Consider the following 57,671-nt stretch of genomic DNA (forward strand, 5'->3'; position numbering starts at 1 on the left):
GAAATCTGTTGTGGATTATGGTACTGGAACAGGTGCGTCCATAAGTGGAATAGAAGTTTCAGGTAAAACAGGTACCGCAGACAACCAGGTAATGGGTCAAAATTCTCCACCACATTCATGGTTTATAGGTTTTGCACCATATGAAGATCCACAGGTAGCAATTGCAGTAATTGTAGAAAATGGAGGGCAGGGTGGACTTATCGCAGCATCTATAGCATCACAGGTAATAGCTGCTTCGCTTGGAAAGTAATAGTAGAAGGATAATTTATAGTGTAATTTCCCGGGGAATTTTATTGTAAAAAGTAATATTGTAATGGATTTAATGTTATAATATAGTCACTATTGGGAAATACTATTACTTTTATTATGAGAAGGAGAGAAAATGAAAGGTAAAACTCATGCAGGAATGGGTATACTTACTTTTTTATCTGTTTATGAAATAATACCTGGAGGATTTAGTTATTTTGGGATGATTATAGTTGTATTTTCATCTGTACTGCCGGATATAGATCATCCAAAGAGTATAATCAACAAATATATTCTTCCATTTAAAAATAAAATGACGAAAGTTGTACTGTATGGATGCATTGGCATAATATTATTATGGTATGATTATCTGTATTTGCATGAACCACTGATAAGGGCATTGGGTATAGTATTTATTATAATAGCCATATCTTCACATAGAAGCGGGCTTACACACAGCCTTATGGGGATGGCTATGTTTTCATTCATAGCTGGATATCTTGGAAATATGTATGATATAAAGTATCTTGTCTATTATTTTATGATAGGTTATGGTATGCATCTTATCTGTGATATGTTTACAAATAGGGGAGTGCCGTTATTTTATCCCTTCAGGAAGAAGAAGGTGAAGTTTCCACTTACATATAGGACCAATTCTAAAATCGGTTCTGCTATAGAACAGCTTCTTATGATAGGCGGACTTCTTTTTACTATCTATAAAATACCAGCTATATTTTATAGATAATTGATGTATCTAGAGGTGATGGAATGTTTGATTTTGATTATCAATTAAAAGTACTGCCGGATAAACCTGGTGTATATATTATGAAGGATTCTCTTGGAGGAGTTATATATGTTGGAAAGGCCAAAGTCATTAAAAACAGAGTCAGGCAGTATTTCCAGAATTCAAGAAATCATTCTAATAAAGTAAGAGCCATGGTGGAAAATGTGGCAGAGTTTGAATATATAGTTACTGATTCTGAAATAGAAGCACTTATATTGGAATGCAATTTAATAAAAAAATACCGGCCTAAATATAATATACTGTTAAAGGATGACAAACATTATCCATTTATAAAGATAACTTTAAATGAGGATTTTCCAAGAGTTATGATTACAAGGAGAATAAAAAAGGATGGATGCAAGTATTTTGGACCATTTCCAAATTCATCTTTCGTATATGAAACTATAGAGCTTATAAAAAAAATATTTCCTGTGAGAACCTGCAGAATGAAAATAATAGATGGGAAAATGGCTGCAAGACCATGTTTAAACTATTTTATAAATCTATGCAAGTCACCCTGTACTGGATATATAACTAAATGTGAATATGACAAAATAGTTCAGGAGATTATAGATTTGCTGTCTGGAAAAGATAGAGATATAATGAAGAAACTGAAGCTTGAAATGGAAACTGCTTCGGAAGACATGGAGTTTGAAAAAGCTGCGGATTTGAGGGATAAAATATTTGCAATCAAGAAGATAACTGAGAAGCAGAAAATAATAACTGGAAATTTTGAAGATGAAGACTTTATAAACATATCTTCTGATGACAGGGACAGCTGTATACAGATATTTTTTCTGAGGGATGGGAAAATAGTTGGAAGAGAGCATTATATCGTGGAAAATACAGCCGGAATGCCAAAAGATGAAATAGTATCAAATTTTATCAAAGAATTTTATGGTGGAACTGCATACATAGCCAAAAATATATATGTTCCCTGTTTAGAAGACATGGAGCTTTTGACAGAGTGGCTCAGCATGAAGAAAGATTCAAAAGTCACTATTAAAATTCCACAAAAAGGGGACAAAAAATCCACATTGGATCTTGTAGAAAAGAATGCCAGAACAACGCTTCAAAATTTTAAGATGAAACTCATTCACGACAGCCGGGGGCATAGGGAGGCGTTGCAGGAACTCGCCGATTTACTCGGACTTGAGGATATCCCGCATAGAATGGAAGCCTATGATATATCGAATATTCAAGGTGTGGATTCTGTTGGCAGCATGGTGGTGTTTGAAGATGGACTGGCAAAGCATAGTGATTATAGAAGGTTTAAAATAGATACGGTTAAAGGGGCAAATGATTATGACAGCCTGGCGGAAATATTGACCAGGAGATTCAGACATGGATTAAATGAAATAGAGAGAATACAGAAGAAAAATTTAAAATTAAGTGCAGGCAAGTTCTGTGTATTTCCTGATCTGATTCTCATGGATGGAGGAAAAGGCCAGATAAATACGGCTGTCAGAGTACTTGAAAATTTTGAAATAGACATACCTGTATGTGGTATGGTAAAAGATAGCAGTCACAAAACAAGAGGAATTATATATAATAATATAGAACTTATGGTAAGTTCCCATTCTAGTTTGATGAAACTTATTACCAGAATACAGGATGAAGTTCACAGATTTGCTATAACCTATCATAGGAGTCTGAGGAATAAAAGAGTGCTGCATTCAATACTCGATGATATTCCCAATGTTGGTGACAAGAGAAGAAAAGTACTTTTGAAGGAGTTTGGAAACATAGAAAACATAAGAAGTGCAACTTTTGAGAGACTTATGGAAACACCTTCTATTGACAGGAGGACGGCGGAGAGTATTATAAATTATTTTAAAAATGAACCAGATTAAAGGAGAATGCAACAATGAACAATTTTAGAGATTTTGCTGTTGATTTGAAAAATATATTGGACGTGGAAGATATAAAAATAGATGAACCAATGAAGGATCATACTTCTTTTAAAGTTGGAGGGCCTGCAGATATTCTGATAACTCCAAAAAATCCTGACGAAGTTTTGAATGCCTTAAAAATGTGCAAGGATAAAAATATTCCATATTACATAATGGGAAATGGATCCAATTTGCTCGTTAGAGATGGGGGAGTGCGCGGAGTCGTAATCAAGCTGACAAAATTGGACAGCATAGAAGTGCAGGATGAAAAACTTATAGTTGGCAGTGGTGCATCTCTTAAAGATGTTTCACAGGCAGCACTTGACAACAATTTGACAGGGTTTGAATTTGCATGCGGCATTCCCGGCAGTGTAGGTGGTGCTGTTACGATGAATGCAGGAGCTTATAATGGAGAAATATCCAATATAATAGATAATGTGATTGTGATAGATAACTATATAAAAATAAGAAATCTTGACCTGAAGCAGCTGGAACTGGCGTATAGAATGAGTTCCATACTGAAATATGGATATACGGTCCTGAAGGTTGTTTTTAAGCTTGAAAATGGAGAGCATGACAAGATTCAGGAGAGGATTGAGAGCTTGAATAGGAGAAGAAGGGAAAAACAGCCTCTTGAGTATCCATCGGCAGGGAGTACATTTAAAAGACCTGAAGGATATTTTGCAGCCAAGTTGATAGAGGACAGCGAATTGAAGGGAAAAAGTGTTGGAGGTGCGCAGGTTTCCGAAAAACATTCAGGTTTTATAATAAACAAGGGGAATGCCACTTCAAAGGACATATTGGATTTGATAAAGATAGTACAGAAGACTGTAAAGAAAAAGTTCGATGTAGATCTTTATACTGAGGTTAGAATTATAGGTGAAGATTAATTATTGAGGAGAGAATCTAATGGATTTATAGTTTAGATTCTCTGTTTTTTATAAAAATTTTTTATGATATAATTAATAAAGTAGTATTTATAAACGGGAGGGCTGACTATGAGATTTGTTATAGTAACAGGTTTGTCAGGAGCGGGTAAGACTCAGGCTGTAAGAAATCTAGAAGATTTAGGATATTTTTGTGTAGATAATCTTCCTCCTACTTTGATACCTAAATTTGCAGAGGCTTGCTATCAAACTGATGGTAAAATAGATAAAATAGCCCTAGTTATAGATATAAGGGGCGGACAGTTTTTTGATGATATATTTGAAAGCCTGAATTATTTGAAGAAGAGGGGCTACAAATATGAAATACTTTTTCTGGATGCTTCGGATGAAGTATTGGTGAAGAGATTTAAGGAATCCAGGAGAAAACATCCTCTGGCACCAGAAGGAAGAATACTAAATGGAATAAGAATGGAAAGAAACAGGCTCGGGGAACTGAAGGATAGGGCTGATAACATAATAGATACATCCAAATTGGCCACAAGAGAACTTCGTGAGAAAATAACAAATATATATTCAGAAGAGGGTCAGCTTGAAACGGAACTTATGATAACTGTACTTTCTTTTGGGTTCAAATATGGCCTTCCTGTGGATTCGGACCTGATATTTGATGTGAGATTTCTTCCTAATCCATTTTATATTTCTGAACTAAGAAAATATTCTGGTAATGATAAACTTGTAGTAGATTATATAATGGGATTCAAGCAGACTGTCGAATTTATAAATAAACTTTCAGACATGCTGGAATTCTTGATACCATATTACATTAAAGAAGGCAAGAGACAGTTGATTATATCTATAGGATGTACTGGAGGAAGACATAGATCTGTCACAATTGCCAATGCCATATATAAAAGACTGAAGGAAAATGGACATAAAGTCGGCATAGACCACAGGGATATCGAAGAGGATGTTAACAGAGGTGGTAAAAAACTATGAGAATTACGGGTTGGCTGAGACCTGGAATAAAAGTGAAAAGATGGATTATGCTTGGGGCCATGGGTGGGCTCTTTATAATATTCGGAGTAATTGAATTTGTAAACAGGAGATTTTACAGCATCTATTATATTTCTTTTTATGTTTTTTTAATTATATCCGGAATTTTTGTAGTATACATTTCTGTTACACAGGGAATGAGATCCATAATAGCTCTTATAAACAAAGGATATCTTAATGTTTCACTGAATTCAAGAAAACTTGAAAATTTGATATATGAAAAAAGGCTGCTTGTAAAAGGTCCTAAAATAGTTGCCATTGGTGGGGGAACAGGATTATCCACAATGTTAAGGGGACTTAAATACTATACTTCCAATATAACTGCCATAGTAACTGTTGGAGATGATGGAGGCGGTTCCGGGGACTTGAGGGAGGATCTTGGAATACTTCCTCCGGGAGATATAAGAAACTGTATTCTGGCACTTGCAGATACAGAACCATTGATGGAAGATCTGCTTCAATATAGATTTAAGGAAGGCAAGCTGAAAAATCAAAGTTTTGGAAATTTATTTCTGGCGGCCATGGATGGCATATCTTCAAATTTTGAGGAGGCTGTCCACAAGATGAGTTCCGTACTGGCAGTAACGGGTAAGGTTATGCCGGTTACACTTGACAATCTGTCATTAAAGGCTAGATATGAAGATGGAACTATGGCGGAAGGAGAGTCAAATATTCCTGAACAGGCAATAAAGCGAAATACAAGGATAGATAGAATTTTTATTGAACCGAAAGGTGCAAGAGCCCTAAAAGAGGCAATTGATGCCATAATGGAGGCGGATGCCGTTATTCTTGGCCCTGGAAGTCTATATACAAGTGTCATTCCCAATCTTTTAGTTAAAGGAATAGCTTCCGCCCTTCAAAAAACCAGGGGAATAAAAATATATATTTCAAATATAATGACTCAGCCGGGAGAAACAGATGGATTTTCTGTAGAGGATCATATAAAGGCTATTTACAAACACGGGGGAAATGGCATAATAGATTATGTAATTGTAAATGTAGGAAAAATAGATAAAAGTCTGGAAGGAAAGTACAAGGATGAAGAGTCCCATCTTGTAAAGATGAATGAGTCAGTTGTAAATAAACTGGGAGTAAAAGCTATAGAGGGAGATTTGATAAGTATTAAGAATGGACTTATAAGACACAACTCTGAAAGGCTGGCTTCTATTCTGATAGAAACCATTATGGACAAAAAACTTTTATTTGATAGAAGAAAAATAATTGAGTACTTCTACTTATCTGAAAGAATCAAGCAAAATAAAAAGCAATAGGCAGGAGATATATATGTCATTTTCAGTAAAAGTAAAAAATGAGATTTGCAGATATTCAAATATGAGCAGGGGGGAGGCTGTAGCTGAACTTTCAGCTATAATGAAGGTCAGTGGTACTCTATCCCTGGGTTCAAAAAGACAGTTCAGCTTTGGGGTAACTACGGAAAATCCTGCTATAGCAAGATTTATTTTTACGTTGTTAAAGGATAAATTCAATATACACACCCAAATAATAATGAAAAAAAATAATTCACTGAAAAAGAACAATATATATGTAGTATTGATTACAAACAACATGCAGGTAAAGAACCTACTTGTAGAAGTGGGGCTTCTTAGATCCGGTGAAAATATTTTCTCACTGAATTATACCATACCTAAAATTGTGTTTGAAAGTGATAAATATAAAAGGTCTTATATAAGGGGGGCTTTTTTAGGCGGAGGCAGCATAAGCAATCCCGAGAAAACATACCATCTTGAATTTGTAACCCACAATATTGATTATGCACGTGATCTGAGCAATCTGATTAACGGATATGATTTGAGTTCCAAAGTTATTCAAAGGAAAAGCAGTTTTATAGTATATTTGAAGGAAGGTGAGCAAATAGTAGATTTGCTTGGAATAATAGGTGCTCATTCATCTCTTCTGGAGCTGGAAAATGTTCGAATAATGAAGGAAATGAGAAACAACATCAACAGGCTTGTAAATTGTGAAACTGCCAATCTTAGTAAAACTGTAAATGCATCAGTAAGACAGACTGAAAGTATAAAGCTGATTGAAAGAGAAATTGGACTTCTTCGTCTTCCAAATAATTTAAGAGAGATTGCAGAATTAAGACTGCAGTATCCTGATGAATCCTTGAAGGAACTTGGTGAAATGTTAAATCCACCGGTAGGTAAATCAGGAGTAAATCACAGACTTAGGAGAATTGAAAAAATAGCAGAAGAACTCAGAAAAGAAGGAAGGTAGGAGCAGATTATGTCGAAGCATGAAGATGTAATAAAGTACATACTCTCACTGGATGTAGGTACGAAAATATCTGTCAGAAGCATAGCTAGTGATCTGGGAGTAAGTGACGGAACTGCATACAGGGCAATAAAGGATTCTGATACATTGGGAATTGTAACTACTATTCCAAGGGTGGGCACTGTAAGGATAGAAAAAGTAGAAAAGAAAAATGTAGAAGCACTTACCTATGGGAAGGTAATTAATGTTGTAGATGGAACGCTGCTTGGAGGAAAAGACGGAATATACAAGGTGCTCCACTATTTTGTAATAGGAGCTATGACTATAGATGCCATGAAGAAATATATAAAAAAGGATTGCTTGCTTATAGTCGGCAATAGAGAGGAAGCTCAGAGGCTTGCTCTTTTAAATGATTGCGGAGTTTTAATTACAGGGGGATTTGCATGCAGCGAAGAAATAAGGGAACTTGCAAATGAAAAGTGCCTTCCACTTATATCCACCACCTATGATACATTCACTGTTGCCAGCATGATAAACAAGGCTATTTCTGAGAATATGATCAAAAAGGATATACTGCTCATAGAAGATATTATGGAAAATAATCCTCAATACTTGGAGATTTCAGATAAAGTATCAAAATGGAGAGAAAATGTAGAGAAGACCCGGCATGAGAGATATCCCGTAGTGGATGATAAAAAAAGAGTGGTCGGTATAGTTACCTTAAAGGATATACCAAGCAGGACATCCGATGACGAGATGATAGGTAGAAAAATGCATAAAAATCCTATAACTCTGACTCCGAAAACTACAGTGGCTTATGCTGCACATATAATGGGCTGGGAGGGGATAGACCTATTCCCTGTAGTAAATGGAAAAACCCTGGTGGGGGTAGTTACCAAGGGAGATGTAATAAAAGCCCTGCAGTATATGGCAAGACAGCCGCAGTCAGGAGAAACTCTCGAAGATCTGCTTCTTAAGGAATTTGAATTTGAGACAAACAATCAAAGTATATATTTTCATGGCAAGATAACGCCGGAAATGCTGGATCCCATAGGCACGGCTTCATGGAGTTCACTCAACATGCTGCTTTCAACTATGGGAATTATGACACTTAGACAAAAAAACAATATAAATGTACTTGTGGACAGTATAAATACATATTTTATGAGACCTGTACAGATAGATAGTACTATAGACATATGTTCGAGCATAATAGATATAGGGAGGAATTCCTGCAAGGTTGAAATAGATATGTACAATGACAAAAAGGATATAGTTGGCAAATGTATTTTGTCAGCAAGGATAATAAGAAGATAAGGAGTAGGATAGTCAATGGATAAGAAAAGTATCCAATGGGTTAGTCTGCATCAGCATACTGAATATTCACTTCTGGATTCCTCTGCAAAAATTCCCGATTTGATAAAAAGAGCGAAGGAACTCGGCATGAAGAGCATAGCCATAACGGATCACGGGGTTATGTACGGCTGTGTAGACTTTTATAAGGAAGCTGTAGCTCAGGGAATAAAACCTATAATAGGCTGTGAAATATATGTATCCCAAAAGTCAATGCATGTAAAGAGGAACAATGGAGAAAATGAGAACTATCATCTGGTGCTTTTGGTGAAAAATGAAAGAGGATACAACAATTTAATGCAGATAGTATCTACAGCCTCCATAGAAGGTTTTTACTATAAACCTAGAGTTGATCATGAATACCTTGAGTCCCACAGTGACGGTCTTATTGCCTTAAGTGCCTGCTTGAGCGGGGAAGTCCAGTCGAATATACTCAAAGGAAATTTAAAGGGAGCTGAAAAAGCTGCAGAATTTTATAGAGATGCTTTTAAAGACGGATTTTATCTTGAGCTTCAGTATCATGGAATAGAGGACCAGCTTAAGATAAATAAACTTTTGAAGAAAATGTCAGCAGAACTGGGAATACCATTGGTTGCAACAAATGATGTTCATTATATAAACAGGGAAGATTACAGAGCTCATGATATATTGTTGTGTATACAGACGGGGAAAACTGTAGATGACGAAAACAGGATGAGATATCCTTCGGATCAGTTCTATTTAAAATCACCGGAGGAGATGTATGAGATGTTTTCTGATGTCCCGGAAGCATTGGAAAATACGGTGAAGATAGCTGAAGAATGCAATTTTGACTATGAGTTTCATAAATCAAAATTACCTAAGTTCGAACTGCCGGAAAATGTAGTTCCCTATGAATATATGAGAAATTTATGCTACGATGGATTAAAAAAACGATATGCCAGCATAACTGATGATTTAATAAACAGGCTTGAATACGAGCTTGGAGTAATAAAACAAATGGGATATGTGGACTATTTTCTCATAGTCTGGGATTTTATAAGATTTGCAAGACAAAATGGAATAATGACGGGACCTGGAAGGGGAAGTGGTGCAGGTTCAATAGTTGCATATACACTGGGAATAACTAAGATAGATCCAATAAAGTATAACCTCATATTTGAGCGCTTTTTGAATCCCGAAAGAGTATCCATGCCTGATATTGACAGTGATTTCTGTTATGAAAGGCGTGGTGAGGTAATAGATTATGTAGTAGAAAAGTATGGGAAAAACAACGTTTCACAGATTATAACTTTTGGAACTATGGCGGCAAGAGCATGTATAAGAGATGTGGGAAGAGCTATGAACTATCCTTATGGTGAAGTAGACAGGATAGCAAAGATGATACCAGCCATATTGAATATAACTATAGACAAGGCACTGGATATAAACCCTGAATTCAAGGAAGCCTATGATGGTGAACCCAGAACAAGAGAACTTATAGATGTGGCAAGATCCCTTGAAGGTCTTCCGAGGCATACTTCCACCCATGCTGCAGGAGTGGTAATAGCATCTCAGCCTCTTGTAAATTATGTACCCCTCCAAAAAAATGATGATAATGTAGTAACACAGTTTACAATGGGTACATTGGAGGAACTGGGGCTTCTAAAAATGGATTTTCTGGGGCTTCGTACCCTGACCGTACTTAGAGATGCAGTTGCAATGATAAGGCAGAATAGAAATGTAGAGATAGATCTGGATAATATAAATTATGATGACAAAGCTGTTTACAACATGATAGGAGAGGGAAAGACGGTAGGAGTATTTCAGCTTGAATCTCCCGGAATGACCGTATTCATGAAGGAATTGAAGCCTGATTCCCTGGAGGATATAATAGCAGGAATAAGCTTGTATAGACCGGGTCCCATGTCAGAAATACCAAAGTATATAAGAAATAAGAATAACCCTGATGATATAGAATACATAACTCCAGAGCTTGAACACATTCTTTCGGTAACCTATGGATGTATGGTATACCAGGAACAGGTAATGCAGATAGTAAGGGATCTTGCAGGATATTCCATGGGCAGAAGTGATCTTGTGAGACGTGCCATGTCCAAGAAAAAGCACCATGTAATGGAAGAAGAAAGGCACAATTTTGTATATGGAATAGTAGATGAAGCGGGTAAAGTTCTTGTTCCGGGATGTATAAGGAACGGGATATCAGATAAGATTGCAAATCAAATATTTGATTCCATGATAGATTTTGCATCCTATGCTTTTAACAAGTCACATGCCGCCGCATATGCAGTGGTTGCATTTCAGACGGCCTATTTGATGTATTATTATCCGGTAGAATTTACGGCAGCCATGCTCAACAGTGTAAAGGGTGACAGTGAAAAAGTTGCCTACTACATAAGATTTGCCAAGGATATAAATATAGATACGCTTCCGCCTGACATAAATGAAAGCTATGCAAAATTCACAGTTGAGAACAATAGTATAAGATTTGGGCTCTCTGCACTTAAAAATGTAGGAGAAAATGCAATAGACAGTATAGTGAAATCACGAAAAAAACACGAAAAATTTAAGGACCTTATGGATTTTTACAACAATATAGAAATAACGTCTGTAAACAAGAGGGTCATAGAGAGCTTGATCAAATCGGGGGCTTTTGACTGTTTCGGTGTATACAGGTCCCAGCTTATAGAAGTATATGAAAAACTGCTGGACAGTGCAAGTAATTCGAAAAAAAGGAATATAGACGGACAGGTGAGCCTTTTTTCAACCATAGATGACAGAAGTATCAGGATACACTACCCGAATATAAAGGAATTCAAAAAGAAGGATAAACTTGCAATGGAAAAGGAAATGACGGGACTTTACCTGTCAGGGCATCCGCTTGATGAATATGAAAAGACGCTGAAACTTCAAACAAGTGTAAAGGTTTCGGATATACTCATGGATAAGACACTTGAGGAGGGAATGCTTTCGGAAGCCAAAGTCAAGGATGGAGACAAAGTTATAATTGGAGGAATATTGGTTGAAGTTTCCAAAAAAATAACAAAGAATAATGACATGATGGCGTTTGCCAGGCTGGAGGATTTGTATGCTTCCATAGATATAATAATATTTCCGAAGACTTTTCAGAAGTTCAAGAACTTCATTTATGAGGACTCCATGCTCATCGTAAAGGGCAGGGTAAGTGTCAGAGAAGAAGAAGAGCCAAAGGTTTTATGTGAGACTTTGGAGCCGCTTGTAAGAATTGACACTGAAAAATTATATATTTTGATAGAGAATGAGGTAGAATTGAAAGATGCCACTTTGAAATTTAAATCCATTATAGAAGGATATAAGGGGAATATTCCTGTATATATATGTATAAAACATGGAAGAAAGAAATTCAGATTGAGCAGTGAATTGTGGATCAAGGATGAGGAGAATGTTATTGACGATATAAGAAATATTTTTGGAGAAAAAAATGTAAAACTGATCTGAATAATTTAAAAAACTAATGGTTAAAATTTTAAGTAGAGAAAGTAAAATAGCCTTATAATGTAGTATAATTTATGTTATAATAAATTTTATAAGATGATTGAAAATGAGCGTGATTATTATAATACGTGTGGGACAAAAATGTCCCTGTGGTCATGGGAGGTATAAATGTATGAGAACAATAGCTGTATTAACAAGTGGTGGAGATGCTCCTGGTATGAATGCCGCTATAAGGGCAGTTGTAAGAGCAGGATTAGATAAAAAATTTAATGTGATGGGTATACTTAGAGGATATAGCGGACTGATAAGCGGTGAAATAATACCAATGGACAGGAAGAGTGTGGCAGATATAATTCAAAGAGGCGGAACAATTTTAAGAACTGCACGCTGTGAAGAATTTAAAACGGAAGAAGGAAGAAAAAGAGGAGCCAATATACTTAAAACTTTTGGTATAGATGGATTGGTTGTAATTGGAGGAGATGGTTCTTTTAGAGGAGCCCAGCTGTTATCAAAACTCGGCATAGATACTATAGGAATACCTGGAACTATAGATAATGATCTGGCTTATACGGATTATAGTATAGGTTTTGATACTGCTACAAATACTGTACTTGATGCCATAAATAAGTTAAGAGATACTTCCACATCACATGAAAGGGTAAGTATAGTTGAAGTCATGGGAAGAAACTGTGGAGATATTGCCCTTTATTGTGGACTGGCAGGAGGAGCTGAAAATATAATTATTCCTGAAAAAGGATATGAGCAGGATAAACTTTGCAGAACCATACTTGAAGGGAAAATGAATGGTAAGATGCATAATTTAATAGTACTTGCAGAAGGAATTGGCGGGGCAGAAGAACTTGCAAAGCATGTTGAAGAAATAACAGGAATAGAGACAAGGGCTACAAAGCTTGGACATATTCAAAGAGGTGGAAGCCCGACATGTCAGGATAGAATTTTAGCTTCAAGGTTTGCTTTTAGAGCTGTAGAACTGTTGGAAGAAGGCAAGTCATCAAGAGTTGTGGGAATTAGAGGAGGAAAAATAGTAGATTTTGATATTGATGAAGCTTTAGAACAAACCAAACAATTTGATGACAAATTGTTTGAAATAGCCAATGCATTATCATAATAGTTTTCTGATATTAATAAAAATTATTGTTTAAGGAGAGTAATTATGCAAAAGACTAAGATGATTTTTACAATAGGACCTGCTAGCGATACGGAAGAAGTAGTGTCAAAACTTATTGAAGCTGGTATGAGTGCTTCAAGACATAACTTTTCTCATGGAAACCATGAGGAACACAGAGAAAGAATAAATATGATAAAAAAGCTTAGAAAAAAGTATAATAAGTCTATAGCAATTATATTGGATACAAAAGGACCTGAAATAAGAACCGGAGATTTTAATAAGGATAAGATTGAATTAGAAGAAGGACAGAAATTCACAGTATATTGCGGCGAAGAAATTGTAGGTGACAATACAAAATGTTATATAACCTATGATGGGCTTTGTAAAGATGTAAAAAAAGGTGACAGCATACTTATAGATGATGGATTAGTAGGTATGGAAGTAGAAAGTGTAGATGGAAACAAAATTAACTGCATAGTCAAGAACAGCGGTGTAGTCAGCAATCATAAAGGAGTTAATGTACCGGGTGTTGCTATCAATCTTCCAGCTACTACTAAAAAAGATGAAGAAGACTTGAAATTTGGATGCGAAGTTGGAGTGGATATTATATCGGCATCTTTTATAAGAAAGGCTTCAGATGTTTTGACTATAAGAAAGATTCTTGAATCCAACGGTGGAAAGGACATACAGATATTTTCCAAAGTGGAGAGCCAGGAAGGTGTAGACAATATAGATGAAATAATAAAATTTTCTGATGGAATAATGGTGGCAAGAGGAGATATGGGAGTTGAAATCCCAATAGAAAAAGTTCCACTGATTCAGAAAACTATAATTGCAAAATGCAACAAGGCAGGCAAACCTGTTATAACAGCTACACAGATGCTTGATTCAATGATAAGAAATCCAAGACCAACAAGAGCAGAAGCATCTGATATAGCAAATGCTATATTTGATGGAACGGATGCAATAATGCTCAGTGGAGAGTCTGCAAATGGAAAGTACCCTGTAGAAGCAGCTCAGACCATGGCAAGAATAGCACAGTCTGCAGAGGAAAAAATCAATTATGAAGAATTACTTGAAAAAAAGAAAGAAGCTCATATACAAAATGTTGCAAATGCTATCAGTTATGCAGCATGTGCAACTGCTTCCGAGTTAAAGGCAACTGCCATAATTACTGCTACCCAAAGCGGTCATACTGCTAGAATGGTTTCTAAATACAGATCATCTTGCCCGGTTATTGCGGTAACTCCAAATGAAGGTGTTGCAAGAAGTCTGGCTTTAAATTGGGGAGTATTTCCCATACTTTCAAAGAAATTTGACTCTACAGATGAGTTGATAGAAAGTTCCGTACAGATATCCTTGAATACAGGCTATGTAAAAAAAGGTGATCTGGTAGTAATAGCTGCCGGCATACCTGTAAGCTATTCAGGTACTACAAATATGCTGAAAGTTCATGTAGTAGGTGATATATTGGTTAGAGGTACAGGCGCTGGAAGCAGACCTGGATATGGAACTGTAAGAATAGTCAATAGTCCAAAACAGGCAGAAGAAGTTGTGGAGAAGGATGACATACTGGTAGTTAAAAATTTAAGCAAGGATTATATATCTGTGCTTGACAGAGTTGCAGGAGTCATAGCTGAAGATGGAGGACTTACCTCACATATGGCAATTGAATGTATAACCAATGAAATTCCTATTATATGCAGGGCAGGTGGTGCTACTGGCGTACTAAAAACCGGTGCATTTATAACCATGGATGCCACAAGAGGGATTGTCTATAACGGCAGAACGAATATTATGTAGTCTTGAACTTATTAAGAGATGATTTTAATTGACGTTAAAATTGTCTCTTGTTTATTTTGTTAACTTAAATTTAACAAATGTTCCTTGAAATATTATATGAAATTAATGTATAATTAAATAATATATGGATAGAATTATTTAATAAGAAAAAAAGGCAACTGATTCTATATTTCTGCACCTTCACAATAGGTGCTATTTTTTTGGATAATTTATAGATTGGGTAGGTGTTAACTATTGAAAAATTTGGTGGAAAAGAATAAGGAATATATTATAAATATAGATAATATGGGATACGATGGGAGTGGAGTAGGCAGAATAAATGGATTTACCATATTTGTAGAGGGTGCTTTGACCGGTGAAAAGGTAAGAATAAAAGTAGTGAAGGTGAAGAGTAATTTTGCTTTTGGAAAGGTACTTGAAATAATTGAGTCATCTAAATACAGGAGGGAGCCTGTCTGCAGCATATATAAAAGATGCGGGGGATGCCAGCTCCAGCATATTTCTTATGAAGGACAGTTGAAATTCAAGAAAAAGAGAGTTGAAGATTCTCTTGAGAGAATAGGAAAACTTGATCTGACGGATGTAAAAATACATGACACCATAGGCATGAAGGTACCATACAGATATAGGAATAAGGTGCAACTGCCTGTAGAAAGAAGTAGAGGAGAAATAAATATCGGATTCTATGTCAGAAGAACTCATGATATTATAAATATGGACTGCTGCTATATACAAAATGAGACTGCAGACAAAGTAGCTGAACTTTTTAGGCAATGGTTAGCGTCATATAACGTATCATGTTATGATGAATCGGCTAAAAAAGAAGGTATAAGGCATATAGTCATTAGAAAGGCTTTTTCAACTGGTGAAGTGATGATTATAATTGTAACTTCATCTGCAGATATACTACATAAAGATGAATTGATAAAGTCGATGTGTCAGAATATAAATGGATTGAAGAGCATAATTCAAAATATAAATAGTTCCAAAACTAATGTGGTATTGGGTAAGGAAAATATAACTCTTTGGGGCAGTGATACTATAAATGACTATATCGGAAATTTCAGGTTCAGTATATCACCGCTTGCTTTTTTTCAGGTAAATCCTGTCCAGACGGAGGCTCTCTACAATAAAGTGCTGGAATATGCAGAACTAAAAGGAAATGAAACTGTATTCGATGCATACTGTGGAACGGGAACCATATCACTGTTCTTATCCTGCAGGGCAAAAAAGGTTTATGGAGTAGAGGTGGTTGAGCAGGCCATAGAGAATGCAAAAAAGAATGCATTGGACAATAAAGTGGACAATGTGGAATTCATAGTTGGAAAATCAGAAGCAGTTATACCTGATCTGGTAGACAGTGGTATAAAGGCGGATGTAGTTGTAGTTGATCCACCAAGAAAGGGATGTGACAGAACTCTTCTCGCTTCAATTGCAAAGATGTGTCCCGGGAAAATAGTATATGTTTCCTGCGATCCTGGAACGCTTGCAAGAGATCTTGGGATTATGGAGGAACTTGGATACAGGACAGTGGAAGTTCAGACTGTTGATATGTTTTGTCAAACTGCACCTGTGGAGTGTGTTGTGAAGCTAGTGGCATCTGAACTTAGCTGAAAGCCCGCATTACGAAGAGTAGCGGAGTAATGTGTTCCTTTATATCATTTATAGATTTAACTCCATAAAAAGTCGACTTGGATTTAAAATCTTGTACAGAATATATAATCTGACCTTTAAAATTATTAACAACATTTTCCTTATACTTTTAGTATAAACTTTAGTTATGCAAAATAAAAATTAAATATGGCTCACTATTCCTAGTTTTAATGTTAGAATGATGGTGCCAAAGATCCAGGTTGTTTCATATTATGTAAATTGATGAACATTATTAGTTCATTAATATAAAAACAGAGGAGTATAAAATGGTAAAAAGAAGTTATAAATTAAAACCTGATAAGCAAGATATGAGGGACAAAATTTATTATGCTTCTACTATAAAACAAATTTCAAGTCTTCCCAAAACAGTAGATCTCAGAAAATATATGTCGCCAATAGTAGATCAAGGAGAGCTGGGAAGTTGTACGGCTAATGCCATTGTTTCAGGACTGCGAGAGTATCTCGAAAATATATCAAATGAACCATATAAACAACTAAGCCGTTTATATTTATATTGGTGGGAAAGGTTTATAGAAGATACTGTAAATGAAGATAGCGGGGCTTATATTAGAGATGGGATGAAAGTTCTTAAACAACTTGGAGCATCTTTTGAAACCGACTATCCTTATGGTACTAGCAAATTCACAGATGAGCCAACCCCAAGGGCTGTATTAAATGGTGTATCATATACAATTGAAGAATATAAACGAGTAAAAAATTTAGATACCTTAAAAATAGCTCTAGCTGAAAAATTACCAGTAGTAACAGGGATAAAAGTATATTCAAGCTTTGAATCAGATGATGTTGCAAATACTGGAATAGTTCCAATACCAGATATATCTAAAGAACAATTGTTAGGTGGACATGCGATATTAGCAGTTGGATATAATGATAATAAAAATCAAGTTATTATGCGTAATTCTTGGGGAGAAGATTGGGGAGACAAAGGATATTTTTACCTTCCTTATGAATATTTCACTGACCCTAATAATTATGTTACAGATATGTGGACTGGAAAGTAGTTTTAATTTAAAATAAATTAAGAGCTTTGGAGAGATCCGGAGCTCTTTTATTTTTACTTCAAGGGAAAATATGGTAAAATTAAAGTATAAAGATGAATTTTATAAATTAGGAGATGTATTAATGTTATATTTAAATTATTTAAGTGGAATAATTATGATTATTGTCGGAGGTGTATGTAAGGTATATCCGCCTAAGCATATAAATCATTCTTTAGGTTATAGAACACCATTTGCAATGAAAAATATTAATACATGGAATGAAGCTAATAAATTTGCTGGCATGGTTCTTGTGTGTGTCGGAATAATATCTTTATTGATAACTACATTTTTCATTGCACTGGGTGAAGTTAATAGCAGCACACCAGCAAAAATATCTGTTATTTTGCTTATAATTTCTATACCGTACACATGCAAAAAAATAATTGAATAGTTTTATTGGATGTATTCTATTTAACTAAGTATTAATATGATTTTAACAGAATAAAGATAAAATAAAATTGCAAATAGTAAAAGTTTGCCGCAATAATCCCTATATGTATAGTAAGCATTTTATGATAGCGCTTCGGATGCTTACTTTTTTTTATCCATATAATATTTGCACGCAAGCAATTGAAAATTAAAGCTTATTAAGCAGGTTAGAGTATCAAAAAGACTGGTACTTGTTGCCAAATTTTTATTTTAGCAGGATATTGTTATTATTTATAGAAGTTTAATAGATATAAAGATTGAGGAGGAAATAATGTATATGGATAAAGAAGATTTAAAGCAAGAAATATTAGACATATTAGAAAAACATAATTATATAAGTGGGTTGAGCGAATGCCAAATGGCTACTTTAAAATTCCTTTTAAAAATAGATGACGCTTCCCTAATTTATGATGCTTTATGTGAACTTCAAGAAGAGGATAAGGTGATAAAAAGTTTTGAGCAATTTGCTGGTAATCCGAATCAGAAAATTAATACATCAAGATGGTATTTGAAACAACAGGGGAAAGAAAAACATAAGAGCACAGATTAATTTGTATGTAAAAATAACCCTGGTACAAGGACTCTTTTTACATACAAAACAAATGATGTATAAAATATATAACTCCAGCTTAATTTCAAGCTGGAGTTAATTTTACATGAATTTTAATTATTTTTTACAATTATATACTGATCCATTGCAAAGAGATTGGATAAGTTTTGAGCAATTGTAATTTGCGCCATTAGTAGTTACACAATTATTTGATTTTATTGATTTACAGGCTGTATTATAAGCTGCACAAGTTTTATTGTTTATAGTGCTTGCATGAACTGTTGCAGCTATACCTGTATTTAAGAATAACGGTGCTGCGATTATCATAGATGAAAGTAATTTATGTTTTATTTTTAACATTTTAAATCCTCCTAAATTTTGTTATTTTGTTTTTAGCTCATTTTTATATTAATGTCATTGAAATGAGTTTTAAAGTACAACTAATAACTTATGCTTATCAGCTCCTTAATTATATTTTGGGGAATTTAGGCTTGTATATATTCTAACAGTATTTAAGAGTTATATCATTATTAAATTAATGGTAATAGTAGTATTAATTTAGTTAAAAAGAAACTCATTTATTTTCTGGAATAATTAAACTTACATGAATCTGTAATGGCAGCCAGACAATTGGTTAGAGTTGTATATTTTAACTAAATATATCCTTCTCAGATAAAATAAGTTTGCTTTATACGTTAATATGTGTTAACATAAATTCATAGCTTAAATGATTGGTGATTAATTTAAATGAAAATATGTTTCAATGGGTACTTATGCTTATAATATGTATGTTATGAAATTTTATTTGATAGGTTTGTTACAAATAGTTTAAGAAATAAAATTTTAGGAGGTACTTATTATAATGACAGGTACAGTTAAATGGTTTAATGGAGAAAAAGGATTTGGATTTATTACAGGAGAAAATGGAGAAGATATTTTTGCACATTTTTCACAAATAAATTCAGATGGTTATAAGACACTTGATGAAGGTCAAAAAGTTTCTTATGATGAAGGTAAGGGACAAAAGGGACCACAAGCAGAAAATATAACAGTTCTTTAATCAGTGAATATTTTATTCCTTAGATAGTTTTCTGTCTAAGGAATTTTTTAAAATTATTGTACTATTGATAAGATAATGTCATAAATTTTTCTTTGAAAATTAAATAGTATAGTGTATAATAAATTCATTATAGCTTGGCTTCCAAGCTATTTTAGGTGATGGGGTTCACCTTTAACTGCAGTATGCTGATGACTCCTGTATTAAAATAAAAATTACTATTTTAGGGGGGAATGAAAGTGCAGAGATTACTGTATGTTGGAATTGGTGGACTTATTGGTTCATGTCTAAGATATGTTATATCGATAAATTCACCTAAATTATTTGGAGGACCACTACCATATGGAACATTAATTGTGAATGTAGTTGGAGGAATTTTAATAGGTTTTATAATGCAGTTAAGCATAACAACTGATTTGATTTCTCCAAATTTAAGATTGTTTCTTACAACTGGGATGATGGGAGGACTTACCACATTTTCTACTTTTAGTTATGAAACTATAGCTTTTCTCAGTGGGAGCAAATATCTACTGGGAATTCTGAATATTTCTCTAAATTTGTTTTTAAGCCTTTTTGGAGTTATAGCAGGCAAGTATCTGGCAAATATAATTTGACAACAAGTAATGTGGTATAAAAACGCCGTATTATTCCCTTGAATAATACGGCATTTTTATAGTAGCCGGGTATTTGCAATATATTGTTTTTACTGAACTGTTTTGCCAGCATAACCTTGTATGCTGTAAATAGCTTGCTTCAACTGTGTATTTTCCGCCTGAGCTGCTGCAAGCTCCTGCTGTATTTTTGCAACCTGTGCATTCTTTTCTGCTTCTGCAGGAGTAGAATGTCCAAGGTCATTGACTGCTTCCTGGATAAAATCATCAATTAGCTTTTTTTGATTATCCGTTGGGGCTATGCCTATTTCTTTAAGTGCATCATATACGGTTTGCTGTGCGGCTTTGAATTTCTCTTCATTGTTAGTTAAACTTCCTGCGTGATAGAGTTGTTCAGCTGCTTTTACCCCTGCTGCTGCCTTTTTTTCAATCCAGTCTACAAGTGTTGCTGCGGATTTTAAAGCTGGAATGGCCTTTGCCGCCTGGATAAGTGGTTCTGCCGCCTGAAGTACATCACCTGTGGTATTGAGTATTTCTTCCGTATTGATTTTCTTATTTTTCAGATAAGGTACCAGTCCAAAAATTGCACCAATTACGCCTACTAGAATGCCGCCTATTGCTATAATATCATTTATATTAACCATTTTTTATTTACCTCCATGTTTTTTGTCTGAGTTATTGACTTAATATATAATATAATATTTTTCAGACTGCGATCTTGTTCCAGAAATAAAAGAAGTATGGCGGGAAAAGAGGCTGGGTGTAATTTATCGCAAAAATTATGTATAATATAAATATGTATTTTAGCAGATTTAGGCAAGTCCTAATGGATTTGCTCTTGTGTAACAAATATAATTTAAGGAGGATTGAACATATGTATTGTGTTAGAAAAGTAGAAGAAGATCTTTATTGGGTTGGAGGTAATGATCATAGGCTTGCCCTATTTGAAAATATTCACCCGATTCCAAGGGGAGTTTCCTATAATTCTTATGTACTTTTAGATGAAAAGACTGTACTTTTTGATACAGCAGACTGGGCAGTTTGTCGCCAATTCCTTGAAAATGTGGAAGCAGTTCTTCATGGCAGGACTTTGGACTATATGGTAATCAACCATGTAGAACCAGACCATGCAGACAGCATTAATGAGATTCTTCTTCGTTATCCTGAGGTAAAAATCATATGCACACAAAAAGCATCTACAATTATGAAGCAGTTCGGCTTCAAGGTAGATGATAAGGTAATTGAAGTCAAAGAAGGTGATACGCAGTCTTTTGGAAAACATAAAGTTGCATTTGTAACTGCTCCCATGGTGCATTGGCCGGAAGTTATGGTTACATATGATACTACCAGTGGTGTATTGTTTTCTGCCGATGCATTTGGTACCTTTGGTGCATTGGACGGCAAACTGTTTAATGATGAGATGGACTTTGACAGAGACTGGCTGGAAGATGCCAGAAGGTATTATACAAATATTGTAGGCAAATATGGACCTCAAGTTCAGACACTTCTCAAGAAAGCCAGTAAACTGGATATCAAGACTATTTGTCCACTGCATGGACCGGTATGGCGTAATAACCTGGGATATTTTATTGAAAAGTATGACAAGTGGAGCAGTTATGAACCTGAGGAAAAAGGTGTAATGATAGTTTATGGGTCAATGTATGGAAGTACAGAGGCTGCGGCGTCCAATCTGGCGGCAAGGCTGGTGGAGAAAGGAATACACAATCTAGTTATGTATGATGTTTCAAAAACACATGTATCCTATTTGATCTCCGAAACATTCAAATACAGCCATATAGTACTTGCATCTGTAACATATAATATGAACATTTATCCACCAATGCTCAACTATATTATGGATATGAAGGCATTGAACCTTCAAAAACGTACTTTTGCTATTATAGAAAATGGATCATGGGCTCCTCAGTCAGGTAAATTGATTAGGGAACTTCTTGGTGGAATGAAAGATATGAACATCCTGGATAAAGGTGTGTCATTGAAATCCAGTATGAAGGAAAATGACATAAGTTCAGTGGAAGATCTTTCAGAGAGTATTATACAGTCAATAAAATAATTCTAGAAAGTGTAAGTAATTATATGACGGCTCATGTGTAAAAATCATGAGCCTGTTTTTTACTCATCTGCAATTCTGCTTGATTTTATGTTTTCTATAGCTTGTCTTATTTTATTTTCGTTCTGAACAAGAGCAAAACGAACAAATCCTTCACCATGTTCTCCAAAGCTGATGCCGGGAACTACTATTACACCTGTTCTTTCCATAAGGGCGAAAGTAAATTCCATGGATGATGTGTACCTGCCGGGAACAGGAGCCCATACAAACATGCTTCCACCTGTGCTGTCAATATGCCAGCCAATCTCACACAGTCCATTTATCAACAAATTTCTTCTCTTCATATAGGTATCCTTCACAAATTTCACATAATCCTGTGAACCTTCAAGTGCTTCGACAGCCGCTTTTTGAAAAGGGAGAAACATGCCGTAATCAATATGTGACTTAAGTACTTTTAGCTGTTTTATTACTTCCCGATTTCCAAGGGCAAAAGCTATTCTGCAGCCGGGTATACTGTAGGTTTTTGACAGGGAATTGAATTCAACTCCTATATCTTTTGCACCTGGTATTGATAAAAAACTGATACCCTCTGAACCGTCAAATACGAGTTCACTATATGCATTGTCATGAAGTACAAGTATATTGTATTTTTTTGCAAACTCAACTAACCTTATGTAGAAAGAACGGGGCGCGGAAGCAGCAGTTGGATTATTCGGATAGGATATGACCATAAGTTTGGCCTTCTTAGCTGTTTCACTATCTATTTTATCGAAGTCTACAAGGTATTTATTTTCTTTCAGTAACGGCATTTTAACTATTTTTGCACCTGCGAGATAAGGTCCAACACTGAATATGGGGTATCCTGGATCTGGTGTAAGTACAATATCGCCTTCATCTATGAGTGAAAGAGACAGCTGTGCGAAACCACTCTGGGAACCAAGAAGTGATGTTATCTCATCTTTTTCAAGATTAACACCATATCTTCTCATATACCACTTTTTAACCGAATTTATTAGTTCATCCGTATCATTTACAGCATATACGTAATTCTCTGGCTTTTTGGCTTCTTCTGCCAGGGCTTCTATTATATTGGGTGCAGGTGGTATATCAGGAGTACCTATGCTGAAATCGATTATTTCTTTTCCCTGGGATTGTAGCTCCTGTTTTTTGAGATTCAACTGTGAAAATATAGCTGAAGTAAGTTTTCCTGTTCTTTTAGAAGAAATCATTATTAATCCTCCCCATAATTGTTGTTTTTATTAATATTATAGCATTAAAAGCAGTTTTAAGATTCTATGGTATAATTATTGTATTCAGATTTTAAAACTTATAGGTGAATTAGGAGAAAAAGTCATGGGAAATAAATTTTATGCAGTACGGAAGGGAAGAAAGACGGGAATTTGTACAACGTGGGATGAATGCAGAAAATATGTTAAAGGGTATTCTGGTGCCGAATATAAAAGCTTTACCGACAAAAAGGAAGCGGAATCCTATTTAAACGGGAGGACATATCGGGATTGTCAAAATAGAGTTGAAAATACATGTACTGAAACTGAAGCTGTCGCCTATGTAGATGGAAGTTTCAACAGTGAAACAAAAGAATTTTCCTATGGAGCTGTTGTATTCTGGAAAGACAGTGAATATCATTTTTCAGATAAATTTAACGACAGTAAATTGGCGGAAATGCACAATGTTGCAGGGGAGTTGAAGGGTTCTGAAAGGGCAATGGAATTTGCACTGGAAAATAAAATAAATAAGTTGGTTATCTATCATGACTATGAAGGAATAGCCAAATGGTGCACAGGTGAATGGAAGACAAAAAAAGAGGGAACCAGGGCTTATAAAGACTTTTATGACAGTATAAGTCAAAAGATAAAGATAGAGTTTGTAAAAGTCAAGGGACATTCGGGCGATAAATACAATGATCTGGCAGATAAACTTGCAAAAAAAGCCATATTTAAGTAAATCTCATGGTAGTATTTTTATAAAATTTAAAGGAGAAAAATATTATATTTTAATTTTTATCGTCGGTAATTTCTTTTTCAGAAAGCTCATGTGCTTCTTTCACTTTCTTGGCGGCATCTTCAAACTCGTTACTCTTTTTTCTCAATCTTATAACCATTACTATACACAAAATTATAAGCACCACTGCAGCTAAAAGTGTCCACCATGGAAATCCTGTTTTGCTCTCAGCATATTCTACAGCAGAGGCGAACGTAAGAGGGACTTCTGCAGTTTTTTCCTCCGGTACAGAGCTATTGACAAAACCTAGTTTGTTGTCAATTACAGATACTTGTCCGCCTATGTTGTCAAGTTTGCCTCTGTCTTTTAAAAGTGTATTGAATGCCTTGAGATTTGACTTGTTGTCATACATTACTACATAAACACTTTTATAAAAATTCCAGGGAGACCTGACTACCTGAACTACGGTTTTGTTCTTAAGTGTCTCAGGGACTTCATTTATTTCATTCTTTACCTTTGAATTTCCGCTTGCATCAGGATATATTGGAAGAATTTTTTTAAGCTTATCTGGAAAATTTATATCCTTAAAACGTCCTATAAAAATCATATCTCTATTTTTGTAGTCATCCGGGAGATTAGTAGTCTCCTTTGTTACACTGAAATCCATGACTTTCCCAAGATTTTGACCTATCCTGCCTGCAATTAAAACAGCTGTGTTTAGTTTATCTGAATCTATGTTTTTGTCAAATGACATGAGAATTCCATCCGGTTTTTGACCGCCATACTTACTTACATAGGGAAAATTTTCAAGAGAGGGTTGTATACCATATTTCCCGGGTATAAAACATACCTGTGAATCCGAATTTATATAAGTCCAGGCACTGTCAGAATAATCTTTTGAGCAATCAACTTTTCCTATGTAATTGTAGACGTCAATGTCGACTTTTATAATAGAATTTTTCAAAGCACTGTCGGGTATTCTGAGCTTAAGGCTGCCATTATCTGAATTTGAGTCCGAAAGTTTGGAATTTCCTGCAAGTTTGCCATCTATATATACAGTCAATAGTGACTTGTCCGGAATTAGTATTTTTGAGTGCTTAAATTTCAAATTTATGTAGGACCCAGGCAGGGCTTTAATTCCACCAATCTGTGAAAATATAAAACTTGTTTTCTGGTGAAAAGCGCCTGCAAGATTTACGTCTGAATAACCGAAGTCTGAAAATTTGTAAAGTCCCTTTTTATTCTGGGAGAATTTGTTGTATTTTTGCTTTAAATTAGAATTTACAACAAGATTATTCTGTTTTATTTGTTTTATAATTTTGTCATTTGAAATGAAATCAGAAGCTTTGTCAATTCCAGAATTATCTTTACCACTTATAATAGTTCTGTAGTAGGGCTGGTTTGCTGAAGTACCGTAAATTGACAAGAATCCCTGATTTGGTTTTAATTTTTCTAGGCTTTTATTGAAACTACTATAAAGTGCAATAAAAATAGAATTTGAATTAAGTTTAGTATTTATATTTCCCTGCACTGTACTATAATTTAAAGTGTTTCTATCAGGATAAAGTCCACCGATGGAAGAACTTATTTTAAGTACATTTGAAACTAAATCTGTATTATTTACATCCGGCAATACAAACTCAGCAGAAAGTAGTTTATTATTGCCATATTCGTCAAAGTAGCAGCTGTAAAAATTAGACAAGTCAGGAAAATGATAATTTTTATCAGATAAATGTACTTTTGAGTCTTTGTATATTATAACCCAGTTTGCAGGGTTGTCTATATCGGCACAATCTCCAAGTATAGATCTGTGGTTAGTTTCAATTTTTATTTCGTTAATACTGCCTACATTGAGCCTTGCCAAAGGTATGGCAACCTTCCAACTTGTAGATTTGTCTATTTTCATAAGCCACTTAGTGCTTACAGGTGCTCCGTTAACACTTAAAGTCATGCTGGAATGGTTGCCAATTAAAGTATTCGAGATAGAATAATGTATGTTTACGTAACAATTATCATCAAGTGAAGCACTTTTTGGAATATAAAAATAATAGGAAGAAGTATTTCTAGGCATATTAAAATTTTGATTTTGGTTAAAAAGATTTATATCGTAAATTTTACCTGAGGCTAACACTGCACCCGATTTTTCAAATACTATTATAGCAAGTGCAACGAATACTATAAAAATAAATTTTTTTTTCACTTCTTAATACCTCCTAAACATTTAATTTTTCTTTCTGCTTATTGTTAAGAGTAGTGTCTTTTCTTGATGAAACAAGGCCATGGCTTGTCTTTTCCCAGTAAAAAGGATTTTTTATAAGCTGGAATAACGCCTTATAGGCAGCAACACTCATTAAAAACCAGTACAGTGGGGTTAAAAGGGCATATTTTATAAGTCCATAGGAGAAAGGCTGTTTTTCCTTAAGGGCACAGTCTCTTATGACCCAGTACATTCCAATCGTATTTGTATATGTAAACATAAAATTTCCAAAGAAAAATTGTATAGAGGCAATATAATAAAATATTCCCGGAAAAAGGGAACTTATCCAGACAGCACTTGTCATATACCACCATGCCATCATAATCCAGAAAAATGGATTTACAATAGGAAGAAGCGGTGTCCCGAGGACCATTGCCTGATATCCTACAAATCCCCTAAATCCAAGAGATTTATAAAGGCTGACTGGGTGCCTCATGTGAACGAGCCATGTCTGCATATAACCTTTTATCCATCTGGATCTCTGTCTTATCCAGTTTCCAAGTTTTGAGTTTGCTTCTTCCCAGGTACGGGAATCAACTACTGCAGTTTTATAACCTTTCTTGAAAAGACGTACCCCAAGATCTGCATCTTCAGTAACATTAAACGGGTCCCAGGCTCCAACTTCCCTTAAGAAATTTACTTTAAAATGGTTTGACGTACCTCCTAGAGGTATCGGAGTTTTAAGCTGCATTATTCCAACAAGGAGAAGTTCAAACCACATGCTGTATTCCTGAGTAAACCATTTGGTAAGTATATTCTGACTGCTGTTGAAATAATTGAGCTTTGCCTGTATACAGGCGAAATCTTTAGGAAGCTTTTTATAGGAGAGATATACCTTTTTAAGCTGGTCAGGCTCAGGCCTGTCTTCTGCATCATAGATTACAAGATATTCCCCTCTTGCCCTTATAAGACCGTAGTTGCAGGCCTTAGGTTTTGTCTTAGGTTTGCAGTCAGGTACAATTATAATTCTGTAATTAAGGGGAAGATCCATATTGTTTAATACCTCGAGTGTTTCTATGTCATCCTTTTCAAGTAGTATGCACACATCGAGTTTGTATTGTGGATAATCCATTTTTCGAAGATTTTTTATAAGTTTTCCTATTACTTCTTTTTCTTTATACACAGGTATAAGTATCGTATATACAGGGAGCTCCTTTTCGTCTATTTCATCAAGCTCCTCTTCTGTAAATCTAAGTTGTGCGTCTCTGTTTGAGCCTTTAAGCACTATAAAAAGTTTAAGGAGTGTCATAACTGCATAAATCAGCTGGAAGAATAGATTTATCAGAAAAAATGCCCCTCGGTAATTTGAAATTATCATAACTAGAAGCAGAAGTAGTACTACTAAAATTATGATCTGCTGGTTTCTCGAAAATGTAACTATAGCAGAGTTTTCCGGTTGATTGTCATAAAGTTCAAAAACACTTTTTTCAGTTTGTGTATAACCGTAAACATGTTCCCAGAAATTATCTATTTCCATCATAGTTGCAAGCACTTGTTCAACTGGCTTATTCAAATAAGATTCAATTTTATCAATATCGGATTTTGGCAGTATATCTTTTACTGCAAGAAGATAAGAGTTTTCTCTCTCATTTATTATTATGGCATTGTATTTTAGTGCAACATCGTAGGGAACTCTCCAGGAATTTTTAAAGTTGAGTTTTCTCCCGATCCTTCCTACACTGTTTTGTGTAGAAAGATCTCTATACAGATCTTCCGGAGTTATATATTTTAAAAATACAAGTATCTCCCCAAGTCTTCCACCGCTTTTCCTCTGAAGTTCCAGTGCGTTTTCAAGCTGATCCTCCGTTATTTTACCGCTTTCAACAAGCCTTTCACCTATGGGGATTTTCTTTTTTTTATTTCCCACTTTAAGAAAATTATCCAGTCTGGATTTACCGATAAATTTTAAATAGACAAGTATATCTCCTATTCTGCCGCCGTTTTCCTCCTGGTATCTTATAGCTTTTTCAAGCTTTTCCCGGGTTATAATGTTATTTTCCAGCAGTTTTTCTCCAAGTCTTGAATATCTACTGTTATTTACAAAATTTTTAAGTTCATTCTCTGTTATAAACCCTTTTTTTACAAGTACTTCTCCAATTAGGCCTCCTTGTTTTTTTTGATATTCAAGTGCAATATCAAGTTCATCCCTGGTTATGTATCCCATCTTAAGTAGTCTGTTTCCAATTTTATTTAAATTGTTTTCCATTAAAATCACACCTCAATCCGTAACTTTAAATATTTTAAATCCATCAAATTCCTTGTATAAAATACACCAATCTTCACCGTGCTTGTACAAATTAGGATATACCCTGTTAAAAGAGTCAAGAGAACCTAAATTTGAATCAGGATCTGGAACCAATATATATTGGATACCGTATTTAACTGGATTTCTTAAATATTTATTAAAATTTAAACTGCTGCTTACAATAAGATTTCCGACATTATTAACATTCAATATTATTCCAGAAGTTAAAAATGAATCCATTATAACTTTATAATCAGAAAGATTGTTGTTTATACAATCTGAAATTTCATCATATTCATTACTTACAAGTACATAATGTTCTTCTACTCCGATTACGGGACTTGAAAGTGCTTTGGCTGCAAATACAGAGGAAGTTATAAGTGAAAATATAAAGATCCAGAAGACAGCAGGTCTAAAAAATTTTTTAACCTCATGCATTTCATATGGAATAAATGAAATTGTTATAGGAAGTGCATAAGAGAAAAAACGCAGCCACCCGTAGGAACTCCCTTTAACAAGCATCATAAAATGGAAAACTATCATGGATATAACAACTGCAAAAAGCATAAAAAAGTCACTTTTTAAAAATCTTTTCGTGGCAATTCTTTCAATAATGACACCCAATAAAGGTATAATAAACGGCAGAGACCTTATAGCCACATATTTTATTATGCCTAAAGTTGAACCGATAGGTTTTGAAAGCTGACTTTGAACTGTATTTGAATAAACTGAATTTAAAAAATAAAATGGATTTCCAGTAATAGACCAGTTTAAAAATATCCATATGAGAATTCCGTATGCTATAGGTGCATACAGGACAACTGCAGTTCCCTCTGAATAATAGTACCGTTCATGTTTTTTACTAGCTGGGATAAATTTCTTTTCATTTTTATTGAAAAATATATTTATGAGAACAGCAAGGCCAATTCCAGCTGCAAAGGGAATTGCCTCATACCTGCAAAAAAATGCGAAGGCAAGGGAAAATGCTATTTTTACAATGTATTCAGGACTCCCTTCGCTCATCCAAAGTGTCATATTTATAACTGAATAAATTGCAAACACAAAGAATATCTGTTCGCTCATTCCATTCATTCCATAAAAGAATATAAACGGGTTCAGTACATAAAGCAGTATTATAGGCAGTGAATATTTTTTCCCTATCCCGAATCTAGTAAATACTTTGAAAAGCATAACGGCATTAAATGCAGCAGACGCAGCGGTAACTATGCTTCCAGATATTCCACTGGATACAATAGGCCTCCAGATTTTTGAAAGTTCTACAAAGGGAAGCTGGAGCATACTCGGGAGTGGGTTCCAGACAAATCCTACAGATGCAAGCCTAAGAGGTTTTATGTAGAGTACGTAAAATGTATTTGCAGTCCTGCTGAAGGCATCATTCAAAAGTATGCCTTTAAAGTATCCAAGATAAATACCACCTGCAAGCTCTAATATAAATATTATTAAAAATGTTCTAAACGAGTCTTTTGAAGATAATTTTGGAAATATAACTTTGTTGTAGCTTTTTACCATAATTTTAAAAATCTCCTTGAATTATTTTCTCCATGTCCACAGTCGGTTTATATTGTAATTCCATAGTATAGAAGCACAAATTCCAGATAAGTTTGCAGTATTGTAGTTTACTTTAAATTTATAATTTAGAAATATCAGTACTGCAACATCTATAATTATTCCAATTATAGATACAGATATAAATTTAAAAGCCTCGTAAAATACTTTTTTACTTTTTTTATCTTTCCATGTAATGTTTCTGTTCAATGTAAAATTTCCTATCATGGCAGTCAGTGCAGACAGCGTTCCCGAAATAGTCACGGAAAGACCAAAGTATATCAAAATATTATATACTATCATATTTACAATGACACCAGAAAATCCTACAAGTGAAAAAGCAAATATTCTCCTATCATCACTGCTTGAGAGAACCAGCCTAAAAATATGTCTTAAATAGTTGAATTGCTCTTTAAAAGACATCTTTGATTTTCCATACTGTCTTTTTTCAAATTTGTACGGGATTTCTTTTATATTTTTGTAATTTCCACGTACAAGGATTTCTATAAGTATTTTCCATCCAATAGGATCCAGAGAAATACCATCAAGTATATTTTTATTAAAGGCAAAAAATCCTCCTGTGGGATCGGTTATACATCTGAGTTCTTTTAAAAAGAATTTTCCTATAAATAAGGCAGTGTGAGAAATAAGTTTTCTAAAAATATTAAGCCCATATTCATCTCCACCTGACAAGTGTCTGCTCGGAATTACAATGTCATAGCCATTTTTTAGGTATTTTACCATTCCCGGAATAATTTCTGGAGGATGCTGCATGTCTGAATCCATGACTACGATAAGTTTTCCAAGACTCATATTTATCCCTGAAACAACTGCAGTTGCAAGTCCTCTCTGGTTTTCTCTATGTAAATATTTTATATTTTTATATTTATGTATTAGTTTTTCTATATAGGTTACTGTGTCATCTGTACTGTCATCTACAAATATAACCTCGTAATCTAAAATGCCATAAATTACATGTTTTAGTCTATTTGCAATTTTTACAACATTTATTCCTTCATTAAAAGTAGGTATTACTATACTTACCATGAAACCACCCCACATAATTACATATAAAGCTGAAAAAAACAGCAGCCGACCTGACTTCAAAAGTCGGCCGGTTGCACTACTAGCTCACTATATAAAAAGTGCCCAAAATAATTATATAGATCAGCTTCCAACATAAACTATTTTTATAGTATAGTATATTTACAAATCTTAAAATATATTCCAGGAGGGCGAAAGATGATCTGTTGCAGAGATTGAATATGTATGGTATTATATAATTGTTTTCAAATGAATGGAGGGTTGCTTAAGAATGCGTATTAGATTCCGATTTACCTTATTTAACTAATTTAATAGTGGTTAAAGGCTCTGCTTATGTGTAGAGTAATCGGGATTGATCTGCCTATTTTTAAGAAAATCTTATTAATAATGATAGATGTTATATTATAATAGAAAGTTGTAGAAATATGCTCATGGAAGTTTAGTATGTTGATTTTCTGCGTATTTTTAAGACTGAACATATTTTCCGATTATTGGCACAGGCAGCAGTCCTGTGTTTTTTTATTTCAATAAAATGGAGGGATATATATGGAAGAAAGAGAAAAGGCGATAATAGCAGGTATAAATATTAAGGAAGAGGATAATTTTGAAAATTCCATGGAAGAACTGTCTAACCTGGCAGACGCATGCGGCATAGAAGTAGCAGGCAGAATCACCCAGAAGTTGAATCAAATAAACTCATCCCATTATCTTGGCAAGGGTAAAATTGATGAATTGTTGAAATTAATTGATGAAAAAAATGTAGATACTGTTATTTTTAATGATGAACTCACACCCTCACAAATTCGAAATCTTGAGGATATTCTAGACTGCAGGATAATAGACCGAACTTCCGTAATCCTGGATATTTTTGCCCTGAGGGCAAGGACACGAGAGGCACAGCTTCAGGTGGAAATAGCTAAACTACAGTATATGCTTCCTCGGTTAGCAGGTTCTGGCGAATCAATGGACCGACAGGGGGGAAGATCCGGACTTAAAAACAGGGGGGCTGGCGAGACAAAACTTGAACTTGACCACAGAAAAATAGAGAGCAGAATAAGTAGCTTGAACAAGGAACTGCAGACTCTTGTAAGTCAACGCCAGAATCAGCGGAAAAGACGTAAAAAAAAGGATATACCGGTGGTCGCATTGGTAGGATATACGAATGCAGGGAAATCAACCGTTATGAACGCCATGCTGGATTTGTTCAATTTTTCGTATGATAAGCAGGTATTTGAAAAAGATATGCTGTTTGCAACTTTGGAGACTTCTGTTAGAAGAATTGACCTGCCGGACAACAAATCATTCCTTCTTACGGATACAGTGGGATTTATAAGTAAATTGCCCCATTACCTCGTAAAAGCATTTCGCTCTACGTTGGAGGAAGTATCCGAGGCCGACATGCTGATTCATGTTGTCGATTATTCAAATCCCAATTATATTGAACATATGGATGTCACGAAAACAACTTTGAAGGAACTTGGGGCGGATGATATTCCGGTTGTCTATTGTTATAACAAGGTGGATATGCTGAATGATGATGTCCCTGAAAATGGAGAGAACAGCATATATATTTCGGCAAAGAAGAGAATAGGTATAGAGGATATGCTGAATGTTATTCGCAGCAAGATTTTCGGTGGATATGTTAATTGTAACATGATGATTCCATACGATAAAGGGAGCATGGTGTCATACTTAAATGAAAATGCAAATGTAAAGTCCACCAGATATAAGAGTGATGGCGTACTTGTATCTGTAGAATGTAAAGAATCCGACTACAAAAAATATAAAGAATATGTATGCGGTATTGATAATAATAATGTATAATTATCAGTAAAAAAAGTTGGAGGAATGTTTATTATGGGCTGCAGGGAAGTAAAAGTAAGATTAAAGAAAAATGTGACCAAAGAGGAATTTTGGAAAGCTACTTATAACAGCAATTCTAATCTGGGGATAAGACTTGTTCAAAACTTTGATGAGATGAAACAAGAGTATTTAAGTGGTAAAATATATGAACATGGGTCTCTTGGAGTAATAATACCTGTATCATACTATAATAGAAAGAATGAAACAATAGATGAAGATGTTATTGAATACGGGTATGTGAAGGATATGAAAGATATATGGGAAATAGTAGAATGAAATCAGTTAAAAGAGGTTGTGATCCACAGGATGACAGGTGGTTTTCAAAAGAAGCACTGCTGAGAATGCAAAAGGCGCAGGAAGAGATACAATGGCTTCTTGACAGAAATTATAACAGCCACTCTATTATAGAGATGGTTGGAAATCATTATCAGTTTTCTGCCAGGCAGAGAAATGCACTAATACGCTCTACAGCTTCAAGCAAAAAGATTGAAGCGAGAAGGGCAAAATGTATATTTCCAGATTTGACCAATACCGATTTAATATATATAGATGGATTCAACCTGATTATTACATTGGAAACAGCATTTTCAGGATCTCCCATTATACTATGCAGTGATGGTGCTGTGAGAGATCTGGCAGGACTTAGGGGAACTTATAGAATTATTGACAAAACAGGTTATGCAATGAATACAATAGGAAAAGAACTTGATGATGTGCATATCTCTCATGTGATATTTTTATTGGACAGAGGTGTCTCAAATTCAGGGCGATTAAGAAAATTCATACTGGAGAATTCCGAAAATTGGAATATCAATGTTGAAGTGAGGCTCATGGATTCTGTTGATTGCTTTCTATACAAAAAATACTGTGTAGTTACAAGTGATTCAATAATAATTGATGAATGTTACAGCTGGTATAACCTTGCGAGAAAAATTATACAGGATTATATTCCACATGCCAATATCATAAATTTGTGCGGAAGTTTTAAATGACATTTATGGCATATCTACTCTAATGTAACACATATAATATAAATAAGTATTAAGGGCGAGGTATTTGTAGATGTATTATATTGAAGTAGAGGAAGGTATAAAAATTCTGGTGGATGATCTGAATCCTCGTGGGAAAGATGTCATATTCCTTATTCATGGATGGCCTCTGAACCATAAAATGTTTGAATATCAGCTTGATTTGCTTCCTGAATATGGTTATAGGTGTATAAGTATTGATCTAAGGGGATTTGGAAGTTCAGATAAACCCTGGAAAGGATACTCTTATGACAGACTGTCTGATGACGTAAGGGTTATTATTGAAACACTTGAATTGAAAAACATAACTCTTGTAGGTTTCTCAATGGGAGCTGCAGTGGCAATCAGATATATGTCACGATACTATAGCTATAATGTATCAAAACTTGTACTGATGTCTCCAGCTGCACCATCTTTTACCAGACGCAAAGGATATCCTTATGGCATGGATGTCAATGGAGTTGAGGATTTAATCAGGCAGGCCCGTGAAAATAGACCTGAAATGATGGCTGGTATTGGAAAAATATTCTTTGCAGGAAATACAACGGACAATTTTATGAACTGGTTTCAGAATCTTGGCCTGGAGGCTTCAGGACATTCGACCATAGAAACTGCCAGATCACTTAAAGATGAGGATCTCAGATCTGAGATCAACAAGATTAATGTAACAACAGGTATATTCCATGGTAAAATGGACAAGATATGCCCATTTGAATTTGCAGAAGAATTGAACAGGGGTATAAAAAATTCTCAGCTTTATCCATTTGAATTCAGCGGACATGGAATTTTCCATGATGAACTGGGAAAGTTTAATTCCGAGCTCCTTAAATTTATAAAAGGCTGATATTATGCCAGTGGTGCAAACAGTCTGAGGATAGATTCCAGAATTTTTTTTAAGAAACTTCGTCTTTCCCAGACTTCCTTATGCACTTTTTTCGATACCATTTTGGTTTTAATGAAATCTCTATAAATTTCATTTATTGCAGGTGTATCATACATATAGGTTGCACATTCAAAATGTAGGAATAAACTTCTATAGTCCATATTTATTGTTCCAATTACAGCACATTCATCATCGGATACGAAATTTTTACTATGGATGAATCCAGGCATATACTCATATATTTCCACTCCGGAATCAAGCAGTTTGTCATAATGTGATCTTGTTAGAATCTGAATAATTTTTTTATCCGGGATATGGGGGGTTATTATTTTTACATCAACCCCTCTTTTGGCTGCCAGGGAAAGAGCCAAAATCATTTCGTAGCTTATTATCAAATAAGGAGTTGTAATATAGATATAATTTTTGGCGCTGTTTATTATATTTAAATATATATCCTCGGCTGTACTGTCGAGTCTTTCCGGTCCACTAGCATATGGAATTACTATACCTTCATTCAACATCATTTTTTGTGCCAATTTATATCTTTTGATGTCTTCCTTTTTATGAGTTATCGATTGCCACATTTTTAGAAACATCACTGTAAAACTATAAACGGCATCACCTTCTATGCATACGGCGGAATCCTTCCAGTAACCGTATTTTCTATACAGGTTTATGTATTCATCGCCAATATTGATTCCTCCATTGAAGGCAACTCTTCCGTCTACTATAACTAGTTTTCTGTGGTCTCTGTAGTTTAGCATAACATTTAAAATAAGTTTCATAGGGTTGAAAATCTTGAATTTTATATTGTTTTCTCTGAGTATTTTTCTAAATTTGGGAGGAAGAACAAATAGTGAGCCGATATAGTCGACTAAAATTCTGACTTCTACGCCGCTCCTGGATTTTTTCTTCAGTATTTCGAGAATTTTGTCCCACATTATGCCCTTTGAAATTATAAAATATTCAATGAAAATAAATTTTTGGGCACTTTTCAATTCCTTTATAAGTCTTTTATACATAAGTTCTCCCGAGGGAAAGTATTCAATTTTTGTATTTGTATAAGCAGGATATCCGCTGATGTTTTTTATAAGTCTTGTTTCATTGTATCGTGCTTTATTCTCGATTTTAATAGAATGCAACAGTGAAAAATCCTCTTTAGGAAATACTCCTTTCTCAAAACTTATTCTGTTGATCTTACTAAAATTACGTAGTATCCCAATTCTGGATACGATGTAAATAATTACGCCTATTACTGGGATCAGGAGTATCAATGCTATCCAGCTGATCTTGTAGGAAGTATTTTCGTCCTTGTAATTGAGATGAATTACTGCAATGGCACTTATAATTTCAAATGCTATGAAATAGTATATGAAGAATATATTAAATACATTATAAACAAGGGTTATGGCTATAAATTGAAATATTACCCAAAATGTAAAGACTATAAATTTAAGAATTGAAATAAATGATTTTCTTTCTCCCATAATAAACACCTGCCTTTACATTTTACTTTAGTTTATGATTTTCCCTTAAAAGAAGTGCCACAGTTCCTGCAAGTTATAGTTATTTTCCCTTTATGCCTTGGAACTCTCATTTTTTGCGAACAATTGGGACATTTAAATATCTTATAATACCTTCGTTGATTTGATGAGGTTTTGAATCCGGAGAACATCCTTTCCAGTGGTGCTATAAAGTTTTCATATGACTGCAGTTCATGATGTCTCTTGTATTTATTTTTTGAGAGACATCTCCATGTGCTGTATACAATACAGACAAAACCAAAAGTAGAACTGCCCCTTGATCTGAAAATTGAAAGAATGAATCCTATTATATAAAGATGTTTTGAAAGTTTGTCGACACCATAGCAATCTCTAAAGTAATATGACAATTTATTTAAAAAGTTATTCAAATTTACCACTCCTGTAAATGAATTTCTAGATAATTATACAATAAAATTTTAATCTTTGCATTTAATTTATTTAGTACAAAAAATTTTAAAATATATTTTTTATTGCAATTTATGAATTTTTATACATCAACAAAATAGCTATTATAATTCAATTTTAAATATATTTTGAAATATATTAATTATTTTAGGCATTTATTGTAATAAAGTTATTAATAATTATACATATTGTAATTACTTGATACCGTTGACATAAGCATAAATTTATGATAATATCATAAAAAATGTATGGGAAAATTGAAATTTATTTAAAAAGTCAAAATTGAATTTGTAGGTTATTGATTGTTAAGATTATTCTTAATATTGCAAGTTTTATTTCTTGTGCTTATATTAGATAGTTTTCTTGGATATTTTTAATGGCTAATCCAAGTTTCTATATTTATAATAATTTGATGGGAGGACTATTATGTTAAAAGGAAAATCAAGAATTTCCTCAATTGTATTGTCGCTTGTGCTTGTTGGTTCGATATTCGCAGGTTGTGGAAATTCTACCAGCAAAGGAAGCGATAAAAGTACCATAAAGGTAAATATAAGTGCCGATCCTAAGTCAATTGATCCGGGGTTGTGCAATACTATTGAGGGAGCTCATGTTATTGAAAATGCATTTGAAGGACTTACCGATATGGACGGACAAGGAAAAATTCAGCCAGGTGTTGCCGAAAAATGGGATGTATCAAGTGATGGACTTACCTATACTTTTCATTTGAGGAAAAATGCAAAGTGGTCAGATGGAAAAGCAGTTACCGCTAAAGATTTTGAGTACGCATGGAAAAGGGCCCTGAATCCTAAAACTGCTTCTGAATATGCCTATCAGCTGTACTATTTAAAAAATGGACAAGCATATAACGAGGGAAAAGTTGGAGCAGACCAGGTAGGAATTAAAGCAAAAGATGACTATACTCTAGTTGCAAATCTTCAGGATCCTACTCCATATTTTTTATACCTTACATCTTTTACAACTTATAAACCTATAAGAAAGGATGCAGTTGACAAAAGCCCGGATGCATGGGCAACAAAAGCAGATACGTACATATCAAACGGACCTTACAAGATGGTTGAATACAAACAGAAGGATAGTTTGAATTTTGAAAAAAATCCTAATTACTGGGATGCTAAAAATGTTAAAATTGAAAGAGTAGAGTTTAAGACTTTGGAAAATGCGAGCAGCTATTATGCTGCATTCAAAACAGGGGATCTGGATTTGATTGACAAACCGCCTGCTACGGAAACCCCTAATTTGCTAAAGAATGGAACGGCTAAAGCATATCCTTATTTTGGAGTATATTATTATATGGCAAATGTTTCTCCACAGGCTGCAAGTGTAAATCCTGAGGCAGCTAAAGTATTAGGTAATGTAAAAGTTAGAAAAGCGTTGAGTCTTGCTATTGATAGAAGCGCAATAGTAAAAGATGTCACAAAATCTGGTGAGAAACCTGCAACTTCTTTTGTACCTGGTGTTGTGAGTGATTCCAATGGTGGAGAATTTAAAAATAAGGAATATCTTCCTGAGAAAGCTGACATAGCACAGGCTAGAAAGCTTTTAGCTGAAGCTGGATATCCTGACGGAAAGGGATTTCCTACTCTTGAGGTACTGTATAATACCGATCAGACCAATCAAAATATAGCACAGGCAGTACAGGATATGTGGAAGAAAAATTTAAAGATAAATATTACTCTCAGAAATGTTGAAAGGAAAATTCAGATATCTGAACTATTAAAGCACAATTTTGTTGTTGGTGGCAGCAGATGGATAGCGGACTACAATGACCCTATGACTTTTCTTGATATGTTTACTACGACGGGAGGAAACAATATGCCGGGGTATTCAAATCCAAGCTATGACAAGTTAATTGGTCAGGCCAAATCAGAACCAGACACTTCAAAAAGGGCAAAACTAATACATCAGGCGGAGGATATACTCATGAATGATGCACCTGTAATTCCTATTTATGAATATTCAGAGGTTGTTTGTATAAACAAGAAGCTTAAAGGTGTTCAAATAACTCCTATAGGATCTTTTATATTGAAAGGAGCCAGTTTGCAAGAATAAAAAATTCATGGAAGAATAATATTGACCCGTTTACGGGTGAGGTAGTAAAGTGTGCTAGTAGCACTGCCAGCAATATGGGGCTGTCGTACTAAAAAAATTAGTGCGACAGTTTTTTTTATTTGAATTGTTACCTGAAATAAGTTAATTGTATAATGTTATATATAAGTTGAAATATATTTTAATGCAGAAAGGGGATTGAAGATGAAGAGAATTGATAGAATACACAATTATCTGATAGAGAGAACCCTTCAACTTGATATAAACAGTTTAAAAGGAAAAGTCGGATTCAGTGCCAAGGAAATATCCGATGAACTTGGAATATTGAGAAACAATGTAAGTATGGAATTGAACATACTTTTGAAGCAGGACAAGGTAATAAAGATTATAGGCAGGCCAGTGTTGTTTATAGATAAAAGTTCTTTGGAAGATAAGCTTCAATATAATATAGAAAAAGGACCGCTGGAAGTTGACAGCATAGACAGTATTATAAAGGATAATGGTCATTTCGGTGGGAAAAAGTCTCCTTTCGACAATCTGATAGGATTTGAGACTGGACTCAAGAACCAGGTGGAGCAGGCTAAGGCAGCCATACTTTATCCGCCCAATGGTCTTCACACGCTTATTGTGGGACAGACAGGAGTCGGTAAAACTTTATTTGCAAACATGATGTATAATTATGCCAGGTATGTTAAAAGATTTGATGACAATTCCCCATTTGTAATATTTAACTGTGCCGACTATTATAATAATTCACAGCTCCTTATATCCCATATATTCGGTCATCTGAAGGGTGCTTTTACCGGTGCCGACAAAGAAAAGGAAGGACTTGTCGAGAGGGCGGATGGGGGAATGCTGTTCTTGGATGAAATCCACAGGCTTCCACCTGAAGGACAGGAAATGATATTTTATTTCATGGATACAGGAACCTATAACAAACTTGGTGAAACTGAGAGAAGGAGAAAATCAAATGTATTTATAGTATGTGCCACCACAGAAGACCCGGATTCATCTCTACTGAGAACATTTGTAAGAAGAATTCCAATAATAATAAGTATACCAAGTCTTAATGAGAGGCCGGCAGAAGACAAAATAAACATACTTAAATATCTAATATCAAATGAAGCACACAGAATCAACAAGCCCATAAAAATTGAGGAAAATGCAGTAAAGGCACTTATAGGAAGTGTATCCTATGGAAATATAGGACAGATGAAATCAAATATACAGCTTGTATGTGCAAAGGGTTTTCTAAACAGTATAGAAAACAGTGAATATGTGGAAATTGATTTCAAGTTACTTCCTCCGGATATAAAAAAAGGATTGTTTCTGCTTGGTGCCAGAAGAAATGAAATGGAGGAGATATCTAAATATGTAAATTCACAGCTTATAGTAGCACCGGAAGGGTATAAGGTGCTTATAGATGAGGATCCTTATGAACCTCCGTTCAATCTGTATAAGATTATAGAAGACAAGGCCATAATACTGAAAGATGAAGGACTTGATGATGATTCTATAAAAGATTTCATAGCAACTGATATAAATGTTCACATAAAGGGATTTTATGACAAGTTTAAAGACGGTGAAAAAGACAGAAAAAAGATATTGAAGGTAGTAGATGAGAATGTACTGGAATTTGCAGATGAGATAAGAATTCTTGTTCAAAAAAGACTGGACAGAAAATTGTCGGACAGGTTCCTGTATGCTCTTAGCCTGCATTTAAGTGCGTTTTTCAAAAGAATTGAAAGCGGAAGACCGGTAAAATATACTAATATATCAAGTATAATAAAGGATAATCCACGAGAATACGATGTTTCTCTGGAAATAAAAAAGCTTATAGAAAAAAGATATAGTATATCGGTTCCGAAGATGGAAGTCATATATCTCACTCTTCTTTTAAGTTCTATCCAGGATGAGCAGAATGATGGGAATGTGGCCATTATAGTAGCCGCCCATGGAAATAGTACTGCTACAAGCATGGTGAATGTAGCAAAAAAACTCCTTGGAGATTGCAATATGCAGGCAATAGATATGCCTCTGGAAGTAAACCCCGAAGATATATTGGACAAAATGATAAAAAGGGTTCAGGAAATAGATATGGGAAAAGGTGTGCTCCTTCTGGTCGATATGGGTTCGCTGGCAAATTTTGATACTGTAATAATTGAAAAGACGGGTATAGATATAAAGACCATAGATATGGTATCTACTCCGCTTGTGCTGGAGGCTGTAAGAAAGGCCAATATATTTGATATGGACCTTGACAGAATATATGAGTCGCTGAAAGGCTTCAGAGGATATAGTATGAGTTTGAAGGAAAAAGGGAATCAGCATGCGAACAGAGCTTTTGTCACTATTTGTTCAAGTGGAGAGGGTACGGCGGTAAAGCTTGAGGAACTGGTTGAAGATGTAATACACAATATAACTGATGAACGTATAGATGTAATACCTGTAGGATTGAAAAATCTGAAGGACAGTATAAAAACCATTCAAAACAAATATGAGGTCATGGCTTGTATTGGTATTGTAAATCCAAAGATGGACATACCTTTTATATCTCTGGAATCACTTATAAATGGATGTGGAGAAAAGATAATAGGTGATATTGTGGCAAGTAATACTGCAGTTGAAGTAAATGAAGGTAAAAGTGTTGTTGTGGAGGATTTGTGCAGGGATAGCCTGGGTGAGTTCCTAACTTATTTGAATCCATCCAAAATAATAAGTGTATTAATAGATTTTATCAGTGTATTGGAAAAAAGGATGAATACACATTTTAAGAATTCTCTATGCATAAAGCTTATAGTACATACAGGGTGTGCACTTGAAAGGATGATAGTGAAAGAAGGACTTATATATAGGGATGATAAAAGCGGACTTGATGTAGAACTTGTTAATATATTGAAGGATGAAGCCGGTATATTCAAGTCAACATTGAATATAGAACTGACTGATGATGAAATTTATTATATATCGGAGATGCTGAGATGAATTTCTTGATTTCCACAAGTGTATTAATATAGAAATATTAGAGTATTAAAAATAAAGCTTCTCATTTCATAGCGATATTTACAAATGCTGTGAAATGAGGAGCTTATATTATCTCGTACTTTTAATACACTAGTTTGGCATGACAATTGCATTATATATAAGTGTAATTAAAGCACTAGGATTTGGAGGAGATATTATGGTAGCTATTATTATAGGGACTCATGGGAAGTTTTCAAAAGAGATTTTAAGATCTGCAGAAATGATATTTGGAAGTCAGGAAAATGTTGCGGCGGTAACATTTGAACCTGGTGAAAATGTTGAAGATCTTGTGAGTAGGTATAAGAGTGAAATGGAAGAGCTGGACTGCAGTGATGGAGTTTTGTTTATGGTGGATCTGTTCGGTGGAAGTCCTTTTAATGCAGCAAGCAATATAGTTGTTTCATCTGAAAAAAACATGGATGTAGTGACGGGGATAAATATGCCGATGCTTTTGGAAGTATTCAGTACTAGAAGTTCCTCGACTCTGGAAGAAATATTGAATACAGCCAGAAAATCAGGACTCGAGGGAATAAAGTCCTTAAAAGAAAGCTTATCTGAAAATATAGAGGAGGATGATTTATAAATGATGAATATAGTTTTGGCAAGAATAGATGACAGATTGATACACGGACAGGTTGCTACTGTTTGGGCCAAGGAAACAAAATGTGAAAGAATAATAGTATGCAATGATGACGTAGCCAAGGACAGTATAAGAAAGACACTTCTTGTGCAGGTAGCACCTCCTGGAATAAAGGCAAATGTTGTGGGAGTTGAAAAGGCAGTAAGGGTATATAAAAATCCAAAATATGAGGGAGTAAAGGTATTATACCTGTTTACCAATCCTACTGATATACTCCGAATGGTTGAAGGTGGAGTTGATATAAAAAGTGTAAATATTGGAGGAATGTCATTTAAAGAGGGGAAAAAACAGATAAATGGAGTTGTATCCGTAAATGAGAAGGATATAGAAGCATTTAAAAAACTTCATGAAAAAGGTATAGAACTTGAAATAAGAAAAGTCAGCAAGGATACCAAAGTAGATTTAATGACTTTGATAGATAGATAATTATTTTAAAAAGGAGATGTTATTATGACTATTAATGCTGTACAAATGGTGCTGATACTAATTGTTGCATGTATTTCCGGCATGGGCAGTGTACTTGATGAATTTCAGACACACAGGCCACTGATAGCATGTACACTAATTGGACTTATTCTTGGAGATGTAAAAACAGGTATAATTATAGGTGGTACTCTGGAGATGATGGCTCTTGGCTGGATGAATATAGGTGCGGCAATGGCACCTGATACGGCGATGGCAAGTATCATATCTACAATTCTTGTAATAGGAGGCAAACAGAGCATAGGGACAGGTATAGCCATAGCAATGCCACTTGCGGCTGCAGGCCAGGTGTTGACTATATTTGCAAGGACAATTACTGTAGCATTCCAGCACAGGGCTGATACTTATGCAAAAAATGGAAACCTCCATGGAATCGATTTAATGCACATAGGCTCTCTTGCAGTACAGGCAGCACGTGTTGCCATACCTTCAATGCTGGTTGCAGCATTTATAGGAACTGATGCAGTTCAAACATTTTTGAATGCAATTCCAAAAGTTGTAACAGGAGGTCTTCAGGTTGCCGGTGGCTTCATAGTTGTTGTAGGTTATGCCATGGTTATAAATATGATGGAGGCAAAATATCTCATGGGATTCTTCTTTCTGGGATTTGTAATAGCTGCATTTACTCAGTTTAATCTTGTAGCATTTGGCGTTATAGGTGCAGTGTTTGCAATAATATATATCCAGTTGAATCCAAAATACAATATGCCTAAAACAGTGGTTGTTTCAAGTGGAGGGTCAGATGATGAACTGGACGATGAACTTGATGACTAATATTTAGAAGGGGGAATTTATCATGAGTGAAAATAAAATTGTTGAAAAGAATATTAATGTTCCTAAAAACGACAGGGGAAAAAGCGAAAAGAAGCACCTTACAAAAAAGGATCTGATAAATGTATTTATACGTTCAAATTTTCATCAGGCTTCCTGGAATTACGAAAGAATGCAGGCGCTTGGATACTGTTTTGCAATGGTACCCGTTATAAGAAGGCTTTACAAGGGAAAAGACAAAGTTAATGCAATAAAAAGACATCTGGAGTTTTTTAATACCCAGCCTTTTGCAACTGCTCCCATACTTGGTGTTACAGCTGCCATGGAAGAACAGAAGGCAAATGGAGCAGATATAGATGATGCGGCAATAAACGGTGTAAAAGTAGGACTCATGGGACCGCTCGCAGGAGTTGGAGATCCTATATTCTGGGGAACACTCAGACCTGTCGTTGCAGCACTTGGTGCATCGCTTGCACTTACCGGAAGCATAGGGGGACCGATATTGTTCTTCCTTGTATTCAATGCAGTTCGACTTGCAGTCAGGTGGTATGGAGTAAAATATGGTTATGTAAAGGGAACAGATATTGTAAGTGATATGAGTGGAAACAGGCTTCAGAAACTTACAGAAGGGGCTTCCATACTAGGGTTGTTTGTAATGGGGGCGCTTGTATCGAAGTGGACAACAGTCAATATACCAGTCGTAGTTTCGAGGATAACCCAGCAAAATGGCAAGGTTGTGGTAACAACTGTTCAAAATATACTTGATCAGCTGATGCCTGGACTTGTTCCTCTCATAATGACATTTATATGTATGAGTCTTCTCAAGAAAAAGATAAACGCTATATGGATAATATTTGGACTCTTTGGAATAGGTATACTTGGATATGCAGCGGGAATATTGAAATAAAATGTGAATATTGAAAATAGAGGCTTTTTCCATCAATAATATCGACGGAAAAAGCTTCTATATTTATAAAAAAAGTATTGAATTTACGAAAGTATATGATATAATTTATTTATAACTACCATACAAGTATGGTAGCAAGACAATAAGGGAGATAATTATGGCTTTTGAAACAGGCAAAAATTTAACAGGCAAAAAATTATATCAGATTTTAAAAGAGGATATTATACAGCTTCATCTCAAGCCTGGCCTCAGTATTTCTGAAAAGGGTATTTCTGAAAAATTCAATATAAGCAGAACTCCTGTAAGGGAAGCATTCCTGCTTTTATCCCAGGAAGGACTGCTTGATATTTATCCCCAGAAAGGTACATTTGTATCATTGATTGATCTAGATGAAGTAGAGGAAGCCAGATTTTTGCGTGAGCATATTGAAAGAGCTGTAGTCAGGCTTGCATGTAAACAGTTTCCTGAAGAAAAATTTATAGCCTTGGAAATGAACTTGAAAATGCAGAAGATATCCATTGAAAAAAGTGATTATACAAAGGCGTTTAAATTGGATGAGCAGTTTCATAAAACCATTTTTGAAGGATGTAACAAGGAAAGGACATGGAATACCATATGCCAGGTTGAAATGGATTTTCAACGTATACGTATGCTAACCCTTTCTTCTAATTTAAAGGTTGATGATGTATATTTTCAACATAGGACTATAATGGAAGCTATAAAGAATAAGAAGCCTGAAGATGCTGATGAAATTATGAAAAATCATCTAAACATGGTTAATTATAATTTAAAAGACGTAAAAAAGAGATATCCTCAATATTTTAAATGATGTCTGTATAAAATGGGGGTGTAACTTGACATTTTCCGGCAAGAATATGTCAAGCTTGAAAAAACCCTCTGATAAAATATATAACTACTTTTATTTTAACACAATCTTTGATGGAGGTGAAGCCTTTGAAAAGGGTTGACTTGATCTTTTAACATTCATTGAATTTATAAGGAGGCAGTGTAAAATATGATTGAATTAAAAAAGGATGCCTTGAAGAATACGGCAGCATGGAAAGCAGCTGCAATCAAGCTTCCGAATTTCGATTATGAGGAAATGTGCAAAAATACCAGGGAAAATCCAATTTGGGTACATTTTGGCTCGGGAAATATATTCAGAGGATTTGTGGCAGCACTTCAGCAGAAGCTGCTGGATTCAGGTAAATCGAAAACAGGAATAATTGCTGTTGAGACTTATGACTATGAAATTATAGATAAAATATACAAGCCACATGATAATCTGAGTCTTCAGGTTATTATGAAACCTGATGGCAGCATTGACAATACTGTCATTGCCAGTATTGGGGACAGTATAGCTGCAGATGCAGAAAGAACAGAAAACTGGAAAACACTGAGTGACGTGTTTTCAAAATCTTCGCTTCAGATGGCAAGCTTTACTATAACAGAAAAGGGATACAATCTGAAAAAGCTGTCGGGAGAGTTTACGGATGAAGTAAATAGAGACATAAAAAATGGACCTGCAAAACCGAGCAGTGTAATGGCAAAAGTTTCAGCACTTTTATATAGAAGATTTAAGACTGGACAACTTCCAATTGCTGTAGTCAGCATGGACAACTGTTCACACAATGGAGAAAAGCTCTACAACTCCATAAACACAATTGCAGGCAAATGGGCTGAAAACAAACTTGTTGAAAGTGAATTCGTAGATTATATAAATGATGTCAATAAAGTTGCATTCCCATGGAGCATGATAGACAAGATAACCCCAAGGCCTTCAAAGACAGTAGAGGAAAAACTTGAGAAGCTTGGAATCAAGGATATAAAGCCAATCATAACAGGCAAGAATACCTATATAGCCCCATTTGTAAATGCCGAAGGACCTCAGTATCTTGTAATTGAAGATACCTTCCCGAATGGAAGACCTGAACTTCAGGAGGCAGGAGTGTATTTTACAGACAGGGAAACCGTTGAAAAGGTTGAGAGGATGAAGGTATGTACATGCCTTAACCCACTCCACACATCAATGGCAGTATTCGGATGCATGCTTGGATATAATTTGATTGCAGATGAAATGAAGGACGAGGATATAGTAAAGCTTATAAACAAGATAGGATACGAGGAAGGTATGCCCGTAGTTTCAAATCCGGGAATAATAGCACCTGAGGATTTTATAAGGGAAGTTATAGAAGTAAGACTCCCGAATCCCTATATACCCGACACACCTCAGAGAATAGCAACTGATACGTCACAGAAAGTCGGCATAAGGTTTGGGGAGACAATAAAGGCATATGTTGAAAGAGAAGATCTTGACGTAAAGTCTCTGAAATATATACCACTTGTCATTGCAGGGTGGTGCAGATATATGCTGGGAGTTGATGATAGAGGGGAAGCTTTTGAGGTAAGTTCCGATCCGCTTCTTGATAATCTAAAAGGCTATCTTTCAGAAGTGAAGCTTGGGGAAAAGTATAAAGCCGGGACCTTGAAACCAATATTGTCGAACAGTGGAATATTTGGACTTGATCTCTACAGGATAGGACTTGGAAATAGAATAGAAGAGTATTTTGCTGAAATGACAGGCGGAAAAAACTCAGTTAGAAATACAATTCAAAAATATTTAAAATAATTAGTTATTGTTGGAAAGGGATGTTTTTATGAAAATGACATTTAGGTGGTTTGGTGAAAATGATGACAGTGTTACATTGGATCAGATACGCCAGATACCTGGAATTACAGGAATAGTGGGATTTCTGTCCGATATCCCCGCAGGAGAGGTGTGGCCTCTTGACAGGATACTCGACTATAAAAAGAATATAGAGAATCATGGACTGGAGCTTGAAGTTATAGAAAGTGTAAATATCCATGAAGATATAAAACTGGGGCTGCCGTCAAGAGACAAGTATATAGAAAATTACAAAGAAACGATCAAGAATTTAGGACAAGCTGGTATAAAAGTAATATGTTATAATTTCATGCCAGTGTTTGACTGGCTCAGAACTGACCTTGCATACAAGCTCCCTGATGGATCTGAAGTATTGTACTACGATGATGACAAATTGAAAGGATTGGAGCCTATAAAGCTTGTGGAGGACACCGAGAAGAGTTCAAATGGTTTTTCCCTTCCCGGCTGGGAACCTGAGAGACTCAAAGAGTTAAAAAAGGTACTTGATTTGTACAAGGAAGTAGATGAAGAAAAGCTGTTTGAAAATTACAAGTATTTTCTTGAGGCCATAATACCTACATGTGAAAAATATGATATCAAAATGGCTGTCCATCCGGATGATCCTGCATGGAATGTATTTGGACTTCCAAGGATAGTACATTCCAAAGAAAATCTGGATAGGATACTGAGTCTTGTAGATAGTCCTTACAATGGTATTACACTTTGCAGTGGATCACTTGGCTCCAGTACTAAAAACAATATACCTGAACTTATAAGATATTTCGGCGCCAAAGGCAGAATACATTTTGCACATGTAAGAAATATAAAAATACTGTCTGAAAAACACTTCCATGAGGTGTCCCATTTGTCCACAGACGGAAGCTTTGACATGTTTGAAATAATGAAAGCACTTCATGATGTTGGATTTGATGGATATATAAGACCTGATCATGGAAGAATGATATGGGGTGAAAAGGCAAGGCCTGGATACGGACTGTATGACAGAGCTCTTGGAGCAACATATTTGAATGGACTCTGGGAAGCTATTGAAAAAATGGATAGTAGAAATCAGTAAAAAAATAGACATTTTCCTCATAGTCGATCATGTTGAACATTAGGAATTTTGTATGATCAATTATGAGGAAGTGTCCAATAAAAATATATACAAGTTTTAATATAACATAAATTAATTTAATTAACAATTAGGAGGAAAATGATGGTAAAATTTATGAATGAAAATTTTTTGTTGTCCAATAATACTGCTGTGAACTTATATAATAATTACGCAAAAAAAATGCCTATTATAGACTACCATTGCCATATAGATCCAAAAGAAATTTACGATAATAAAAAATTTAGAAATATAACTGAAATTTGGCTGTATGGGGATCACTATAAATGGAGGGTCATGAGGGCGAATGGCATAGATGAAAAATATATTACTGGGAATGCATCCGACTATGGTAAATTTATAGCTTGGGCAAAAACTGTACCAATGATAATAGGAAATCCTATTTATAACTGGACTCATCTTGAACTTCAAAGATTTTTTGGGATATATGATTTATTGAACGAAAAAACTGCACCTGTTATATGGGAAAAAGCCAATGAAATGTTAAGTAAAGATGATTTTAGAACAAGACAATTGATAAAGAAATCCAACGTTGAAACCATATGTACTACGGATGATCCGGTTGATTCCTTGGAATATCACAAAAAAATTAATGAAGATAAGGATTTTGCCGTAAGTGTGTTCCCGACCTTTAGGCCGGATAAAGGAATGAATATAGATTCAGATGATTTTATTCCATGGATTAAGAAACTTGAACATGTGTCTAAAGTAGATATTTATGATTATGATGGGTTTTTGAAAGCTATTGAATCAAGGATAGAATTCTTCAATTCTGCTGGTTGTAAAATATCTGACCATGGCTTGGATAAAGTGGTATATACAGAAAGTACGAAAGAAGAAGTGGAAGATATATTCTTAAAGAAAATTAAAGGTGCAAAATTGGCACAGGAAGAAGTGAATAAATATAGAACATATACACTTAAATCACTAGGCGGAATCTACAGTAAATTTGAATGGGCAATGCAGCTTCATATGTCTGCAGTTAGAAATAATAATACAAGAATGCTTAAAGCAATTGGACCCAACACTGGGTTTGACTCTATAAGGGATGACAATATAGCATATTCTGTTTCGAAAATTTTGGATTCACTGGAAAAAGAAAATAGTCTCCCTAAAACTATATTATATTCATTAAATCCAACAGATAATTATACCTTGAGTACAATGGCCGGAAATTTTCAAGGTGATGGTATTCCAGGGAAAATTCAATTTGGGGCAGCATGGTGGTTCAATGATAATAAAGATGGAATGATTGATCAAATGAAATCGTTAGCTAATACGGGACTGCTTAGCAGATTTGTAGGTATGTTGACGGACTCCAGAAGTTTTCTATCATATACAAGGCATGAATATTTTCGTAGAATATTTTGTAATTTTATTGGCAATTTAGTTGAAAACGGTGAAGTGCCAGAAGATATGGAATTATTGAAAGATGTGGTACAAGGAGTATGCTATAACAATGCAAAAAATTATTTCGGGTTTGGAAATAAATAGAAAGGGGGGGCTTTAACATGTCGAGAAGGGATAAGAAGGTTACTATACCTGTAGGTATTGGATATGGACTTGTTGATTTGATGGGGGGTGGAGCTTTTACTATTATCGGTACTTTCCTATTGTTTTTTTATACCACTTTCGCAGGATTGTCTCCTGTACAGGGTGCTTCTATTATTGCCATTGCACGTATCGTAGATGCAGTTGCAAGTTTGCTTATGGGAAGTATAACAGATAATTTTTATAAATCTAAATTAGGAAAGAAATTTGGAAGACGTCGTTTCTTCTTGCTCATAGGGGCACCTTTAATGGCTGATTATATATTACTATGGATAACAGGAATGAATTATTGGTTTTATCTAGGTACATATATAATGTTTGAAATTATTGCTTCTATGGTACTGATTCCATGGGAAACACTTCCTGCTGAAATGACAAAAGATTTTAATGACAGGACAAAGATATCAACATCAAGAATGTTTATTTCAGCTACAGGAACTTTTTTAGCAACATTTGTTCCAGGCCAGCTGATCAGATATTTTGGACAAACTAATGCATATGCATATTTTATTAATGGATTGATTTTTGCTATATTGTATGGTATTTGTATATTTATAGCATATAAAGTAACATGGGAGAGAGAAATAACACCTGCTATGAAGAAAGAGATGCTGCAGACTTCAAATGAAAATAAAGGATTCATCTATTTGATAAAAACAATTGTTAAAGTATCAGGCGATTATATATCTACCTTGAAAATAAAAAGTTTTAGAAAGCATCTTATTATATATCTTTTATCGTTTACGGCTAAGGATACGTTTAATGCCGTGTTTGTGTATTTCTGTGTATACGATTTGAAGGTCTCGGCTTCACTTGCTGCTAATTTGTTGTCTCTCAGTATTGTAGGTATACCTATGACTATTTTAGGCGGCTTTTTAATGATAAAAATTGGGCCTGCAAATTTATACAAGATGTCTTATTCGACTATGATCATCTGCTTATTGGCCTTTTATGAAGTATATGTATATGATGCAGGATCCAAAACTTTAATTTTATTTTTAATTGCTGCAGTATATCAAATGGGAAGAAGTTTGCTTGAATTTACTCCCTGGAATGTATTTCCGTTCATACCGGATGTAGATGAAATGGTTACAAGGCAGAGACGAGAGGGACTTTTTGCGGCAGTCATGACTTTTACAAGAAAGAGTAGTGTAGCTATAGCTACATTTGTTGTAGGAGTTATACTTCAATCTTCTGGATTCGTTAAAGGGAATACGGTGCAGCCGCCACAGGTAATGCATACAATTGCATATATACTTGTTATTGGATGTACTGTAATGCTCCTGTTATCCATAGTAATGGCATTTACATTCAAACTTAACAAACAAACACATCTTATATTGGTAAAAGAAATCGACCGTTTAAAAAACAATGGTTCTAAAACGGATGTTGAGCCAAAAACAAGAGAAGTTGTTGAGAATCTTACTGGATATAAATATGAAGATGTCTGGAAATAATACAAAGTTACAAACAAGTCATCCTTTAAAGGATGACTTGTTTAATAACCTTCTGATATATGATATACTTTTTATATAAATCAAAATAGATTTTTAAAGAGGTGCTTTACTTATGATAAGAAGGTTTGGAAAGTATGAGCCTGATATAGATGAAAGTTGTTTTGTAGCTGACAGTGCAGATATTATCGGAAAAGTTAAATTGTGTGAAGATGTGAATGTCTGGTTTGGAGCAGTAGTCAGGGGAGATTCAAATAATATATGCATAGGAAGAAAGACCAACGTACAGGATAACTGCACAATTCATGTTGACCCGCATAGTCCTGTACACATAGGAGAATGTGTAACTATAGGACATAATGCAGTAATTCACGGTTGTGAGATAGGAAATTCTACTTTGATAGGCATGGGTTCTATCGTGATGAATGGGGCGGTTATAGGGAGTAAAAGCATAATAGGTGCAGGAAGTATTGTAACTGAAAATAAAATAATACCTTCTGGAGTATTGTGTGTCGGAGCCCCTGCGAGAATTGTAAGAAAACTTACAGATGAAGAAAGATTAAAACTTGGAAGTGAAGCAGAGCATTATGTTGAGAATTCCAGAAGTTATGGTGATTTCAATATAAACAAATAGAATTGACTCCCCTAATTGGTTAGATAAAGATTTTAAGGGGGATTTTAAATGAACAAGGTTAAATTTTTCTATGATGTTATAAGTGCAGCCAGGGATAAAAAGAAGATCAGGGGCATGGTTAGCATGAAGGGAATAAAAAATAATCTTGAAGTATTTAACAATATGAATGTTATGTATAACGGATTTCATATTAGTGAGTATCCTGATATTAAATTGGGTAAAATGTCAACTGTTTTCAAGGTGTTGAAGAACATGGAAATTGAGCAAAGGCAGGATAAAAGTTATATGGTTTCCATGGATTTACACAGAATTTCCAGGGACATAAGAAAATTGATATTCAAAGTGATCGATGATAATTGCAGATATGGAAAAAACGGTGAAAGTGAATTCTTGAAAAAATTTCAGGAGAACGAAAATCTTCGGTTTGATGTAAAAATGGTTGTCAGCAGCAAGTATGAAGTTGAAAGTATTGTAAACAAAATACTTGATGTATCTTCCAATGAAGAAATTGATGTAAATTTCAAAATTGAATAGAGTGATTTTTATCACATAAGTGGTGAATTGTGCATAAATATAGTATAGCACTAATATTGGGAGATACAATATGCCGGTTTTAAGGATAGGTGATTCGGGAAATCAGGTAATGAGAATACAGTCGGTTTTAAAAAAACTGGGATATTATGAAGGAAATGTGGACGGAATATTTGGTGCACAGACGGAAAATGCCGTGAGAAAGTTTCAGATAAAAAATGGTCTTGTTCCTGATGGAATAGTAGGTGAAAATACCCGTAGGGTCATGGAAAGATTTATAGAGGGATTTGATAATTATACAATAAGACAAGGAGATACTCTCTATAATATAGCCAGGATGTATGGTACCCAGATAAATAGAATAATAATAGCCAATCCCCAGATACAGCCATTTGGAGTGATACCTGGAACTACAATAAAAGTTCCGTACAATATCGACATAGTAGATACAGATATAAATTATACCTATGATATAATGGAGAGCGATATCTTTGCATTAAAGGCACGATATCCATTTTTGAATATTGGTACTGCGGGAAAAAGTGTACTTGGAAGGGAACTTTACTATATAAGACTTGGAACAGGGTCCAATGAGGTTTTTTATAATGCATCCCATCATTCCTTGGAGTGGATAACAACGCTGCTCCTCATGAAATTTGCAGAGAATTTCCTGAAGGCATATACGGAAGAAAGTAATATAAGAGGATATGATATAGAAGATATATGGGAAAGGAGCAGTATATATATTGTTCCCATGGTAAATCCGGATGGAGTTGAACTGGTTCTGGGTGGGCTCACCAGAGAAAATCCATATTATGAAGACCTCATAAGATGGAACAATGGGAGTGAGAATTTTTCAAGAGACTGGCAGGCAAATAATAGGGGCGTAGATATAAACCACAATTATAATGCAGGCTGGCAGATTTCAAAAGATCTGGAGGAGTCATATGGAGTTTATGGTCCAGGTCCAACCAGATATTCTGGGCCATATCCAGTTTCAGAGCCTGAGACACAAGCTGTGGTGAATTTTACTAAAAAACACAATTTCAGACTTGCTCTGGCATATCACAGCCAGGGAGAGATTATATACTGGCAATATGACAACCTTACGCCTTCAGAGTCGAGAGCCATAGTGGAACAATTTGCAGATGTAAGTGGCTACACTCCGCAGGAGGCTGCTGGAATAACTTCATATTCAGGATATAAGGACTGGTTTATACAGGACTTTGGAAGACCAGGTTTTACCATTGAAGTCGGCAGGGGTGTAAATCCGCTTCCAATAAGCCAGTTCCCTGAAATATATGAAAATAATGAGGAACTTCTCGTTCTTGCGTCAATTGTATAATAAGTATGTATCCTATGAAAAAACACTATTCCAATGTATAAATACAGCATTGTCAGTAGTGTTTTTTATTTGTATATGTCAACTAGGAGACCACTTATATCATCTATGGTTGAGGCTATGTTCAAATTTTCTTTCTGTTCGTTCATTAGCATGCTTGTAAGTTCTTCAAGTTTATTGTCTATAGTTTCAACTGTAATAAAATATTGTGTCTGCCAGAAGCTTATATCCTTTTTTACACTGTACATATAATTCAATACGGATTTCAAATATTCCTTTATCATCTTTTTATAAACTCTGACATCCGAGTAACATTTGGTAATTGACAGCCTATTGCCTCTTTTTTTGATATCATCGAACATATTTTTCAACTGTTCTTCAGATTTCTTTTCCATCTGGGAATTGAAACTCTGTGAAAAATCTTTTTTTGTTTTTATATTTATATTTTTAGAGGAAGTAGTAGAAGATCTTCCTATTCTAGAAATTTCCATAAGACACCTCCCTTAGCCTGTTACATATATTATATAGGATATCAATATAAAAATATAGGTATTTTATATTAAAAAATATAATAATTATGAATAAGCTTTTATATACTATATATTGAGTTTTATTATTCCATATAGTATAATTTTATACAAATATACAGTAATTGAGATGTATAAGAATAGATTATATTCAAAAAATAACTCTAATAGAAAGAAAGCAGGGTGGTATTATGTGGCTTGATAAAAGCAGTCAAGAAGTAATAAATGAAGTGGGTTCGAATCTGCAGAACGGGTTGACTGGCCATGAGGCAGCTGAAAGGCTCGAAAAATTTGGACAGAACAGACTCAAGGACACGAAAAAAAAATCGACTTTTGGACTATTTTTTGAACAGGTAAATGATCCCCTTATATATGTATTGCTGGCAGCTGCACTTGTTTCGGCCTTTCTCAAGGAAATAAGCGATGCTGTAATCATAGGAATTATTATAGTACTCAATGCTGTCATAGGAATGCTTCAGGAGTCAAAAGCGGAAAAGGCACTTGAATCACTGAAAAAGCTCACAACACCAAAGGCTGTTGTGAAAAGGGATGGACAGCTTTTTGAGATTCCTTCCGAAAATATTGTAGTAGGTGATATAGTAATACTGGATGCAGGAAGATATGTACCATGTGATATCAGATTGTTAGAAACTGCAAGTCTGAAGATAGACGAATCTGCACTTACAGGAGAATCGGTACCATCTGAAAAATCGCCGGAAGCCATTTCAAATAGTGGGAATGTGGCACTTGGAGATCAGAAGAATATGGCATTTATGTCCACACTTGTAACTTACGGGAGAGGAACGGGTGTTGCTGTAGCTTCAGGTATGAATACCGAGATAGGAAGAATAGCAGGTATGCTTGAGAGTGATGAAAAAAATCTTACCCCTCTCCAGAAAAAACTTGCCAGGCTTGGGGTTGTGCTTGGTATAGCAGCTGTAGGAATATGTTTGCTTATATTTATAATAGGCATGATACAGGGAAGAGATCTATTCGAAATGCTTCTGACGGCTATAAGCCTGGCTGTTGCCGCCATACCTGAAGGCCTTCCTGCAATAGTCACCATAGTTCTCGCCATGGGTGTGCAGAGAATGATAAAGGAAAATGCCATTATAAGAAAGCTGCCTGCAGTTGAAACCCTGGGGGCTGTAAATATTATATGTTCCGACAAGACTGGTACTCTTACACAGAACAAAATGACGGTGACGAAATTTTATACAGACAATAAAACTCAAGATATATCCAGCCTGGATATAAACAATGTGTCCGAGAAAATACTTCTTGAAAATATGATGCTGTGCAATGATGCCACCTATACCGAGGATTCCAAAACAGGTGATCCAACTGAAATAGCCCTTCTGGAAGTAGGAGGCAGATTCAATATGTTCAAGGATGCTGAAGATAATCTGCATAAAAGGACACATGAAATACCTTTCGACTCTGAAAGAAAGTTGATGACTACTGTAAACAAATATGGAGATATAAAAAGAGTGATTACCAAAGGAGCGGTAGACAATCTTGTCAATATATGCAGTAGTGTTGTTTTAGAGGGAAAGATTGTTCCAATTACTGATGAAATAAAATCAAATATACTGTCTGCTTCAAATGACATGTCGGATGAGGCATTAAGAGTTCTTGCAACAGCTTTTAAAGACATTCAATCCCGGGAACATGCGGACATGGATTCCCTGGAAAATGATTTGACCTTTGTAGGACTTTATGGAATGATAGATCCTCCAAGGGAAAATGTAAAGAAGTCAATAGAAGAATGCAAATCTTCTGGTATAAGGACTGTAATGATAACAGGCGATCACAAGAATACGGCTTTTGCCATAGCTAAAGATCTCGGAATAGCAGAGGATGAATCACAGGCCATATTGGGAGCTGAATTTGACAGAATGAGCGAAGAGGACATATCCGGGAGTATAGATAATTTGCGGGTTTTTGCAAGGGTGTCTCCCGAGCACAAAGTAAAAATAGTAAAATCACTTCAGAAAAAGGGAAACATAGTTTCAATGACAGGCGATGGAGTAAATGATGCACCTTCACTGAAGGCTGCAGATATAGGAGTTGCAATGGGGATAACTGGAACAGATGTTGCAAAGGGCGCTTCGGATATGATACTTACAGACGATAATTTTTCTACTATTGTGTCTGCGGTAAAAGAAGGAAGGAACATATACAACAATATAAAAAAATCAATAAGTTTTCTACTTTCCTGTAATATAGGCGAAATAGTAGCACTTTTTATCGGCATAATTATTGGATGGCCTGCAATCTTAAGACCCATACATCTTCTGTGGATCAATCTTATAACAGACAGTCTTCCAGCTTTATCACTGGGAGTTGATTCTGGAGATCCCGATATAATGAAAGAAAAACCGAGGGATTCAGGAAAAGGACTTTTTTCAGGAAAGAATGGAATGATTCTTGTGCTGGATGGGTTTATAATCGGAATTACGACTCTTGTTGCTTTTCACGTAGGAACTGTGAGATATCCTGATTCTCTAATGCATGCACAGACCATGGCATTTGTAGTTCTGAGTGTATCCCAGTTGTTTTATACTCTGAGTATGAGACATCACAGCAAGTCAATATTTGAAGTCGGAATTTTTACAAACAAGTATTTGATAGGATCAATATTGATTGGAATACTTCTTCAGAATATAGTAATTTCCGTACCGGTTCTGTCATCCCTGTTCAAGGTATACAGACTTACCGTGAATGACTGGATTTTTGTAATTCTCCTTTCACTCATACCATTGATTTTAAATGAAATTTTCAAGATATTTAGAAGAAAATAGAGTTTACCTGAATTTGATCTTTATATTGCTTCTGTCACAGAAGATACTTCTATTACGCACTATTACATCACCCTG

General features: G+C 35.0%; 49 protein-coding genes and 2 riboswitches (2 of these 51 only partly in view). Of the genes, 38 read left to right on the top strand and 11 right to left on the bottom strand.

Features of this window, described 5'->3' with window-relative positions; genetic code table 11:
* From LKE46_RS16890 to LKE46_RS16960, 15 genes are all read left to right on the top strand, one after another.
* A protein-coding gene (locus LKE46_RS16890) for a peptidoglycan D,D-transpeptidase FtsI family protein (RefSeq protein WP_291725137.1) crosses the window boundary here: on the top strand, positions 1 to 250 show its 3' end. The gene continues 1,178 nt to the left of window position 1, outside the view; only the last 250 of its 1,428 coding nucleotides appear in the window; its start codon lies beyond the left edge, outside the window; the stop codon is at positions 248 to 250.
* Between the two features lie 132 nt (positions 251 to 382).
* Positions 383 to 991: a metal-dependent hydrolase gene (locus tag LKE46_RS16895; RefSeq protein ID WP_291725140.1), complete on the top strand. Its 609-nt coding sequence runs from the start codon at positions 383 to 385 to the stop codon at positions 989 to 991.
* Between the two features lie 23 nt (positions 992 to 1,014).
* Complete coding sequence (gene uvrC, locus LKE46_RS16900; protein WP_291725143.1) at positions 1,015 to 2,883, top strand: excinuclease ABC subunit UvrC; 1,869 nt, start codon at positions 1,015 to 1,017, stop codon at positions 2,881 to 2,883.
* A gap of 14 nt (positions 2,884 to 2,897) precedes the next feature.
* On the top strand, positions 2,898 to 3,812 hold the full coding sequence (gene murB / locus LKE46_RS16905; RefSeq protein WP_291725146.1) for a UDP-N-acetylmuramate dehydrogenase: 915 nt from the start codon (positions 2,898 to 2,900) through the stop codon (positions 3,810 to 3,812).
* A 108-nt stretch (positions 3,813 to 3,920) separates the two neighbouring features.
* Positions 3,921 to 4,805, top strand: a complete 885-nt coding sequence (gene rapZ / locus LKE46_RS16910) for an RNase adapter RapZ (RefSeq protein WP_291725149.1) — start codon at positions 3,921 to 3,923, stop codon at positions 4,803 to 4,805.
* Positions 4,802 to 6,133, top strand: a complete 1,332-nt coding sequence (locus LKE46_RS16915; protein WP_291725152.1) for a gluconeogenesis factor YvcK family protein — start codon at positions 4,802 to 4,804, stop codon at positions 6,131 to 6,133. Before rapZ ends, LKE46_RS16915 begins: the two co-directional genes overlap by 4 nt.
* 13 nt (positions 6,134 to 6,146) lie before the next feature.
* The gene (gene whiA, locus LKE46_RS16920; RefSeq protein ID WP_291725155.1) at positions 6,147 to 7,100 is read left to right on the top strand and encodes a DNA-binding protein WhiA; all 954 of its coding nucleotides are present in this window, start codon (positions 6,147 to 6,149) and stop codon (positions 7,098 to 7,100) included.
* Positions 7,101 to 7,109: 9 nt separating this feature from the next.
* Entirely contained in the window at positions 7,110 to 8,414 is a 1,305-nt protein-coding gene (locus LKE46_RS16925; protein ID WP_291725157.1) for a DRTGG domain-containing protein, read from the top strand.
* A gap of 15 nt (positions 8,415 to 8,429) precedes the next feature.
* Positions 8,430 to 11,906, top strand: coding sequence for a DNA polymerase III subunit alpha (locus LKE46_RS16930; protein ID WP_291725162.1), 3,477 nt, complete (start codon positions 8,430 to 8,432; stop codon positions 11,904 to 11,906).
* A 169-nt stretch (positions 11,907 to 12,075) separates the two neighbouring features.
* The gene (gene pfkA, locus LKE46_RS16935; protein ID WP_291725164.1) at positions 12,076 to 13,032 is read left to right on the top strand and encodes a 6-phosphofructokinase; all 957 of its coding nucleotides are present in this window, start codon (positions 12,076 to 12,078) and stop codon (positions 13,030 to 13,032) included.
* A gap of 45 nt (positions 13,033 to 13,077) precedes the next feature.
* Entirely contained in the window at positions 13,078 to 14,835 is a 1,758-nt protein-coding gene (pyk, locus tag LKE46_RS16940) for a pyruvate kinase (protein ID WP_291725166.1), read from the top strand.
* A 234-nt stretch (positions 14,836 to 15,069) separates the two neighbouring features.
* Complete coding sequence (gene rlmD / locus LKE46_RS16945) at positions 15,070 to 16,449, top strand: 23S rRNA (uracil(1939)-C(5))-methyltransferase RlmD (protein ID WP_291725169.1); 1,380 nt, start codon at positions 15,070 to 15,072, stop codon at positions 16,447 to 16,449.
* A gap of 305 nt (positions 16,450 to 16,754) precedes the next feature.
* On the top strand, positions 16,755 to 17,510 hold the full coding sequence (locus tag LKE46_RS16950) for a C1 family peptidase (RefSeq protein ID WP_291725172.1): 756 nt from the start codon (positions 16,755 to 16,757) through the stop codon (positions 17,508 to 17,510).
* A 70-nt stretch (positions 17,511 to 17,580) separates the two neighbouring features.
* Positions 17,581 to 17,940 (top strand): SdpI family protein, encoded by a 360-nt coding sequence (locus LKE46_RS16955; RefSeq protein ID WP_291725175.1) that lies wholly within the window; start codon positions 17,581 to 17,583, stop codon positions 17,938 to 17,940.
* A 315-nt stretch (positions 17,941 to 18,255) separates the two neighbouring features.
* Positions 18,256 to 18,528: a hypothetical protein gene (locus tag LKE46_RS16960; RefSeq protein ID WP_291725178.1), complete on the top strand. Its 273-nt coding sequence runs from the start codon at positions 18,256 to 18,258 to the stop codon at positions 18,526 to 18,528.
* Positions 18,529 to 18,645: 117 nt separating this feature from the next.
* On the opposite strand, the gene LKE46_RS16965 is transcribed toward LKE46_RS16960, so the two are convergent.
* The gene (locus LKE46_RS16965; RefSeq protein WP_291725181.1) at positions 18,646 to 18,888 is read right to left on the bottom strand and encodes a hypothetical protein; all 243 of its coding nucleotides are present in this window, start codon (positions 18,886 to 18,888) and stop codon (positions 18,646 to 18,648) included.
* Positions 18,889 to 19,390: 502 nt separating this feature from the next.
* On the opposite strand from LKE46_RS16965, the gene LKE46_RS16970 reads away from it, so the two are divergent.
* Positions 19,391 to 19,588 carry a cold-shock protein gene (locus LKE46_RS16970; RefSeq protein ID WP_291725184.1) on the top strand — a complete coding sequence of 66 codons (198 nt, stop codon included), beginning with the start codon at positions 19,391 to 19,393 and terminating at the stop codon, positions 19,586 to 19,588.
* Positions 19,589 to 19,733: 145 nt separating this feature from the next.
* A riboswitch (Fluoride riboswitch) is annotated at positions 19,734 to 19,793 on the top strand.
* 25 nt (positions 19,794 to 19,818) lie between these two features.
* Positions 19,819 to 20,199 (top strand): fluoride efflux transporter CrcB, encoded by a 381-nt coding sequence (gene crcB / locus LKE46_RS16975; RefSeq protein WP_434735201.1) that lies wholly within the window; start codon positions 19,819 to 19,821, stop codon positions 20,197 to 20,199.
* 89 nt (positions 20,200 to 20,288) lie between these two features.
* Here the strand turns inward: crcB and LKE46_RS16980 are convergent, their stop codons facing one another.
* The gene (locus LKE46_RS16980; protein ID WP_291725190.1) at positions 20,289 to 20,840 is read right to left on the bottom strand and encodes a phage holin, LLH family; all 552 of its coding nucleotides are present in this window, start codon (positions 20,838 to 20,840) and stop codon (positions 20,289 to 20,291) included.
* A gap of 230 nt (positions 20,841 to 21,070) precedes the next feature.
* Here LKE46_RS16980 and LKE46_RS16985 point away from each other — a divergent pair, with 230 nt between their 5' ends.
* Positions 21,071 to 22,270: an FprA family A-type flavoprotein gene (locus LKE46_RS16985; RefSeq protein ID WP_291725193.1), complete on the top strand. Its 1,200-nt coding sequence runs from the start codon at positions 21,071 to 21,073 to the stop codon at positions 22,268 to 22,270.
* A gap of 59 nt (positions 22,271 to 22,329) precedes the next feature.
* On the opposite strand, the gene LKE46_RS16990 is transcribed toward LKE46_RS16985, so the two are convergent.
* Entirely contained in the window at positions 22,330 to 23,496 is a 1,167-nt protein-coding gene (locus LKE46_RS16990; RefSeq protein ID WP_291725196.1) for an aminotransferase class I/II-fold pyridoxal phosphate-dependent enzyme, read from the bottom strand.
* A gap of 124 nt (positions 23,497 to 23,620) precedes the next feature.
* On the opposite strand from LKE46_RS16990, the gene LKE46_RS16995 reads away from it, so the two are divergent.
* Positions 23,621 to 24,232: a ribonuclease H family protein gene (locus LKE46_RS16995; RefSeq protein WP_291725199.1), complete on the top strand. Its 612-nt coding sequence runs from the start codon at positions 23,621 to 23,623 to the stop codon at positions 24,230 to 24,232.
* Between the two features lie 49 nt (positions 24,233 to 24,281).
* Here the strand turns inward: LKE46_RS16995 and LKE46_RS17000 are convergent, their stop codons facing one another.
* From LKE46_RS17000 to LKE46_RS17015, 4 genes are read right to left on the bottom strand one after another with little or no spacing between them, the layout of a single operon-like run.
* The gene (locus LKE46_RS17000) at positions 24,282 to 26,429 is read right to left on the bottom strand and encodes a cellulose biosynthesis cyclic di-GMP-binding regulatory protein BcsB (RefSeq protein ID WP_291725202.1); all 2,148 of its coding nucleotides are present in this window, start codon (positions 26,427 to 26,429) and stop codon (positions 24,282 to 24,284) included.
* Between the two features lie 13 nt (positions 26,430 to 26,442).
* Positions 26,443 to 28,692: a glycosyltransferase family 2 protein gene (locus LKE46_RS17005; RefSeq protein ID WP_291725205.1), complete on the bottom strand. Its 2,250-nt coding sequence runs from the start codon at positions 28,690 to 28,692 to the stop codon at positions 26,443 to 26,445.
* A 12-nt stretch (positions 28,693 to 28,704) separates the two neighbouring features.
* Positions 28,705 to 30,261 (bottom strand): hypothetical protein, encoded by a 1,557-nt coding sequence (locus LKE46_RS17010; RefSeq protein WP_291725208.1) that lies wholly within the window; start codon positions 30,259 to 30,261, stop codon positions 28,705 to 28,707.
* 21 nt (positions 30,262 to 30,282) lie between these two features.
* Entirely contained in the window at positions 30,283 to 31,344 is a 1,062-nt protein-coding gene (locus tag LKE46_RS17015) for a glycosyltransferase (protein WP_291725211.1), read from the bottom strand.
* Between the two features lie 56 nt (positions 31,345 to 31,400).
* Positions 31,401 to 31,482, bottom strand: a riboswitch (cyclic di-GMP riboswitch).
* A 405-nt stretch (positions 31,483 to 31,887) separates the two neighbouring features.
* Between LKE46_RS17015 and hflX the strand changes: the two genes are divergently transcribed.
* The 4 genes from hflX (at position 31,888) to LKE46_RS17035 (ending at position 35,076) form a co-directional block, all read left to right on the top strand.
* Positions 31,888 to 33,165, top strand: coding sequence for a GTPase HflX (hflX, locus tag LKE46_RS17020; protein ID WP_291725214.1), 1,278 nt, complete (start codon positions 31,888 to 31,890; stop codon positions 33,163 to 33,165).
* 33 nt (positions 33,166 to 33,198) lie between these two features.
* Positions 33,199 to 33,480 carry a hypothetical protein gene (locus LKE46_RS17025; protein ID WP_291725217.1) on the top strand — a complete coding sequence of 94 codons (282 nt, stop codon included), beginning with the start codon at positions 33,199 to 33,201 and terminating at the stop codon, positions 33,478 to 33,480.
* Positions 33,462 to 34,196, top strand: a complete 735-nt coding sequence (locus tag LKE46_RS17030; protein WP_291725221.1) for a DUF434 domain-containing protein — start codon at positions 33,462 to 33,464, stop codon at positions 34,194 to 34,196. Before LKE46_RS17025 ends, LKE46_RS17030 begins: the two co-directional genes overlap by 19 nt.
* A gap of 70 nt (positions 34,197 to 34,266) precedes the next feature.
* On the top strand, positions 34,267 to 35,076 hold the full coding sequence (locus LKE46_RS17035) for an alpha/beta fold hydrolase (RefSeq protein WP_291725224.1): 810 nt from the start codon (positions 34,267 to 34,269) through the stop codon (positions 35,074 to 35,076).
* Positions 35,077 to 35,078: 2 nt separating this feature from the next.
* On the opposite strand, the gene cls is transcribed toward LKE46_RS17035, so the two are convergent.
* Positions 35,079 to 36,602 carry a cardiolipin synthase gene (cls, locus tag LKE46_RS17040; protein ID WP_291725227.1) on the bottom strand — a complete coding sequence of 508 codons (1,524 nt, stop codon included), beginning with the start codon at positions 36,600 to 36,602 and terminating at the stop codon, positions 35,079 to 35,081.
* 32 nt (positions 36,603 to 36,634) lie between these two features.
* Positions 36,635 to 37,027 carry a hypothetical protein gene (locus LKE46_RS17045; RefSeq protein WP_291725230.1) on the bottom strand — a complete coding sequence of 131 codons (393 nt, stop codon included), beginning with the start codon at positions 37,025 to 37,027 and terminating at the stop codon, positions 36,635 to 36,637.
* A gap of 463 nt (positions 37,028 to 37,490) precedes the next feature.
* On the opposite strand from LKE46_RS17045, the gene LKE46_RS17050 reads away from it, so the two are divergent.
* The 14 genes from LKE46_RS17050 to LKE46_RS17115 all read left to right on the top strand — a co-directional run bounded on the left by LKE46_RS17050 (position 37,491) and on the right by LKE46_RS17115 (position 54,268).
* Entirely contained in the window at positions 37,491 to 39,134 is a 1,644-nt protein-coding gene (locus LKE46_RS17050) for a peptide ABC transporter substrate-binding protein (protein WP_291725233.1), read from the top strand.
* 201 nt (positions 39,135 to 39,335) lie between these two features.
* Entirely contained in the window at positions 39,336 to 42,116 is a 2,781-nt protein-coding gene (locus tag LKE46_RS17055) for a sigma-54-dependent transcriptional regulator (protein WP_291725236.1), read from the top strand.
* A 196-nt stretch (positions 42,117 to 42,312) separates the two neighbouring features.
* Positions 42,313 to 42,738, top strand: coding sequence for a mannose/fructose/sorbose PTS transporter subunit IIA (locus tag LKE46_RS17060; protein WP_291725239.1), 426 nt, complete (start codon positions 42,313 to 42,315; stop codon positions 42,736 to 42,738).
* A gap of 3 nt (positions 42,739 to 42,741) precedes the next feature.
* Positions 42,742 to 43,221: a mannose/fructose/sorbose PTS transporter subunit IIB gene (locus LKE46_RS17065; protein WP_291725739.1), complete on the top strand. Its 480-nt coding sequence runs from the start codon at positions 42,742 to 42,744 to the stop codon at positions 43,219 to 43,221.
* Between the two features lie 24 nt (positions 43,222 to 43,245).
* A complete protein-coding gene (locus tag LKE46_RS17070) occupies positions 43,246 to 44,052 on the top strand; it encodes a PTS mannose/fructose/sorbose transporter subunit IIC (protein WP_291725242.1) in 807 nt (268 codons plus the stop codon).
* Between the two features lie 22 nt (positions 44,053 to 44,074).
* Positions 44,075 to 44,956, top strand: coding sequence for a PTS mannose transporter subunit IID (manZ, locus tag LKE46_RS17075; protein ID WP_291725245.1), 882 nt, complete (start codon positions 44,075 to 44,077; stop codon positions 44,954 to 44,956).
* Between the two features lie 157 nt (positions 44,957 to 45,113).
* Positions 45,114 to 45,785 (top strand): GntR family transcriptional regulator, encoded by a 672-nt coding sequence (locus LKE46_RS17080; RefSeq protein WP_291725248.1) that lies wholly within the window; start codon positions 45,114 to 45,116, stop codon positions 45,783 to 45,785.
* 186 nt (positions 45,786 to 45,971) lie between these two features.
* Positions 45,972 to 47,585 carry a mannitol dehydrogenase family protein gene (locus tag LKE46_RS17085; protein WP_291725251.1) on the top strand — a complete coding sequence of 538 codons (1,614 nt, stop codon included), beginning with the start codon at positions 45,972 to 45,974 and terminating at the stop codon, positions 47,583 to 47,585.
* A 28-nt stretch (positions 47,586 to 47,613) separates the two neighbouring features.
* Positions 47,614 to 48,696 carry a mannonate dehydratase gene (gene uxuA, locus LKE46_RS17090; RefSeq protein WP_291725254.1) on the top strand — a complete coding sequence of 361 codons (1,083 nt, stop codon included), beginning with the start codon at positions 47,614 to 47,616 and terminating at the stop codon, positions 48,694 to 48,696.
* Between the two features lie 141 nt (positions 48,697 to 48,837).
* Positions 48,838 to 50,247, top strand: coding sequence for a glucuronate isomerase (gene uxaC, locus LKE46_RS17095; protein WP_291725741.1), 1,410 nt, complete (start codon positions 48,838 to 48,840; stop codon positions 50,245 to 50,247).
* 17 nt (positions 50,248 to 50,264) lie between these two features.
* Entirely contained in the window at positions 50,265 to 51,761 is a 1,497-nt protein-coding gene (locus LKE46_RS17100; protein WP_291725256.1) for an MFS transporter, read from the top strand.
* Positions 51,762 to 51,873: 112 nt separating this feature from the next.
* Complete coding sequence (locus LKE46_RS17105; RefSeq protein ID WP_291725259.1) at positions 51,874 to 52,392, top strand: gamma carbonic anhydrase family protein; 519 nt, start codon at positions 51,874 to 51,876, stop codon at positions 52,390 to 52,392.
* Positions 52,393 to 52,440: 48 nt separating this feature from the next.
* Positions 52,441 to 52,926: a hypothetical protein gene (locus tag LKE46_RS17110; RefSeq protein ID WP_291725262.1), complete on the top strand. Its 486-nt coding sequence runs from the start codon at positions 52,441 to 52,443 to the stop codon at positions 52,924 to 52,926.
* Between the two features lie 70 nt (positions 52,927 to 52,996).
* Positions 52,997 to 54,268 carry a M14 family metallopeptidase gene (locus LKE46_RS17115; RefSeq protein WP_291725264.1) on the top strand — a complete coding sequence of 424 codons (1,272 nt, stop codon included), beginning with the start codon at positions 52,997 to 52,999 and terminating at the stop codon, positions 54,266 to 54,268.
* A gap of 65 nt (positions 54,269 to 54,333) precedes the next feature.
* Here the strand turns inward: LKE46_RS17115 and LKE46_RS17120 are convergent, their stop codons facing one another.
* Positions 54,334 to 54,756, bottom strand: coding sequence for a YaaR family protein (locus LKE46_RS17120; RefSeq protein WP_291725267.1), 423 nt, complete (start codon positions 54,754 to 54,756; stop codon positions 54,334 to 54,336).
* A 227-nt stretch (positions 54,757 to 54,983) separates the two neighbouring features.
* On the opposite strand from LKE46_RS17120, the gene LKE46_RS17125 reads away from it, so the two are divergent.
* Entirely contained in the window at positions 54,984 to 57,596 is a 2,613-nt protein-coding gene (locus LKE46_RS17125) for a calcium-translocating P-type ATPase, PMCA-type (protein ID WP_291725270.1), read from the top strand.
* Positions 57,597 to 57,599: 3 nt separating this feature from the next.
* Here the strand turns inward: LKE46_RS17125 and LKE46_RS17130 are convergent, their stop codons facing one another.
* Positions 57,600 to 57,671, bottom strand: partial view of a ComEC/Rec2 family competence protein gene (locus LKE46_RS17130; protein ID WP_291725273.1) — the 3' portion only. It continues 783 nt past the right edge of the window; 72 of the gene's 855 nt are visible here — the last part of the coding sequence; its start codon lies beyond the right edge, outside the window — the gene reads right to left on this strand; it ends in the stop codon at positions 57,600 to 57,602.

Source organism: Clostridium sp. (assembly GCF_022482905.1).
GTDB lineage: Bacteria > Bacillota > Clostridia > Clostridiales > Clostridiaceae > Clostridium_B.

Coding starts and splice junctions, on each gene's coding strand:
- LKE46_RS17050 (WP_291725233.1), top strand. CDS start 37,491: ATGTTAAAAGGAAAATCAAGAATTTCCTCAATTGTATTGTCGCTTGTG.
- uvrC (WP_291725143.1), top strand. CDS start 1,015: ATGTTTGATTTTGATTATCAATTAAAAGTACTGCCGGATAAACCTGGT.
- LKE46_RS17110 (WP_291725262.1), top strand. CDS start 52,441: ATGAACAAGGTTAAATTTTTCTATGATGTTATAAGTGCAGCCAGGGAT.
- LKE46_RS16950 (WP_291725172.1), top strand. CDS start 16,755: ATGGTAAAAAGAAGTTATAAATTAAAACCTGATAAGCAAGATATGAGG.
- LKE46_RS17115 (WP_291725264.1), top strand. CDS start 52,997: ATGCCGGTTTTAAGGATAGGTGATTCGGGAAATCAGGTAATGAGAATA.
- LKE46_RS16980 (WP_291725190.1), bottom strand. CDS start 20,840: ATGGTTAATATAAATGATATTATAGCAATAGGCGGCATTCTAGTAGGC.
- cls (WP_291725227.1), bottom strand. CDS start 36,602: ATGGGAGAAAGAAAATCATTTATTTCAATTCTTAAATTTATAGTCTTT.
- LKE46_RS16915 (WP_291725152.1), top strand. CDS start 4,802: ATGAGAATTACGGGTTGGCTGAGACCTGGAATAAAAGTGAAAAGATGG.
- LKE46_RS17030 (WP_291725221.1), top strand. CDS start 33,462: ATGGGAAATAGTAGAATGAAATCAGTTAAAAGAGGTTGTGATCCACAG.
- LKE46_RS17080 (WP_291725248.1), top strand. CDS start 45,114: ATGGCTTTTGAAACAGGCAAAAATTTAACAGGCAAAAAATTATATCAG.
- LKE46_RS16990 (WP_291725196.1), bottom strand. CDS start 23,496: ATGATTTCTTCTAAAAGAACAGGAAAACTTACTTCAGCTATATTTTCA.
- pyk (WP_291725166.1), top strand. CDS start 13,078: ATGCAAAAGACTAAGATGATTTTTACAATAGGACCTGCTAGCGATACG.
- pfkA (WP_291725164.1), top strand. CDS start 12,076: ATGAGAACAATAGCTGTATTAACAAGTGGTGGAGATGCTCCTGGTATG.
- LKE46_RS17005 (WP_291725205.1), bottom strand. CDS start 28,692: ATGGAAAACAATTTAAATAAAATTGGAAACAGACTACTTAAGATGGGA.
- hflX (WP_291725214.1), top strand. CDS start 31,888: ATGGAAGAAAGAGAAAAGGCGATAATAGCAGGTATAAATATTAAGGAA.
- LKE46_RS17025 (WP_291725217.1), top strand. CDS start 33,199: ATGGGCTGCAGGGAAGTAAAAGTAAGATTAAAGAAAAATGTGACCAAA.
- LKE46_RS16895 (WP_291725140.1), top strand. CDS start 383: ATGAAAGGTAAAACTCATGCAGGAATGGGTATACTTACTTTTTTATCT.
- LKE46_RS16995 (WP_291725199.1), top strand. CDS start 23,621: ATGGGAAATAAATTTTATGCAGTACGGAAGGGAAGAAAGACGGGAATT.
- manZ (WP_291725245.1), top strand. CDS start 44,075: ATGAGTGAAAATAAAATTGTTGAAAAGAATATTAATGTTCCTAAAAAC.
- crcB (WP_434735201.1), top strand. CDS start 19,819: ATGAAAGTGCAGAGATTACTGTATGTTGGAATTGGTGGACTTATTGGT.
- LKE46_RS17070 (WP_291725242.1), top strand. CDS start 43,246: ATGACTATTAATGCTGTACAAATGGTGCTGATACTAATTGTTGCATGT.
- LKE46_RS17125 (WP_291725270.1), top strand. CDS start 54,984: ATGTGGCTTGATAAAAGCAGTCAAGAAGTAATAAATGAAGTGGGTTCG.
- LKE46_RS16925 (WP_291725157.1), top strand. CDS start 7,110: ATGTCGAAGCATGAAGATGTAATAAAGTACATACTCTCACTGGATGTA.
- murB (WP_291725146.1), top strand. CDS start 2,898: ATGAACAATTTTAGAGATTTTGCTGTTGATTTGAAAAATATATTGGAC.
- LKE46_RS16960 (WP_291725178.1), top strand. CDS start 18,256: ATGGATAAAGAAGATTTAAAGCAAGAAATATTAGACATATTAGAAAAA.
- LKE46_RS17015 (WP_291725211.1), bottom strand. CDS start 31,344: ATGGTAAGTATAGTAATACCTACTTTTAATGAAGGAATAAATGTTGTA.
- LKE46_RS17035 (WP_291725224.1), top strand. CDS start 34,267: ATGTATTATATTGAAGTAGAGGAAGGTATAAAAATTCTGGTGGATGAT.
- LKE46_RS16970 (WP_291725184.1), top strand. CDS start 19,391: ATGACAGGTACAGTTAAATGGTTTAATGGAGAAAAAGGATTTGGATTT.
- LKE46_RS16955 (WP_291725175.1), top strand. CDS start 17,581: ATGGTAAAATTAAAGTATAAAGATGAATTTTATAAATTAGGAGATGTA.
- whiA (WP_291725155.1), top strand. CDS start 6,147: ATGTCATTTTCAGTAAAAGTAAAAAATGAGATTTGCAGATATTCAAAT.
- uxuA (WP_291725254.1), top strand. CDS start 47,614: ATGAAAATGACATTTAGGTGGTTTGGTGAAAATGATGACAGTGTTACA.
- LKE46_RS17060 (WP_291725239.1), top strand. CDS start 42,313: ATGGTAGCTATTATTATAGGGACTCATGGGAAGTTTTCAAAAGAGATT.
- LKE46_RS16930 (WP_291725162.1), top strand. CDS start 8,430: ATGGATAAGAAAAGTATCCAATGGGTTAGTCTGCATCAGCATACTGAA.
- LKE46_RS17010 (WP_291725208.1), bottom strand. CDS start 30,261: ATGGTAAAAAGCTACAACAAAGTTATATTTCCAAAATTATCTTCAAAA.
- LKE46_RS16985 (WP_291725193.1), top strand. CDS start 21,071: ATGTATTGTGTTAGAAAAGTAGAAGAAGATCTTTATTGGGTTGGAGGT.
- LKE46_RS17055 (WP_291725236.1), top strand. CDS start 39,336: ATGAAGAGAATTGATAGAATACACAATTATCTGATAGAGAGAACCCTT.
- rapZ (WP_291725149.1), top strand. CDS start 3,921: ATGAGATTTGTTATAGTAACAGGTTTGTCAGGAGCGGGTAAGACTCAG.
- LKE46_RS17065 (WP_291725739.1), top strand. CDS start 42,742: ATGAATATAGTTTTGGCAAGAATAGATGACAGATTGATACACGGACAG.
- LKE46_RS16965 (WP_291725181.1), bottom strand. CDS start 18,888: ATGTTAAAAATAAAACATAAATTACTTTCATCTATGATAATCGCAGCA.
- LKE46_RS17105 (WP_291725259.1), top strand. CDS start 51,874: ATGATAAGAAGGTTTGGAAAGTATGAGCCTGATATAGATGAAAGTTGT.
- LKE46_RS17120 (WP_291725267.1), bottom strand. CDS start 54,756: ATGGAAATTTCTAGAATAGGAAGATCTTCTACTACTTCCTCTAAAAAT.
- LKE46_RS17085 (WP_291725251.1), top strand. CDS start 45,972: ATGATTGAATTAAAAAAGGATGCCTTGAAGAATACGGCAGCATGGAAA.
- LKE46_RS17100 (WP_291725256.1), top strand. CDS start 50,265: ATGTCGAGAAGGGATAAGAAGGTTACTATACCTGTAGGTATTGGATAT.
- uxaC (WP_291725741.1), top strand. CDS start 48,838: ATGGTAAAATTTATGAATGAAAATTTTTTGTTGTCCAATAATACTGCT.